Annotated in this window: 55 protein-coding genes and 1 tRNA gene (1 of these 56 cut by a window edge); 27 read left to right on the top strand and 29 right to left on the bottom strand. The window is 69.3% G+C overall.

Features of this window, described 5'->3' with window-relative positions:
- The 5 genes from ACWGKS_RS25280 to ACWGKS_RS25260 all read left to right on the top strand — a co-directional run.
- Positions 1-876, top strand: the 3' portion of a protein-coding gene (locus tag ACWGKS_RS25280) for an iron-siderophore ABC transporter substrate-binding protein (protein ID WP_358515397.1). Its footprint begins 153 nt before the window's first position; only the last 876 of its 1,029 coding nucleotides appear in the window; the start codon falls outside the window, past its left edge; the stop codon is at positions 874-876.
- 71 nt (positions 877-947) lie between these two features.
- Positions 948-1,913 (top strand): FecCD family ABC transporter permease, encoded by a 966-nt coding sequence (locus ACWGKS_RS25275; RefSeq protein WP_358515400.1) that lies wholly within the window; start codon positions 948-950, stop codon positions 1,911-1,913.
- Positions 1,910-3,001: a FecCD family ABC transporter permease gene (locus ACWGKS_RS25270; protein WP_452456041.1), complete on the top strand. Its 1,092-nt coding sequence runs from the start codon at positions 1,910-1,912 to the stop codon at positions 2,999-3,001. The genes ACWGKS_RS25275 and ACWGKS_RS25270 overlap by 4 nt, the downstream gene beginning before the upstream one ends.
- A complete protein-coding gene (locus tag ACWGKS_RS25265) occupies positions 2,980-3,843 on the top strand; it encodes an ABC transporter ATP-binding protein (RefSeq protein WP_358515386.1) in 864 nt (287 codons plus the stop codon). Before ACWGKS_RS25270 ends, ACWGKS_RS25265 begins: the two co-directional genes overlap by 22 nt.
- 155 nt (positions 3,844-3,998) lie before the next feature.
- Positions 3,999-4,613 carry a TetR/AcrR family transcriptional regulator gene (locus ACWGKS_RS25260; protein ID WP_358515389.1) on the top strand — a complete coding sequence of 205 codons (615 nt, stop codon included), beginning with the start codon at positions 3,999-4,001 and terminating at the stop codon, positions 4,611-4,613.
- 66 nt (positions 4,614-4,679) lie between these two features.
- Here the strand turns inward: ACWGKS_RS25260 and ACWGKS_RS25255 are convergent, their stop codons facing one another.
- The 4 genes from ACWGKS_RS25255 to ACWGKS_RS25240 are packed head-to-tail and all read right to left on the bottom strand — an operon-like array spanning position 4,680 to position 8,456.
- A complete protein-coding gene (locus ACWGKS_RS25255; protein WP_358515392.1) occupies positions 4,680-5,891 on the bottom strand; it encodes an acyl-CoA dehydrogenase family protein in 1,212 nt (403 codons plus the stop codon).
- Complete coding sequence (locus tag ACWGKS_RS25250; RefSeq protein ID WP_452524251.1) at positions 5,891-6,916, bottom strand: phosphotransferase family protein; 1,026 nt, start codon at positions 6,914-6,916, stop codon at positions 5,891-5,893. Before ACWGKS_RS25250 ends, ACWGKS_RS25255 begins: the two co-directional genes overlap by 1 nt.
- The gene (locus ACWGKS_RS25245; protein ID WP_358516305.1) at positions 6,913-7,701 is read right to left on the bottom strand and encodes an SDR family oxidoreductase; all 789 of its coding nucleotides are present in this window, start codon (positions 7,699-7,701) and stop codon (positions 6,913-6,915) included. The genes ACWGKS_RS25250 and ACWGKS_RS25245 overlap by 4 nt, the downstream gene beginning before the upstream one ends.
- Entirely contained in the window at positions 7,701-8,456 is a 756-nt protein-coding gene (locus tag ACWGKS_RS25240; protein ID WP_358516303.1) for an SDR family oxidoreductase, read from the bottom strand. The genes ACWGKS_RS25245 and ACWGKS_RS25240 overlap by 1 nt, the downstream gene beginning before the upstream one ends.
- Before the next feature lie 185 nt (positions 8,457-8,641).
- Here ACWGKS_RS25240 and ACWGKS_RS25235 point away from each other — a divergent pair, with 185 nt between their 5' ends.
- Together ACWGKS_RS25235 and ACWGKS_RS25230 are read left to right on the top strand one after the other, a co-directional pair.
- Entirely contained in the window at positions 8,642-8,923 is a 282-nt protein-coding gene (locus ACWGKS_RS25235) for a GNAT family N-acetyltransferase (RefSeq protein ID WP_358516300.1), read from the top strand.
- Between the two features lie 63 nt (positions 8,924-8,986).
- Entirely contained in the window at positions 8,987-9,889 is a 903-nt protein-coding gene (locus ACWGKS_RS25230; protein ID WP_452524248.1) for an LLM class flavin-dependent oxidoreductase, read from the top strand.
- A 548-nt stretch (positions 9,890-10,437) separates the two neighbouring features.
- Here ACWGKS_RS25230 and ACWGKS_RS25225 read toward each other — a convergent pair.
- From ACWGKS_RS25225 to tkt, 6 genes are all read right to left on the bottom strand, one after another.
- Entirely contained in the window at positions 10,438-10,920 is a 483-nt protein-coding gene (locus ACWGKS_RS25225) for an HNH endonuclease signature motif containing protein (protein ID WP_452524259.1), read from the bottom strand.
- Positions 10,921-11,482: 562 nt separating this feature from the next.
- Complete coding sequence (gene pgl, locus ACWGKS_RS25220) at positions 11,483-12,229, bottom strand: 6-phosphogluconolactonase (RefSeq protein WP_358513121.1); 747 nt, start codon at positions 12,227-12,229, stop codon at positions 11,483-11,485.
- Position 12,230: 1 nt separating this feature from the next.
- Positions 12,231-13,151: a glucose-6-phosphate dehydrogenase assembly protein OpcA gene (locus tag ACWGKS_RS25215; protein ID WP_358513123.1), complete on the bottom strand. Its 921-nt coding sequence runs from the start codon at positions 13,149-13,151 to the stop codon at positions 12,231-12,233.
- Positions 13,152-13,167: 16 nt separating this feature from the next.
- Positions 13,168-14,718, bottom strand: a complete 1,551-nt coding sequence (gene zwf / locus ACWGKS_RS25210; protein WP_358513204.1) for a glucose-6-phosphate dehydrogenase — start codon at positions 14,716-14,718, stop codon at positions 13,168-13,170.
- Positions 14,719-14,824: 106 nt separating this feature from the next.
- Complete coding sequence (tal, locus tag ACWGKS_RS25205; RefSeq protein WP_358513125.1) at positions 14,825-15,931, bottom strand: transaldolase; 1,107 nt, start codon at positions 15,929-15,931, stop codon at positions 14,825-14,827.
- Between the two features lie 62 nt (positions 15,932-15,993).
- Positions 15,994-18,087: a transketolase gene (gene tkt, locus ACWGKS_RS25200; RefSeq protein WP_358513127.1), complete on the bottom strand. Its 2,094-nt coding sequence runs from the start codon at positions 18,085-18,087 to the stop codon at positions 15,994-15,996.
- 539 nt (positions 18,088-18,626) lie between these two features.
- Here tkt and ACWGKS_RS25195 point away from each other — a divergent pair.
- A complete protein-coding gene (locus ACWGKS_RS25195) occupies positions 18,627-19,586 on the top strand; it encodes a heme o synthase (RefSeq protein ID WP_358513129.1) in 960 nt (319 codons plus the stop codon).
- A gap of 87 nt (positions 19,587-19,673) precedes the next feature.
- Here the strand turns inward: ACWGKS_RS25195 and ACWGKS_RS25190 are convergent, their stop codons facing one another.
- Positions 19,674-20,084, bottom strand: a complete 411-nt coding sequence (locus tag ACWGKS_RS25190) for a hypothetical protein (RefSeq protein WP_358513131.1) — start codon at positions 20,082-20,084, stop codon at positions 19,674-19,676.
- A gap of 129 nt (positions 20,085-20,213) precedes the next feature.
- On the opposite strand from ACWGKS_RS25190, the gene ACWGKS_RS25185 reads away from it, so the two are divergent.
- On the top strand, positions 20,214-21,521 hold the full coding sequence (locus ACWGKS_RS25185) for a PrsW family intramembrane metalloprotease (RefSeq protein ID WP_452524244.1): 1,308 nt from the start codon (positions 20,214-20,216) through the stop codon (positions 21,519-21,521).
- Here ACWGKS_RS25185 and ACWGKS_RS25180 read toward each other — a convergent pair.
- The 4 genes from ACWGKS_RS25180 to ACWGKS_RS25165 all read right to left on the bottom strand — a co-directional run bounded on the left by ACWGKS_RS25180 (position 21,436) and on the right by ACWGKS_RS25165 (position 24,317).
- The gene (locus tag ACWGKS_RS25180; RefSeq protein ID WP_358513135.1) at positions 21,436-22,578 is read right to left on the bottom strand and encodes a COX15/CtaA family protein; all 1,143 of its coding nucleotides are present in this window, start codon (positions 22,576-22,578) and stop codon (positions 21,436-21,438) included. The two genes, ACWGKS_RS25185 and ACWGKS_RS25180, sit on opposite strands and share 86 nt — an antisense overlap.
- Positions 22,579-22,712: 134 nt before the next feature.
- Positions 22,713-22,910 (bottom strand): hypothetical protein, encoded by a 198-nt coding sequence (locus ACWGKS_RS25175; RefSeq protein WP_358513137.1) that lies wholly within the window; start codon positions 22,908-22,910, stop codon positions 22,713-22,715.
- 144 nt (positions 22,911-23,054) lie between these two features.
- Positions 23,055-23,933, bottom strand: a complete 879-nt coding sequence (locus ACWGKS_RS25170) for an EamA family transporter (RefSeq protein WP_452524241.1) — start codon at positions 23,931-23,933, stop codon at positions 23,055-23,057.
- A 6-nt stretch (positions 23,934-23,939) separates the two neighbouring features.
- Positions 23,940-24,317, bottom strand: a complete 378-nt coding sequence (locus ACWGKS_RS25165) for a hypothetical protein (RefSeq protein WP_358513141.1) — start codon at positions 24,315-24,317, stop codon at positions 23,940-23,942.
- A gap of 99 nt (positions 24,318-24,416) precedes the next feature.
- On the opposite strand from ACWGKS_RS25165, the gene ACWGKS_RS25160 reads away from it, so the two are divergent.
- Complete coding sequence (locus ACWGKS_RS25160; protein WP_452524239.1) at positions 24,417-25,112, top strand: RICIN domain-containing protein; 696 nt, start codon at positions 24,417-24,419, stop codon at positions 25,110-25,112.
- 24 nt (positions 25,113-25,136) lie between these two features.
- Here the strand turns inward: ACWGKS_RS25160 and ACWGKS_RS25155 are convergent, their stop codons facing one another.
- Genes ACWGKS_RS25155 through ACWGKS_RS25145 form a run of 3 tightly spaced genes read right to left on the bottom strand, consistent with a single transcriptional unit; the run spans position 25,137 to position 27,763 of the window.
- Positions 25,137-25,937: an inositol monophosphatase family protein gene (locus ACWGKS_RS25155; protein ID WP_358513145.1), complete on the bottom strand. Its 801-nt coding sequence runs from the start codon at positions 25,935-25,937 to the stop codon at positions 25,137-25,139.
- Positions 25,938-25,988: 51 nt separating this feature from the next.
- A complete protein-coding gene (locus ACWGKS_RS25150; protein ID WP_358513206.1) occupies positions 25,989-26,822 on the bottom strand; it encodes an ABC transporter permease in 834 nt (277 codons plus the stop codon).
- 2 nt (positions 26,823-26,824) lie between these two features.
- Positions 26,825-27,763, bottom strand: coding sequence for an ABC transporter ATP-binding protein (locus ACWGKS_RS25145; protein WP_452524237.1), 939 nt, complete (start codon positions 27,761-27,763; stop codon positions 26,825-26,827).
- Positions 27,764-28,141: 378 nt separating this feature from the next.
- Between ACWGKS_RS25145 and ACWGKS_RS25140 the strand changes: the two genes are divergently transcribed.
- From ACWGKS_RS25140 to ACWGKS_RS25105, 8 genes are read left to right on the top strand one after another with little or no spacing between them, the layout of a single operon-like run.
- Entirely contained in the window at positions 28,142-28,906 is a 765-nt protein-coding gene (locus ACWGKS_RS25140; RefSeq protein ID WP_358513149.1) for a helix-turn-helix transcriptional regulator, read from the top strand.
- Between the two features lie 21 nt (positions 28,907-28,927).
- Positions 28,928-30,340 (top strand): Fe-S cluster assembly protein SufB, encoded by a 1,413-nt coding sequence (gene sufB / locus ACWGKS_RS25135; RefSeq protein ID WP_067605434.1) that lies wholly within the window; start codon positions 28,928-28,930, stop codon positions 30,338-30,340.
- A gap of 1 nt (position 30,341) precedes the next feature.
- Positions 30,342-31,502, top strand: coding sequence for a Fe-S cluster assembly protein SufD (sufD, locus tag ACWGKS_RS25130; protein ID WP_358513152.1), 1,161 nt, complete (start codon positions 30,342-30,344; stop codon positions 31,500-31,502).
- Positions 31,495-31,830, top strand: a complete 336-nt coding sequence (locus tag ACWGKS_RS25125) for a non-heme iron oxygenase ferredoxin subunit (RefSeq protein ID WP_358513154.1) — start codon at positions 31,495-31,497, stop codon at positions 31,828-31,830. The genes sufD and ACWGKS_RS25125 overlap by 8 nt, the downstream gene beginning before the upstream one ends.
- Before the next feature lie 8 nt (positions 31,831-31,838).
- On the top strand, positions 31,839-32,600 hold the full coding sequence (sufC, locus tag ACWGKS_RS25120) for a Fe-S cluster assembly ATPase SufC (protein ID WP_358513156.1): 762 nt from the start codon (positions 31,839-31,841) through the stop codon (positions 32,598-32,600).
- A 3-nt stretch (positions 32,601-32,603) separates the two neighbouring features.
- Positions 32,604-33,887 carry a cysteine desulfurase gene (locus tag ACWGKS_RS25115; RefSeq protein WP_358513158.1) on the top strand — a complete coding sequence of 428 codons (1,284 nt, stop codon included), beginning with the start codon at positions 32,604-32,606 and terminating at the stop codon, positions 33,885-33,887.
- A gap of 21 nt (positions 33,888-33,908) precedes the next feature.
- A complete protein-coding gene (gene sufU / locus ACWGKS_RS25110; protein WP_358513160.1) occupies positions 33,909-34,385 on the top strand; it encodes a Fe-S cluster assembly sulfur transfer protein SufU in 477 nt (158 codons plus the stop codon).
- Positions 34,386-34,763, top strand: a complete 378-nt coding sequence (locus tag ACWGKS_RS25105) for a metal-sulfur cluster assembly factor (RefSeq protein WP_358513162.1) — start codon at positions 34,386-34,388, stop codon at positions 34,761-34,763.
- A gap of 73 nt (positions 34,764-34,836) precedes the next feature.
- On the opposite strand, the gene ACWGKS_RS25100 is transcribed toward ACWGKS_RS25105, so the two are convergent.
- Both ACWGKS_RS25100 and ACWGKS_RS25095 read right to left on the bottom strand, forming a co-directional pair.
- On the bottom strand, positions 34,837-35,589 hold the full coding sequence (locus ACWGKS_RS25100) for a DUF2470 domain-containing protein (protein WP_452456054.1): 753 nt from the start codon (positions 35,587-35,589) through the stop codon (positions 34,837-34,839).
- Positions 35,590-35,742: 153 nt separating this feature from the next.
- Complete coding sequence (locus ACWGKS_RS25095; RefSeq protein ID WP_358513166.1) at positions 35,743-38,061, bottom strand: hypothetical protein; 2,319 nt, start codon at positions 38,059-38,061, stop codon at positions 35,743-35,745.
- Between the two features lie 692 nt (positions 38,062-38,753).
- Here ACWGKS_RS25095 and ACWGKS_RS25090 point away from each other — a divergent pair.
- Positions 38,754-39,695 (top strand): SGNH/GDSL hydrolase family protein, encoded by a 942-nt coding sequence (locus ACWGKS_RS25090; protein ID WP_358513168.1) that lies wholly within the window; start codon positions 38,754-38,756, stop codon positions 39,693-39,695.
- A 67-nt stretch (positions 39,696-39,762) separates the two neighbouring features.
- Here the strand turns inward: ACWGKS_RS25090 and ACWGKS_RS25085 are convergent, their stop codons facing one another.
- The 5 genes from ACWGKS_RS25085 to ACWGKS_RS25065 form a co-directional block, all read right to left on the bottom strand.
- A complete protein-coding gene (locus ACWGKS_RS25085; protein WP_452456081.1) occupies positions 39,763-40,983 on the bottom strand; it encodes an EAL domain-containing protein in 1,221 nt (406 codons plus the stop codon).
- A gap of 112 nt (positions 40,984-41,095) precedes the next feature.
- Positions 41,096-42,334: a beta-ketoacyl-ACP synthase II gene (gene fabF, locus ACWGKS_RS25080; protein ID WP_452524233.1), complete on the bottom strand. Its 1,239-nt coding sequence runs from the start codon at positions 42,332-42,334 to the stop codon at positions 41,096-41,098.
- A 126-nt stretch (positions 42,335-42,460) separates the two neighbouring features.
- The gene (locus ACWGKS_RS25075; protein WP_067605459.1) at positions 42,461-42,700 is read right to left on the bottom strand and encodes an acyl carrier protein; all 240 of its coding nucleotides are present in this window, start codon (positions 42,698-42,700) and stop codon (positions 42,461-42,463) included.
- A gap of 71 nt (positions 42,701-42,771) precedes the next feature.
- Positions 42,772-43,728: a beta-ketoacyl-ACP synthase III gene (locus ACWGKS_RS25070; RefSeq protein WP_358513176.1), complete on the bottom strand. Its 957-nt coding sequence runs from the start codon at positions 43,726-43,728 to the stop codon at positions 42,772-42,774.
- Between the two features lie 2 nt (positions 43,729-43,730).
- Positions 43,731-44,633 carry an ACP S-malonyltransferase gene (locus ACWGKS_RS25065; RefSeq protein WP_452456080.1) on the bottom strand — a complete coding sequence of 301 codons (903 nt, stop codon included), beginning with the start codon at positions 44,631-44,633 and terminating at the stop codon, positions 43,731-43,733.
- 331 nt (positions 44,634-44,964) lie between these two features.
- Here ACWGKS_RS25065 and ACWGKS_RS25060 point away from each other — a divergent pair, with 331 nt between their 5' ends.
- Both ACWGKS_RS25060 and ACWGKS_RS25055 read left to right on the top strand, forming a co-directional pair.
- Complete coding sequence (locus ACWGKS_RS25060) at positions 44,965-46,209, top strand: PucR family transcriptional regulator (protein ID WP_358513180.1); 1,245 nt, start codon at positions 44,965-44,967, stop codon at positions 46,207-46,209.
- A gap of 304 nt (positions 46,210-46,513) precedes the next feature.
- Complete coding sequence (locus ACWGKS_RS25055) at positions 46,514-47,524, top strand: hypothetical protein (protein WP_358513182.1); 1,011 nt, start codon at positions 46,514-46,516, stop codon at positions 47,522-47,524.
- Between the two features lie 58 nt (positions 47,525-47,582).
- Here the strand turns inward: ACWGKS_RS25055 and ACWGKS_RS25050 are convergent, their stop codons facing one another.
- A complete protein-coding gene (locus tag ACWGKS_RS25050; RefSeq protein WP_358513184.1) occupies positions 47,583-49,244 on the bottom strand; it encodes an alkaline phosphatase D family protein in 1,662 nt (553 codons plus the stop codon).
- Between the two features lie 129 nt (positions 49,245-49,373).
- Between ACWGKS_RS25050 and ACWGKS_RS25045 the strand changes: the two genes are divergently transcribed.
- From ACWGKS_RS25045 to ACWGKS_RS25020, 6 genes are all read left to right on the top strand, one after another.
- Entirely contained in the window at positions 49,374-49,784 is a 411-nt protein-coding gene (locus tag ACWGKS_RS25045; protein ID WP_358513186.1) for a secondary thiamine-phosphate synthase enzyme YjbQ, read from the top strand.
- A 187-nt stretch (positions 49,785-49,971) separates the two neighbouring features.
- Positions 49,972-50,397, top strand: coding sequence for a DUF3052 domain-containing protein (locus ACWGKS_RS25040; protein WP_304070790.1), 426 nt, complete (start codon positions 49,972-49,974; stop codon positions 50,395-50,397).
- Between the two features lie 79 nt (positions 50,398-50,476).
- Entirely contained in the window at positions 50,477-50,935 is a 459-nt protein-coding gene (locus ACWGKS_RS25035) for a peroxiredoxin (RefSeq protein ID WP_452524229.1), read from the top strand.
- A gap of 49 nt (positions 50,936-50,984) precedes the next feature.
- Positions 50,985-51,058: transfer RNA gene (locus tag ACWGKS_RS25030), tRNA-Val, on the top strand.
- A gap of 361 nt (positions 51,059-51,419) precedes the next feature.
- Positions 51,420-52,940, top strand: coding sequence for a pectate lyase family protein (locus tag ACWGKS_RS25025; RefSeq protein WP_452456047.1), 1,521 nt, complete (start codon positions 51,420-51,422; stop codon positions 52,938-52,940).
- A 231-nt stretch (positions 52,941-53,171) separates the two neighbouring features.
- Entirely contained in the window at positions 53,172-53,636 is a 465-nt protein-coding gene (locus tag ACWGKS_RS25020) for an iron chaperone (protein ID WP_358513190.1), read from the top strand.
- A gap of 48 nt (positions 53,637-53,684) precedes the next feature.
- On the opposite strand, the gene ACWGKS_RS25015 is transcribed toward ACWGKS_RS25020, so the two are convergent.
- Genes ACWGKS_RS25015 through ACWGKS_RS25005 form a run of 3 tightly spaced genes read right to left on the bottom strand, consistent with a single transcriptional unit; the run spans position 53,685 to position 55,686 of the window.
- The gene (locus ACWGKS_RS25015) at positions 53,685-54,344 is read right to left on the bottom strand and encodes an SRPBCC family protein (protein ID WP_358513192.1); all 660 of its coding nucleotides are present in this window, start codon (positions 54,342-54,344) and stop codon (positions 53,685-53,687) included.
- Positions 54,337-54,684, bottom strand: coding sequence for an ArsR/SmtB family transcription factor (locus tag ACWGKS_RS25010; protein WP_358513194.1), 348 nt, complete (start codon positions 54,682-54,684; stop codon positions 54,337-54,339). Before ACWGKS_RS25010 ends, ACWGKS_RS25015 begins: the two co-directional genes overlap by 8 nt.
- A gap of 39 nt (positions 54,685-54,723) precedes the next feature.
- Positions 54,724-55,686 carry an alpha/beta fold hydrolase gene (locus tag ACWGKS_RS25005; protein WP_358513196.1) on the bottom strand — a complete coding sequence of 321 codons (963 nt, stop codon included), beginning with the start codon at positions 55,684-55,686 and terminating at the stop codon, positions 54,724-54,726.
- Between the last annotated feature and the right edge of the window lie 16 nt (positions 55,687-55,702).

Here is a 55,702-nt window from a genome sequence, read left to right as displayed (position 1 = left end):
ACCGCCGAGATCCCCGAGCAGCCCGAACGCGTGGTCACCCTCGGCCAGGGATCGGCCGAGACCTCCATCGCCCTGGGCGTGGTCCCGGTGGGTATCGAGAGCTACGAGTGGGGCGCCGACGACACCGGCTACCTGCCCTGGATCCACGAGGCCGTCACCGAGTCCGGCGAGGAACTCCCCGAACAGTTCGCGGGCGCCGCCGACATCGACTTCGAGGCGATCATCGAACTCGCCCCCGACGTCATCCTCGCCCCCTGGTCCGGCATCACCCAGGAGGACTTCGACATCCTCAACGACATCGCCCCCACGGTCGCCTACCCCGACCTGCCGTGGAGCACCGATTGGGACCAGCAGATCGAGATCATCGGTGAGGCGCTCGGGAAGCCGGAGGAGGCCACCGGCCTCGTCACCGAGATCGAGGACACCTTCGAGCAGGCCGCCGCGGACCACCCCGAGTTCGCCGACCTGTCCTTCTCCTACATCTACACCGACGGCCCCGGCACCCTCGGCGTCTTCCTGCCCGACGAGCAGCGCGTGGCCATGGTCCGCGGCCTGGGCCTGGAGGTCGACCCGATCGTCGAGACCTTCCCCGAGACCGAGGGCACCGACTCCGCCCTCATCGGGTTGGAGAACGCCGACCAGCTCTCCGACAGCGACCTGATCTTCACCTTCTACAGCGACCCCGAGTCGCGCGCCGAGATCGAGGAGCAGGAGCTGTACGCGGCCATCCCCGCGATCGAGAACGGTGCGGTGGTCGCCAGTGAGGACAACTCCTTCGTCACCGCCTCCTCCCTGATCAACCCGCTCACCGTCCCCTGGACCATCGACCGGTACGTGCCCCTCATCGAAGAGGCCGCCGCCGAGATCGACGACTGACCCATCACCAGGTGAACGTGAAGACACGCACGACGGCACCGCCCAAGGCCGGGCCCGTCCGCGCCACGCTCATGTTGGGCGTGGGCGTGGCGGCCCTGGCCGGCGCGGTTCTGCTCAGCCTGGTCGCGGGCAGCAAGCCCACGCCTCCGTTGGAGGTGCTGCGGGTGTTCACCGGCGGCGCCGACCCCTACACCGTCACCGTGGTGGAGAGCCGGATCCCCCGGACGATCGTCGGTGTGCTGGCCGGTGCCGCCCTGGCGCTGGCCGGCACGCTCATGCAGGGCGTCACCCGCAACCCGCTGGCCGACCCCGGCCTACTGGGCGTGAACGCGGGTGCCGCGGCGGCGGTGGTGACCGCCACCGCGCTGCTCGGGCCCACCTCGGTCACCGGAACGGTCTGGTGGGCGCTGCCCGGTGCCCTGCTGGCCGGGCTGGCGGCCTACACCGTGGGAACCCGCGGCGGCGACGGGGGCATGGTGCGTCTGCTACTGGCCGGGGCGGTCGTCTCGGCCATCCTCACCGCCTACGTACAGGCGGTGGCGCTCAGCATGCCCGACGTCTTCGACAGCTACCGCTACTGGGTGGTGGGCTCCCTGGCCGGGCGCGGCATGGACGTGGTCCTCGCGGTCCTGCCCGTCCTCTGTCTGGGGCTGGTCCTGGCCCTGTTCGTCATGGGCGGCCTCAACGCCCTGGCCCTGGGGGACGAGGCGGCCGTGGCCACCGGGGCCAACGTCACCGCCACCCGGGCCGGTGGTCTGGTCGCCGGGGTGCTGCTGGCCTCCGGAGCGACCGCCGCGGCGGGCCCCATCGCCTTCGTCGGCCTGGCCGTGCCACACGTGGTGCGCTCCCTGGTGGGGGTGGACTTCCGTGTCCAGGTGCCCTTCGCGGCGTTGGTCGGACCGACCCTGCTGCTGGTGGCCGACGTGGTGGGACGCACGGTGGTGCGGCCCATGGAACTCATGGTCGGCGTCGTCACCGCGTTCGTGGGCGCCCCGGTACTGCTGTACGTGCTGCGCAGGACGAAGGGGGCCTCATGAGCCGCACGATCTCCGAGCCCGCGTCGCGCCTGACCGCCCTCGCGGAGTCTCCCGAACCCACGCAAAGGGTGCTGCGGGTCGGGCGGTTGCTCGCCTTTCCCATCCACCCGCGTTCCCTCATCATCGGCTCGGCGCTGCTGGCGGTGCTGCTCGTGGCGGCCGCGGCCACCCTCAGCCTCGGCCGTCTGGGCATCCCCCTCGCCCAGATCCCCGCCGCGCTCGGCGGGCAAGGTGAGGCGACCCACCTGTTCGCCCTCGAACGCCTGCGCGGCCCCCGTCTGGTCGTCGCCGCCGGCACCGGCGTGGCCCTGGGGCTGGCCGGCGCCCTGTTCCAGTCGGTCACCCGAAACCCCCTCGGCAGCCCCGACGTGATCGGGCTCGCCGCCGGCGCCGGGGCCGGCGCTTCCGTCGCCGCGCTCGCGCTGCCCGGGATCGTCCCCGTCCCCTTGGGGGCACTGGCCGGAGCGTCGCTGGCCATCGTGATCGTGTACCTGGTGACCGGAACGGGGTTGCGCGACCCGGGCCGCCTCATCATCGCCGGGATCGGCGTGGCCGCCATGGCCACCGCCCTCACCCACTTCGTGGTGTCGGTGATGGCCCGCGACCAGGCAAGTGTGCTCGCCTCCTACGTCAACGGCAGCCTGTCCGCCAGGTCCTGGGACCACGCCGCCACCATCTGGGTGGCCGTGGCCCTGGCCGTACCGTTCGTGCTGGCGTTGGCCGGCCCCATCACCGTCAACGAGATGGGTGACGAACTCGCCGACTCCCTCGGGGCCGGCGCCACCACCACGCGCACCGGAGCGGTCGTGCTGTCGGTGGTGTTGTCGGCGGCCGCGGTGAGCGTCGCCGGACCCATCGCGTTCATCTCCCTGACCGCGCCCCAGATCGCCCGCCGGCTCAGCGCCGCGCCCGGACCCAACCTGGTGCTGTCCGCGGTGGTGGGCGCACTGCTCCTGGTCTGCGCCGACCTGGCCGTGCAACAGTCACCGGTCGGTGACGGGCTGCCGGTCGGTGTGTTCACCATGGCCCTGGGCGGCGTGTACCTGGGCCACCTGCTCATCCGCGAATGGCGAAAGGGAACCCTTTGAACGGCGAAACCACCCCGGTGCTCTCCGCTCGGAGTCTCACCCTCGGCTACGGGAGCGACCCCGTCGTGTCCGACCTGGACATGAAGGTCGACGAGGGCGAGTTCGTGGTGATCGTGGGCCCCAACGGCTGCGGGAAGTCGACCCTGCTCAAGGCGCTGGGACGGGTGAACCGGCCGGTCCGGGGCAAGGTCCTGCTGCACGGGGACGACGTGCGCTCCCAGCGCGCCAAGGCGGTCGCCCGCAAGCTCGCGCTGCTGCCGCAGAGCCCGCTGGCCCCGGAGGGCATCACCGTGCGGGCGCTGGCCGCCCGCGGGCGTTTCCCGCACCACACGCTGTTGCGCCAGTGGAGCCCCGAGGACGAGGTCGCCATCGCCGCGGCCCTGGAACTCACCGGACTGACCGACCTGGCCGACACCCAGGTGGGTTCACTGTCGGGCGGCCAGCGCCAACGCGCCTGGGTGTCGATGGTGCTGGCCCAGGACAGCCCCACCCTGCTGCTCGACGAACCCACCACGTTCCTGGACATCGCCCACCAGTACGACCTGCTGGAGCTGTTCGCCGAACTGCACCGGCAGGGCCGAACCGTCGTGGCGGTCCTGCACGACCTGGCGCAGGCGGCCCGGTTCGCCACCCGCCTGGTGATGATGCGCGACGGGGAGATCGTGGCCGACGGGTCGCCCGCCGAGGTGGTCACCGCCGATCGGGTGCGCACCGTGTTCGGGCTGGACTGCGACGTGATACCCGACCCGCGCACCCGGACCCCACTGGTCATCCCGCACGAGCGGGCCGTACCGGAGGGGCCGCGCGAGCCCGAGGGATCCGACCACGCCCGAGTGGGTTAGTCGCCGTCTCGTCGACCCCGGGGGTCACCCGTTCGGATGCCGAAGGTTCCCGACGACCTCCGGGTGTGCGCGAGGGGTACCATCCGGTCGGTATGCTGGCTCGGATCAACAGTCGACTCGCCACCGGGGGACGGGGGCAAGAGGTGGTACGGGACATGCGCGGTGCACAGCGGACGGCCGATGGGGACACCCCACGAGGCACGGTGCCCGAACGACTGCTGAGCGCGGCCACACGGCTCTTCGCCGAACGCGGCTTCGAGGGCACCTCGGTACAGGAGGTCGTGGCCGCCGCGGGCGTCACCAAGGGCGCCATGTACCACTACTTCGGTTCCAAGGACGACCTGCTCTACGAGGTCTACGCCCGGGTGCTGCGTATGCAGACCGAGCACCTGCAGGAGATCTCCGCCCGGGACGAGCCCGTCACCGAACGGGTGCACGCGGCCGCCGCCGACGTCATCGTCACCACCGTCGCCAACCTCGACGACAGCACCATCTTCTTCCGCTCCATGCACCAGCTCGCCCCGGAGAAGCAGCGCAGCGTGCGCGCCGAGCGTCGCAAGTACCACGAGTTGTTCCGGTCCATGATCGAACAGGGGCAGAAGGAGGGCGTCTTCCGCGCCGACGTCCCCGCCGACCTGGTCATCGACTACTACTTCGGCTCCGTGCACCACCTGAGCACCTGGTATCGCCACGACGGCGCCCTGACCGGTCAGGACGTGGGCGGGCACTTCGCCGACCTGCTCCTGGCCGGCCTGCGCCCCCAGGGCTGACCCCCGCACAAGTGGCGAGGGCCGGGGACCCGCCCCGGCCCCGGCCCTTCCGCGACGCGCGAGAGGCTACGCGTACTTGCGCAGTTCCGCGCGGCCCAGCGAACGCAGGTGCACCTCGTCCGGCCCGTCGGCCAGGCGCAGCGAACGCACCCCCGCCTGCCAGGCGGCGATCGGCACGTCCTGGCTGACCCCGGCCGCGCCGTGCGCCTGCACGCACTTGTCGAGGATCCACTCCACGGTGCGCGGGGTGGCGATCTTGATCGCCTGGATCTCGGTGTGGGCGCCCTTGTTGCCCACCGTGTCCATCAGGTAGGCGGTCTTGAGCACCAGCAGACGCAGTTGCTCGATCTGCACCCGTGCCTCGGCGATCCACTCGCGCACCACGCCCTGCTCGGCCAGCGGGCGGCCGAACGCCACCCGATCCAGCACACGCCGGCAGGTGATCTCCAGGGCACGCTCGGCCATGCCCAGGGCGCGCATGCAGTGGTGGATCCGCCCCGGGCCCAGACGGGCCTGGGCGACGGCGAAGCCCTCCCCCTCGGCGCCGACGAGGTTCTCCGCCGGTACCCGCACGTTCTCGAACAGCACCTCGGCGTGGCCGCCGTGGTCGCTGTCGTCGTAGCCGAACACCGTCATGCCCCGCTCGACGGTCAACCCGGGGGTGTCGCGCGGCACCAGCACCATGCTCTGCTGCTTGTGTCGGTCGGCTTCGGGGGCGGTCTTGCCCATCACGATGAAGATCTCGCAGGCGGGGTTGAGCGCCCCGGTGATGAACCACTTGCGGCCGTTGATCACGTACTCGTCGCCCTCACGGACGATGCTCGTGGTGATGTTGGTGGCGTCGGAGGAGGCCACCGCGGGCTCGGTCATCGCGAACGCGGACCGGATCCGCGCGTCCAACAACGGCTCCAACCAGCGCTTCTTCTGGTCGGGGGTACCGAACATCGTCAGCACCTCCATGTTGCCGGTGTCGGGCGCGGCGCAGTTGAGGGCGGCCGGGGCCAGACGGGGGCTGCGCCCGGTGATCTCCGCCAGCGGGGCGTACCGGAGGTTGGGCAGCCCGCCGTGCTCGGGATGCCCGGCCAGGAACAGGTTCCACAGACCCCGCTTCCTGGCCTCGGCCTGGAGTTCGCCCACGATCGGCGGGATCGCCCAGGGGTCGTCGCGTTCGGCGAGTTGGGTCTCCATCACCGGTTCGGCCGGATAGACGTGTTCTTCCATGAAGGCGAGGAGCCGCTGCCGCGACTCCTCGGTCTCGGCGTCGTAGGCGAAGTCCATCATTTCTCCTTGAGCATGGTGTGTGCGCGTTCCACCAGCGGCGCGACCACGTCGCCGATGCCGTCGAAACCCGCTCCGACGGTCAGCCCCCGGGTGTGCCGGAAGTGGATGCCCTCGGCGATCACCGCGAGCTTGAAGCAGCCGAAGGCCACGTACCAGCCGAGTCGGGACACGTCGCGACCGGTGGTGGCGGCGTACATCCGCACGAGCTCGTCGGAGGACGGGAAACCCTCGGCGGAGGTGGCGGGGTGGTCCCCGCCGGTGACCGGGCGTTCCCGGTAGACGAGCATCAGGCCCAGGTCCACGAGCGGATCGCCCAGGGTGGCCATCTCCCAGTCGAGTACCGCTGTGAGCTCGCCGTCGTCGGTGACCAGCACGTTGTCGAGCCGGTAGTCGCCGTGCACGATCGCGGGCGCGGACGATTCCGGGATGGACCGCGCCAACCGGTCGCGGAGTTCGTCGATACCGGGGATGTCCCGGCTGCGCGAGGCCTCCAGCTGCTTGCTCCACCGGCGCACCTGGCGCTCCAGGAACCCGTCCGGGCGACCGAAGTCGGCCAGGCCCACCGTGGCGGGGTCGATGGCGTGCAGCCGGCCCAGGGTGGTGACCAGTCGTTCGGCGACCGCGTGGACGCCGTCGGGGCCCAGCGGCGCGATCTCCTCCTGGGTGCGAAAGGCGGTCCCGCCCACGTACTCCATGACGTAGAACGGGGCGCCCAACACCTCGGTGTCCTCGCACAGGTGGTGGGTGCGCGGAACCGGCACGTCGGTCTCGCGCAGCGCCGTCATCACCCGGTATTCGCGCGACATGTCGTGCGCGGTGGCCAGCACGTGCCCCAGGGGCGGGCGGCGCACCACCCACGTCCCGGTGCCGTCGGTGACCACGTAGGTCAGGTTCGACCTGCCGCCGGTGACCACCCGACCGGTTAGCGGGCCCGACACCAGGCCGGGGACCTCCCGGTCCAGGTAGGAGCGCAACCGGTCCAGGTCCAGGCCGGGGAGTCCACCCTCGTTCCCGTCGCTCATTCGGTCTCCTCCTCGGCGAACACCTTGGCCTGGATACGGCGCATCCCCACCAGCCAGGCGTCGGTGTCGGTGGCTCGGGCCGCGTAGTAGTCGGCGGCCTCCGGGTGCGGCAGGATCAGGAACCGGCCATCGCTCAGGGCCACCAGCACGGTGTCGGCGACCTCCTCGGGCGTGATCGCCCCGGGGGAGAGGATGGCCTGACCCTGGTCACCGGCGTCGTCGAGCATGCCGGTACGCACGCCCAGCGGGCACAGGCACTGCACGGTGATCCCGCGGTCCCCGTAGGTGGCCGACAGCCACTCGCTGAAGGACAGGGCGGCGTGCTTGGTCACCGAGTACGGCGCGCTGCCCAGCATGGTGAGCAGACCCGCCCCGGAGGCGGTGGTGACGAAGTGACCCCGGCCGCGCTCCAACCACCCGGGCAGGAGTTCACGGGCGGCGCGCACGTGCGACATCACGTTGACCTGCCAGGAGGCCTCCCAGTCGGATTCGAGGGCCTCCGGGCCGCCGCTGCGGGCGATCCCCGCGTTGGCCATGTACAGGTCGATGCCGCCCAGGTGGGCGTCGGCCTCGGCGATGAGTGCGGTGACCCCCGCCTCGGAGGCCGCGTCACCGGGCACGGCGATCCCGCCGATCTCACCGGCCACGGCCTCGGCCGCGGAGGCGTCCAGGTCGTTGACGACCACCCGGGCCCCGGCGGAGGCCAACCGGCGGGCCACGGCCGCGCCGATACCGTTACCGGCGCCGGTGACGACCACTCCGGCGTTCTTGGGGTCCAGCGGCATCAAACACCCCCGGTGAGGGTCATGCCGCCGTCGAGGACGAGGGTGCGGCCGGTGATCCAGGAGGCGTCTTCGGAGAGCAGGAACGCGACCGCGCCGGCGACGTCCTCGGGCACGCCGAGCCGCTTCAACGGGTACTGGGAGGAGACCTCTTCCTCGCGCCCGTCGTACAGCGCCTCGGCGAAGCGGGTCTTGACCACGGCGGGGGCGACCCCGTTCACCCGGATGTCGGGGCCGAGCTCGACCGCGAACTCCTCGGTGATGTGTCGGAGCATCGCCTTGGAGGCGCCGTAGAAGCCGATCCCGGGGGCGGGCTTGAGACCGGCCACGGAGGAGACGTTGACGATCGAGCCACCGTGCTCGGCCATGCCGGCCCGGTACACCTTCTGCACCCAGGAGACCGCCGAGAGCGCGTTCACCTCGAAGATCTTGCGGGCCGCGTCCAGGTCCAGGTCGACCATGCGTCCGTAGACCGGGTTGATCCCGGTGTTGTTGACGAACATGTCGACCGCGCCGAACGCCTCCTTGGTGGCGGCGATGGCCTCGTCCTGGTGTTCGGGGTCGTCGCCGCGCCCGGGGACCCCGATGGCGTGTTCGGGGCCGCCCAGGGCCTCGACCGCCTCCTTGAGGGGATCGGGCTTGCGCGCGGTGACGCACACGCGGGCTCCCTCGGAGATGAGGCGTTGGGCGATGGCCAGGCCGATACCGCGACTGGCACCGGTGATGATGGCGGTGCGGCCGCCGAACCGCGAAGTCATGCGTACTCCTTAGACCGACTGGTCGGTATGTCAAGGCGACCCTATGTCCACGGGGCGCGCGCCGCAAGGGGTGGAGGCTCCCCGGTAAGGGTGACAATGGGGTCGCACGGGAACATAGGTGCCCGTGCGGGACCCCCGGGTTCCAACACCCGTTCCCGACATCTCCCGACATCGAAAGGGATCCCGTGGCTACCGAGGTCAAGGACGTTCCGGAGAACAACCGCTATGTGATCACCTCCGACGGAGAGGAGGCGGGCTTCGCCGAGTACATCCTCACCGACACCATGATCACCTTCACCCACACCGAGGTCGATCCCGCCTTCGAGGGCAAGGGCATCGGCGGCGCCCTCGTTCGTGAGGCCCTCGACGACGTGCGCACCCGTGACCTGTCCGTGCTGCCCATGTGCCCGTTCGTCAAGGGCTGGATCGAACGACACCCCGAGTACACCGACCTCGTCTATCGCTGAGCGTGTGGTCACCTCCCGACCGGGCAGGACCGCAGGGCAGCCGAGAACCAGGAGGCGTGAACGTTGGGCATCGACTACGGACGTGACATCGAATTCGGGGTCTTCCCCTCGCCGGAGACCGCGAAGCTGGACCGCACCTGGGCGGTGATCGACGCGGCCGAACGGGGCGGGCTGGACTTCGTGGGCATCCAGGACCACCCCTACCAACGCCGGCACCTGGACACCTGGGCGCTGATGGCCACGGTCCTGGCCCGCACCGAGCGCCTACGGGTCTTCCCGGACGTGGCCAACCTGCCGCTGCGGCCACCCGCCATCATCGCCAAGAACTCCGCGAGCCTGGACGTGCTCTCCGGTGGCCGCTTCGAACTGGGGCTGGGCGCCGGCGGGTTCTGGGAGGCGATCGAGGCCATGGGCGGGCCCCGACACAGCCCACGCGAGGCCGCCGACGCCCTGCTGGAGGCGGTCGAGGTGATCCGCCTGCTGTGGTCGGACCAGCGCTCGGTGCGCTTCGAGGGCGAGCACTATCGCCTGGCCGGGGTCAAACCCGGCCCGCCACCCGCCCACGACATCGGCATCTGGCTGGGCGTGCTGGGTCCCCGTCTACTCAAAGCGGTCGGCAGGGTCGCCGACGGCTGGGTGCCCTCCCACGCCTACGCGGGCACCGACAAGCTTCCCGGCATGCATGCGCGCATCGACGAGGGCGCCGCCGAGGCCGGCCGCGACCCGGCCGACATCCGCCGCGTGTACAACCTGTGGGGCACCATCGGCGATTCGGCCGGCTCCTCCGGTGGCGGCTTGGATGGTCCGGTCGACCAGTGGGTGGAGCGCATCACCGAGTTCGCCGTGGAGTACGGGATGGACACATTCGTCCTGGGGCCGGTGGAGGAGTCCCCGGAGCAGGTGGAGCTGTTCGCCGCCGAGGTCGCCCCTGCGGTGCGAGAGGCCGTGCGCCATGCCCGAGGCTGAGTGAGTGGTGAGGGGTGGGGTGGGTGTGTAGGTGGGGCGCTCGTAGGGCGCCTGAGGTTGGGAGCTTTGGGGTTGTTGGGCGTTGTTCGGGTGGTTGGGGGCGCCTCGGGTCGGGAGTCTTGGGGTTGTTGGGCGGGGTGGGGGTGGGTTCTCCCTCCTTCCCCGCCGCGTGATTGTTGCCGCCCGCACCGCACGCGTCAAGGCAATGGTGAGTGCTGTAGCGATCGGGCTGGTGGCCTTGACCCGTACGGTGCGGGCGGCGGTTTGGCGGCTATCGGGGAAGGGGGGAGAGTGGTTGAGGTCCCAAAGGGCCCTGTGGGCCTTCGGCCCACTCCGGCCGCAGCCGGCCGGATCCCTTCCCCTCCCTCTGGTGTCCTCGTGGGGCGCGTCGCCACTACGTGACGGGTGAGGTCACGAAGTACCCGCTACAGGCCAGGCACAGGGCGGGGCGCGTCCCCGCGGTAGCCGGCCCTGACGAGGCCCTTTCCCCGATGATCTTGCTCGTAGCGCCATGTTGGGCGCCCAACATGGCGCTACGAGCAAGATCATCATGGTGGAGAGACAGCACGGGGTTGATGGTGTCGGTGGGCCGGTACCCGGGGCGGGAGCCGGTACCGGGGGTGGAAGTGGTGCCGACACCCCCGATGGGAGCCACTCCGGCCCCGGAATGTGGCTCCGGGTGGGGGTCGCGGTGTTTCTGTCCTTGGGCATGGGGATATCCCCACAGGACACAGGGCCCTTGGGGTCTGACACCCAACCGGGGGTGTTCTCGTCGGGGTGGGGTTCCACCTGGCGGAAACGGGCGGTGGAAGCGGATGGTGGTGGTCAGGGGCGGTGGCTGGGGCTGGCTCCCCCTCACCATCCCCGGACCCGGCTTCTTTTCCCGCTTCTTGGTGGTTCTGGGCGTGGTGGTGTTCCCAGATCTGCCGGTTCACCTTGGCCTGTAGCCGGTGCTTGAGCCGATTGTGGGTCGAGCACAGGATCTGCATGTTGTCCGCGCTCGTGGCCCCGCCGTGGGAGAACGGGACGATGTGGTCGTACTGCGACCAGCTACGCGGCATGTCGCAGCCCTGGTGCCACTCGCAGTAGGGCTTCTTGAACCCGGCCGCTTGACGGACCGGATCGGGGGCGCACCGCTGCTTGCGCCCCACATCCAACAGAGTCCGACCCTGGGACCGGCGCAGCCAACTGTGGGGGGTCAGGTGGGCCACCATCTGATCGGGCAACACCACCCCATCCTCGGTGGTGGCCGGTTCAGTGGTGCCGTCTCCCAGGAAGGGCTTGAGGGGGACGGTGATGTTCAACGTGGCCAACGGTTGGCGGCTCAGGCTGGAGCAACCCCGGTGAGTCAGAGCGGTCTCGAAGATCCGCATCATCGCGTCATAAGCGCGCTGATGCTTCGGCATCGCCGCGTTCTCCGGCCCATACGGCTCGGTATAAGCCTGCAGAGCGGCCTGGATCAGCTCGTTGTCGGCCCCCGCCCCTACCCCCACCCCATCCGCCTCCATCCCCGAACATGACGATGCCCTGGCAGGGAACCCCGCCAGGGCATCGCTCCTTCGTGCGTTCTTTCCTACGTCTGTAGGCGCATCACTACAACTTCGAGGCGGACGCCTCGTCCAACCAGAACACCGTCTTCTCGCTGCCCTTCACGCCCGCGACAGGTGCCTCGTCCACGCTCGCACCCGACAGCCCCAGGCGCACCGCTTCGGACTTGGACTCACCCGAGGCCAGTACCCACACCTGGCGCGCCGAGTTGATCGACGACAGGGTCAGGCTCACCCGGGTCGGCGGGGGCTTGGGGGAGTCGTGGACCGCCACGGCGGCGGCCCCGTCCTCGCGCACGCCCGGCAGGCCCGGGAACAGCGAGGCGACATGCGCGTCCGGCCCGAGGCCCAACAGGCACACGTCGAAGGCGGGCACAGGCCCCTCGCCTCGCGCGGCCACCGACAGCGCGGCCGAGTAGTTGGTCGCCGCGCGCTCGACCTCGGCGAGGTCGGTCCCGTCGGAGGCCGGCATCGGGTGCACGTTGTCGGCCGGGATGTCGATGTCGTCGATCAGCGCCTCACGGGCCTGGGTCTCGTTGCGCTCGGCGTCGCCCTCGGGAAGGAAACGCTCGTCGCCCCACCACAGGTGCACGTGGGACCACTTCATAGCGCTGGCCTTGGCCTCGTCGCGAAGAGCCGCGAGGGTCTGGATGCCGACCCCACCGCCGGTCAACACGAGGTGGAAGTCGCGCTCCTCCGTCTCGGCGCTCACGATCAGCTTCGCCAACCGTGACGCCGCGCTCTGCGCCAACTGTGCGGCGTCGTTGGTGCGGACGATCTCCGGTTCGCTCATCTCAAGCTCCGCTTCCAGCGAGCATCGGCCCGAGATGGCGGGCCGCGTTCGCGTACGTTTCGTCAGGGTCCAGGCGGCGCAGTTCCTCGGCCAGCGCCGTGGCGGCACCGCGTCGGGCCAGGGCCACCCTCTGGTCGGGCTGGGAGAACCTGCTCAGGGTGGCCACACGGCCATCACGTCGGGAGATCACGATGTCCCCCTGGTCGGTGGTCAGACTCACCTCGGTCAGCCCAGGGCCGTCCGAGGCGTGGCGCTCCACCGAGATCTCCAGGCGTTCGGACAGCCAAGCCGCGAGCAAATCGGCGCTCGGATAGTCGGGTTCGGCCGTCACCTTGGCCCCGGTCACCCACCCGCAGGGCTGGTCCATGACGCTGGCCAGCAGTGAGCGCCATGGGGTGAGCCGGGTCCAGGTCAGGTCGGTGTCACCGGGACGATAGTGGGCGACCCGGTCCATCAGGTCGCGCAGCGGGTCCGGGGCGCGCAGGGCGTCGGTGATCCGACGTTGGGCGAGTCGGCCCACCGGGTCCGAGGCGGGGTCGACCGGCCCCTGTCCCGGCCACCACACCACCACGGGCGCGTCCGGTACCAAGAGCGGCGTGAGCACCGAGTCCGGGTGTTCGCCCAAGGGCCCGTACAGGCGCAACAGCACCGCCTCGCCGGGCCCCGAGGTGCCCGGTCGACGGATCTCGGCGTCGATGGTGGGTTCGGCCTTGGGGTCACGACGAACGAGCGCCACCACCCGCGAGGGGTGTTCGCGCCCGGCCTCGGTGGCGGCCCGTACGGCGTCGTAGTGGTCGGCCTCGTCGGTGACGATGACCAGGGTGAGCACCATGTTCATGGCACCGCCACCGACGCTGAGCCGTTCGGCCATGAGCGCCTCGGTGATCTCCGAGGTGGTGGTGCGCGGCAGGTAGAGCGTCATCTATTCCTCCCGACGGTCACGGACGTCGCCACTGGCGGCCGTCCCTGGCGAGCAGTTCGTGGGCGGACTCCGGACCCCAGGTGCCCGAGCCGTACTGTTCGGGCTTGCCGTTCACGGCCCAGTACTCCTCGACCGGGTCCAGGATCCGCCAGGACAGCTCCACTTCCTCTTGTCGCGGGAACAGCGGCGGGTCGCCGATGAGCACGTCCAGGATGAGTCGTTCGTAGGCTTCGGGGCTGGCCTCGGTGAAGGACTGCCCGTAGGTGAAGTCCATGCTCACGTCGCGCACCTCCATGGAGGTGCCCGGCACCTTGGAACCGAACCGCAGGGTCACGCCCTCGTCCGGTTGGATACGCAGTACCAGGGCGTTCTGTCCCAGTTCGCTGACGTCGGTGCGGGAGAACATCTGCTGCGGCGCGGCCTGGAACACCAGCGCCACCTCGGTGACACGGCGGCCCAGACGCTTGCCGGTGCGCATGTAGAACGGAACGCCCGCCCAACGGCGGGTGCCCACGTTCACCTTCAGCGCCGCGTAGGTCTCGGTCACCGAGTCGGAGGGGATGCCCTCCTCTTCGAGGTAGCCGCGCACCGCCGCGCCGCCCTGCCACCCGGCGGCGTACTGGCCCCGGGCGGTACCGGTGGCCAGGTCCTCGGGCAGGGTGACGGCGGAGAGCACCTTCTCCTTCTCCGTGCGGATCGCGTCGGCGTTGTAGGAGACCGGCTCCTCCATGGCCACGAGCGCCAGCAGTTGCAGCAGATGGTTCTGCATGACGTCGCGAGCCGCGCCGATACCGTCGTAGTAGCCGGCGCGACCGCCCACACCGATGTCCTCGGCCATCGTGATCTGCACGTGGTCGACGTAGCTGCGGTTCCACAGCGGCTCGAACAGGGTGTTGGCGAAGCGCAGCGCCAGGATGTTCTGGACCGTCTCCTTGCCCAGGTAGTGGTCGATGCGGAACACCGCCGAGGGCGGGAAGACCTCGTCCACGACCTGGTTGAGCTCTTGGGCGCTCTCCAGGTCGTGCCCGAAGGGTTTCTCGATCACCACCCGGCGCCACGGGGTGATCCCGCCCGGCCCCGAACCCTCCTCGGCCTGGGCCAGACCGGACCGCTTGAGCTGGGTGACCACGGTCGGGAACAGCTTGGGCGGCAGCGACAGGTAGAACGCGTAGTTGCCGCCGGTACCGCGCTCGTGGTCCAGTTCCGTCACGGTCCGGGCCAGCTCGTCGAAGGCCTCGTCGTCGTCCAGGTCGCCCTGCACGAATCGCACGCCCTCGCTGAGCTGGCGCCACACGTCCTCACGGAACGGCGTGCGCGCGTGTTTGCGCACGGCCTCCTGCGCCACCTGGGCGAAGTCCTGGTCCTCCCAGTCCCGGCGGGCGAAACCCACCAGACCGAAGCCCGGCGGCAACAATCCCCTGTTGGCCAGGTCGTAGATGCCCGGCAGCAGCTTCTTGCGCGCCAGGTCACCCGTGACCCCGAACAGGACCAGGACACTGGGCCCGGCGATCCGGGGAAGTCGTCGGTCCAGGGCGTTGCGGAGCGGGTTGGGTACCGCCCCCGGCATCACCGGTTCTTTCACGGTCTCTTCTCTTTCCGATGGAGAGTGGCCGGTGCTTCGGTGGTGTGCTCGCGGGCCGTTCCGGGGCCGTGCGCCGGAACGGCCCGCGGTGTCAGCCGAGCTTGTCGAGCTTGGCCGACAGCGCCTCCAGGAGGCTCTTCCAGGAATCGACGAACTTCTCGACCCCTTCCCGCTCCAGGACGGTGAACACGTCGGTCAGGCTCACTCCGGCGTCCGCGAGGGCGGCGAAGTCGTCCTGGGCCTGCTCGTAGGTGCCCAGAACGGTATTGCCGGTGATCCGACCGTGGTCGGCGGTCGCGTCCAGGGTGGCCTGCGGCATGGTGTTCACGGTGTCGCGGGCCACCAGGCCGGTGACGTAGAGGGTGTCCTCCAGCGCCGGGTCCTTGACGCCGGTGGACGCCCACAGCGGACGCTGTGGCTTGGCGCCCTGCTCGGCGAGGGCCCGCCACTCAAGCGAGGAGAACACCTCGACGTGGGCCTTGTAGGCCAGGCGGGCGTTGGCGAGCGCGGCCCTGCCGGTCAGGGCGAGCGCCTCGTCGGTGCCGATCGCCTTCAGACGCTTGTCGACCTCGCTGTCCACGCGGCTGACGAAGAAGGACGCCACCGAGTGGATCTTGGACAGGTCGTGGCCGTTGACCCGCGCCAGCTCCATGCCCTCCAGGAACGCGTCCATCACCTGCCGGTAGCGCTCAAGGGAGAAGATCAGCGTGACGTTGACGCTGATGCCCTCGCCCAGGGTCCGGGTGATGGCGGGCAGACCCGCGGCCGTGGCGGGGATCTTGACCATCAGGTTGGGCCGGTCCACCAGCCACCACAGGGCCTTGGCCTCGGCGGCGGTGCGCTCGGTGTCGTCGGCCAGACGCGGGTCCACCTCAAGGGACACACGGCCGTCCACGCCCTCGGTGGCGTCGTAGACCGGACGCAGGACGTCGGCGGCCCACCGGATGTCGTAGGCGGTGATGGAACGTACCGCCTCCTCCACCGAGACGCCCCGCAGGGCCAGCTCGTGGACCTGCTCGTCGTAGGCGTCACCCTCGGCGAGGGCCTTGTCGAAGATGGTGGGGTTGGAGGTGACGCCGACCACGTGCTTGGTCGACATCAGCTCGGTCAGATCGCCGGTCCGGAGACGTTCGCGGCTGATGTCGTCCAGCCAGACCGAAACGCCCTCCTCGGACAGGTCCCGGAGTGCGTTGCTCATGGTGTTCCTTCTTCCACTGGAACGAGGTCCGCCGCGGGGCTCGACCGCGGCGGACCCCTTGATCACTTGCCGGACTTGGCGAGGCTCTTACGAGCCGCTTCGACGACCGCCTCGGGCGTGAAGCCGAACTTCTCGTACAGGACCTCGTAGGGAGCGGAGGCACCGAAGTGCTCCAGGCTCACCGATTCGCCGGTGTCACCGACGTAGGCGCGCCAACCCATGGCGATGCCGGCCTCGATGGACACGCGGGCGCGCACCGAGGAGGGGAGCACCTGCTCGCGGTACTCCTCGTCCTGACGGTCGAACCACTCCACGCACGGCATCGAGACCACACGGGTGGGCGTGCCCGCTTCCTGGAGGGACTTGCGCGCGTCAAGCGCGATGGGCACCTCACTGCCGGTCGCGATGATGATGACCTCGGGGGTCTCGCCGTCGGCCTCGGCCAGCACGTAGCCGCCCTTGACCGCGCCCTCGGCCGACGCGTACTCCTGTCGGTCCAGGACGGGCAGGTTCTGGCGGGTCAGCGCCAGCGCGGACGGACGGTCGGCGTTCTCCATGATGGAACGCCACACGACGGCGGTCTCGTTGGCGTCGCCCGGGCGGATGACGTCCAGCCCCGGGATGGCGCGCAGCGACCACAGGTGTTCGACCGGCTGGTGGGTGGGGCCGTCCTCACCCAGTCCGATGGAGTCGTGCGTCCACACGTAGGTGATGCCCAGCTTCATCAGCGCGGCCAGGCGGACCGCCGGACGCATGTAGTCGCTGAAGACCAGGAACGTACCGCCGTAGGGGCGGGTCGGGCCGTGCAGGGCGATGCCGTTGAGGATCGAACCCATGCCGTGCTCTCGCACACCGAAGTGCAGGACGCGCCCGTACGGGTTGCCCGGGAACATCTCGCTGGCGCGCTCGAAGGGCAGGAAGGACGGCTCGCCCTTGGGCGTGGTGTTGTTGGACCCGGCCAGGTCGGCGGAGCCGCCCCACAGCTCGGGCAGCACCGGGGCCAGGGCGGAGAGCACCTCACCGCCGGCCTTGCGGGTGGCCATGCCCTTCTCGCTCGCCTCGAAGGTGGGGATGGACTTCTCCCAGCCCTCGGGAAGACGCTGGGAGACCAGGCGGTCGAACAGTTCCGCGCGCTCGCCGGCGCTCTTGTGCCAGGCCTCGAACCCGACCTTCCAGGCGTCGTGCGCCGCACGGCCGCGGTCCACGGCCTCGCGGGTGTGCTCGATGACGGAGTCCTCGACACCGAACGGCTCGTCGGGCAGGCCCAGGATCTGCTTGGTGGCGGAGATCTCGTCGGCGCCGATCGCGGCACCGTGGATGGCGCCGGTGTTCTGCTTGTTGGGCGCCGGCCACCCGATGACGGTGCGCAGGCGGATGAAGGTGGGACGCTCGGTCTCGGCCTTTCCGCGCAGGATCGCCTGGTGGAGGGCCTCGATGTCCTCGACGTATTCGCCGGTGGCGGTCCAGTCGACGTCCTCGACGTGCCAGCCGTAGGCGGCGTAGCGGGCGGCCACGTCCTCGCTGTGCGCGATGCGGGTGTCGTCCTCGATCGAGATCTTGTTGTCGTCCCAGATCATGATGAGGTTGCCCAGCTGCTGGGTCCCCGCCAGGGCGCTGGCCTCGTGGCTCACGCCTTCCTGGACGTCACCGTCGGAGCAGAACGCGTAGATGTGGTGGTCGAAGGGGCTCGCGCCCGGTCCGGCCTCGGGGCTGAACAGGCCGCGCTCGCGGCGGGCGGCCATGGCCATGCCCACGGCGTTGCCCACGCCCTGGCCCAGCGGGCCGGTGGTGGTCTCCACACCGGGGGTGTGGCTGAACTCGGGGTGGCCCGGGGTGCGGCTGCCCCACTGGCGCAGGGACTTCAGGTCCTCCAGCTCCAGGCCGTATCCGGCGAGGTAGAGCTGGATGTACAGGGTGAGGCTGGAGTGACCGATCGACAGGACGAAGCGGTCGCGGCCGGCCCACTCGGGGTCCGAGGGGTCGTGCCGCATGATCTTCTGGAACAGCAGGTAGGCGGCGGGAGCCAGGCTCATCGCGGTACCGGGGTGACCGTTACCCGACTTCTCAACCGAGTCCATGGCCAGTGCCCGGACCGTGTTCACGGCGCGGAGGTCGAGGTCCGACCACTCCAGAGTCTGCGGGGTGTGGGCGTTCACGGACTGACGTCCTCCTTCTCGGGCACCCGAACCATCCGGCGTTCGGGGCGGTGTGGGGTCGTGTGTACTTGTCGGTCGCCGGGCACCCCGGTGACGGCCCACCGGTGGGGGTGGGCCGAAGGGGTGTGGAGGGTGAGAACGGCGCTGTTTGCGAGCCTATCGTCCGTGTCGAGACGTGTCGTTGGGCGACACCTCCTCTTACCCATGGGTAACGGAAGCGTGGCACGTTGGTGGCATGGTGAGGCGTGTGCGAACCTTCCTTACACTCGCCTTACCCCCGCGGCCGCTCGTCATGGGGCGAAGGTCACCTGACGGGTGGGGCCTCGTTCCCAGGGGGTTGGTCATCGGCCCGTTCAAGGAAGTACTACAGTATGTCGTTGACGGGGTTTTCGCTGATCCTGACGGTTTGTCGGTCCGCTCGACCCCGCGTGGCGAGCAGTGTTGAAATTCCCGAAGAGTTGTCGAGGTATCCGCGTGTCTGAAACCGAGCCGGCCCCGTGGGGGACAGGAGTGCTTTCGGCCGTGGGGACGCGGTACTGATGGCGCTTACCAACCGTTCCCCTCAGGTCGGATCGTCCACCCCGGAGGTCCCCCGCAAGGCCTCCCTGGGCGAGTACGTCCGCGCCTATGTCGCGCTTTCCAAACCCCGCGTCATCGAGCTGCTGCTCATCACCACCATCCCGGTGATGTTCGTGGCCGCCGGTGGTGTGCCGCCGTTGTGGATCGCGGTGGCCACCCTGCTGTTCGGCACCATGTCGGCGGCCAGCGCCAACGCGATGAACTGCTACATCGACCGCGACATCGATCGTGAGATGCGTCGCACCCGCCAGCGTCCGGCCGCGATGGACCTGGTCACCCCCAAGGGGGCCCTGGTCTACGGGCTGATCCTGGCGGTCGGCTCCACGGTCGGGTTCCTGGCGTTCGTCAACGTGCTGTCCGCCGTGCTGTCGCTGTTCGCGATCGGGTTCTACATCTTCGTGTACTCGATGCTGCTCAAGCGGCGCACCGCGCAGAACGTGGTGTGGGGCGGCATCGCCGGCTGCATGCCCGTTCTCATCGGTTGGGCCGCGGTCACCAACAGCCTCGACTGGGCGCCGTTCGTGCTGTTCCTGGTGGTGTTCTTCTGGACACCCCCGCACACCTGGACCCTGGCCATGCGCTACCGCGAGGACTACGCGGCCGCCAAGGTACCGATGCTGCCCGTGGTCGCCAGTGACCGCCGGGTGCTGCTGGAGTCGGTGCTCTACAGCTGGGCGACCGTCATCGTCTCCCTCGCCTTCTGGCCGGTGGCCGGCACCACCTGGTTCTATGGCGCGGTCGCGCTGATCCTGGGCGCCCTGCTGGTGTTCCAGGCCCACCGACTGCTGAGCCGCTCCAAGGCGGGTGTGACCGGTGCCAAGCTCAAGACCATGGGCTTCTTCCACCTGTCCAACGCCTACCTGGCGCTGCTGTTCTCGGCCGTGACCATCGACCCGCTCCTGGCGGGCGTGCTCGGCTGAAAGCCGACCTGATAGACGACGACGGCGCCCGTTCCCAACGAGGAACGGGCGCCGTTTCCGTCGCGCGGGTCGATGGCGCGGGGCGGCTCAGGCGGATCGACGGCGCAAGATCAGCACCGCCGACCACACCACCAGGGTCACCAGCAGCAACGCCAGGGGGACGTGCGCTTGAAGGGGGCCGTAGGTGCCCAGTGCCGCCTGCGGGAAGCCCACCACGAACGCCCCCAGACTGAGCAGGAGGACCGTGCGGTCGGTCCCGGGGCCCCGGCCTCGGGAGGACCACAGCGCGCCCGCGGCGAGCAGTTGCGCGCCGGTGGTCACGTGCACCGCGAGCGCCCCGGCGTAGTGGAACGGCAGGGCGTCCAGGTTGTAGGTGATCAGTTGGCCGGCGGTGACGAACTCCCACAGGAGCACGGCCAGCGAGGACAGGACCGCCACGCGCAGCACCCACTCCCAGGCGCTGACGGGCCGGGTCCGGGCGGTGTCGTTCGGGGCCATGGTGGGACCTTTCCGGGTGGGTCGGGTGGGACTGCCATCCTGTCGTACACGGACGGCCCCTCCGAGGTGATCTCCGCAGGGTGGAGGGGGAGTCGGCGTCGCCGGTGGCAAGCGCTACGATCTGTGCTCATGCCCCGACTCGACAGCAAGGCCATTCTCCAGGGCCGCAGATCCCGTTACTCGATGACGCTCATCCTGGGCATCACCATCAGCGTGGTGTGCATGATCGGCATGCTCGGTTACCTGTGGCTCCTGGCCATGGCGGGGGGTGCGGCCGTGGGGATCGACGGGGCGGTCGGCTTCACGGTGAGCCTGGTCGCGGCCATCGTCCCGGTCACCATCCTCATCCCGCTCCTCCTCCTGCTGGACCGCATCGAACCCGAACCCGGGTGGGTGCTGTTCTTCGCCTTCGTGTGGGGGGCCGGAGTGGCGGTCGTGGCGTCCTTCCTCCTCAACACCTGGGGCATCGCCTACCTCATGGTGCCGTTCTTCGGACCGGACCTGGGCGACTTCCTCGGCACCTCGCTGGTGGCCCCGGTGGTGGAGGAGAGCGCCAAGGGTCTGGTGCTGCTCATCCTGCTGTGGCGACGCCGCCACGAGATCGACGCCTTCACCGACGGCGTGGTCTACGCGGGCATGGTGGCCACCGGCTTCGCGTTCACCGAGAACATCCTGTACTTCCTCAGCGCCTTCTTCGACGGCACGCTGGTCGCCACCTTCGCCATCCGCGGGATCATCGCGCCCTTCGGCCACCCGCTCTACACCGCGATGATCGGTATCGGTGTCGCCTACGCGGCCATGCGAAGCGGGGGACCGCGCTTCCTCGCCCCCATCGCCGGCTGGGTCCTGGCGGTGCTGCTGCACGGCATGTGGAACGGCGCGACCCTCTTCGGGTGGGGCGGTCTGGGCGTGGCCTACCTGGTGCTGTTCGTGGTGCTCTTGGGCATCTTGGGCATCGCCCGCCAGGACCGGCGCGACCAGATCACCGCGATCGCCCGTTACCTGCCGCCCTACATCTCCACCGGCCTGGTGACCCCCGCCGACATCACCATGCTCGGTTCCATGCAGGGCCGACGCCAGGCCAGGGATTGGGCGGCGCGCAACGCCGGCGCCCGCGGGCGCACGGCGATGAAGGACTACCAGTTGGCCGCCACGGAGCTCGCGTTGCTGCACCAGAAGCTGGACGCGGGGGTGGCCCGCAAGGACTGGAAGGTCAACCGCGACGCGTTCCTGGCCCTGATGCACGTGGCCCGGGACACCTTCCTGGGGCGGCTACCCCAGCCGGTCACCCCGGGCTGGGCGGAGCGCCCCACGGACTCGGGTTTCATGCGACGCGCGGACTTCGCGCACGTCATCGCCCAGGCGCGGGCTCAGCAGGACTACGTTCCCCGTCATGGCCAGCCTCAGGGCCGGCCTCCGTACCCGCCTCGGTACTGATCCGCTCCTCCGCCGGGGTCAGCCGGGTGGTGGCGAAGTACAGTCGTGCGATCGCCACCCAGGTCAGCGCCGAACCGAGCACGTGCAGCACCACGAGGGTCTCGGGCAGTTCCAGGGCGTACTGGGTGTAGCCCAGGGCACCCTGGAGCAGCACGATCACCAGCAGCGCCACGCTGCTCAGACGGGCGGGCCGACCGGCGCCGCCCCGGTAGGCGAGCAGGACGGCGGCGGCGCTGCCCATCAGGGCCAGCCAGCCCAGGACCGAGTGCACGCGGGTGACCGCGGGCAGGTCCATCTCCCAACGTGGGGCGGCCGCGTCGCCGCCGTGCGGGCCGGTGCCGGTGACGACGGTTCCGGCGATGAGCAGCAGGAAGCCGACCACGACCAGGGCGATGGCCACCGTGTGCAGCATCGGGCCCACGACGACCTTGGGCGTTCCCTCGGACTCCTGGCAGCGCACGTACAACGCGACGGTGATGAAGACCATCACCATGGACAGCAGGAAGTGGGCGGCGACCGAGGCCGGGTGCAGGTCGGTCCAGACGGTGATCCCGCCGACCACGGCCTGACCCAGGACACCGATCGGGATGATGGTCGCCAGCCGGACCAGGTCACGGCGGCGCGGGGTCGACCGCAGCACGGCGATCAGGGTGATGACGCCGACAGCCAGTACCAGGAAGGTCAGGGTGCGGTTCCCGAACTCGATGGCGGCGTTGAAGGCCGCGTGCCCGGTGTCGATCGGCACGAAGCTGTCGGGGGTGCATCGGGGCCACTCCGAGCAGCCCAGCCCAGAGGAGGTCACCCGGACGGTGGCGCCGGTGACGGCGATCCCGGCGTTGACGACGATGTTCCCCAGCGCCCAAGCGCGCAGCGACCTCTGCGTGGGGGCCCAGATGCTCCTGGCGAGGAAGACGAGCGCGAGTACGCCCAAGACGGCCAGGGCGACCTGCCAGCCCCAGAGGGGGACTCCCAGCAGGACGATGTCCTCCAGCTCGTCCGCCGCGAGCGAGGTCATGGTGGGGAGGGTCGTCGTCGCGGCGACCGGGGAATCAGACATACGACAGACTGTAGTACATCGTCGTGGCAGCGCTTACACGACCCCGGAGAGCCGTGCCACCTGCATCGATGGGGCGGGATGGCATGGAAAGGGTCCCGGGGCGAGCCCCGGGACCCTGGGTCATCCGACCCGGATCAGTCGTTGTAGTTGGCGATGCACTGGTTCAGCAGGTCGAGGTTCAGGTTGATCAGGCCCAGGGTGCTCTGCTCCTTGATGCACGCCTGGTAGACCTCGGACTCGGAGTGGACGCCGGCGGTCGCGGCTCCGGCGCCCGCTCCGAGCAGACCCGCGGTGAACAGAGCGGCGATCGCACACTTGGTCATGGTTCGCATTGCTTGCCTTTCGAACGACTACAACGGCTTGGGCGCGCTGCCCACCAGCCCTGATAGCCCGTAGTGCATGCATGGAAACTCTCTGTGTCTATTTTTTGTGTCGTCTTGCTGTTCCGGAGAGGAAGCAAAGACGCGTCGACGGGGTCAGGAGCTCGAAGGAGAGGAGGTGCGGGTCGAACCGGCGCTGGCCACGATCACACAGACCACCGCCAGCCACTGCCACACGCTCAGCAGTTCACCGAGCAGGACCAACCCCACCAGGGCGGCGGCCGCCGGTTGCAGGCTCATCAGCACCCCGAACACCCGTGGCGGAATCCGACGCAGCGCGTTCAGCTCCAGCGTGTAGGGGACCACGGAGGAGAGCACGCCCACGGCCAGTCCGAACAGCAGCAGCCGCCAGTCGAGTAGCGCGGCGCCGCCCTCGGCGATCCCCGCCGGAGCCAGGACGATGACCCCCACCACACTGCCGATGGCCAGTCCGGAGGCGCCGCTGAACCGCTGACCCGTCGCCGCGCCCAGCAGGATGTAGCCGGCCCAGGCGACCGCGGCCAGTACCGCGAAGAGCACGCCCAGCGGGTCGAGCGATCCGAACTCCACGCCCAGGGCCGCCACGCCGAGCCCGGCCAAGCCGGCCCACAGAAGGTCGACGCGTCGACGTGAGCCCAGGATCGCGATGCTCAGCGGGCCCAGGTATTCGATGGTGACCGCGATGCCCAATGGAATGCGGGCGAAGGCCTGGTAGATGAGGAAGTTCATGCCGGCCAGCGCCACCCCGTAGCCGATCACCACCATCCAGTCGGTGCGGCTCCGGGCCCGCAGCACCGGACGCGCCAGGACCACCAGGACGACCGCGGAGGTGAGCAGACGCAGCCAGACCACCGCGGCGGGCGGCAACGCCTCGAAGAGGTTCTTGGCGAGACCGGCGCCGGTCTGCACGGAGACGATACCGATCAGGATCAACCACACCGGTGGCATCGAGTCGAGTACCGCGCCGGGGGAGAGGCGGGACGTACTGGTGCTCATGATGAATCATCCTACGTTTTGCGGGGTGCGGCCCGCCGCCTCGGCCCCCTCAGCCCCCTCGACCTCGGTCGCGTCCGAGCGTTCGCGCGGACTCCAGACGAAGGCCAGCAACAGCAGCGACCACGCGATGACCACCACCGCGGGTTGCAGGAGCGTCATCACCAGACCGATCACCGTCAGGTCGCCCTCTCCGGTGAGCAACTGCACGCCGATCCACAGGAACGGCAGCGCCGCCGCGAACAGGTTCACGACCAGGGCGGTCCACGCCAACCCGGCCCGGGGCGGACGTCGCCACCACAGGAGGGCACCCCCCACCAGCACGAGGAACAGGGGCGGGCCCAGATAACGGACCACGATGAACCAGGGCACGCCGATGCTCTCCATGTCGGGAACCCTATCGGGGAGGTTCGAGACACGACCGGCATGGTGTGAAATGGTTCGGTCCGTTCCCGGATGACCCCGTCCCCGCTGGAGAGTCCCACGATGTCCCGCTCCCGACGTAGAGCCCGCACCCGCACCGCCCCCGACGGCCTGCCTCGGTGGCCGATGGTGGCCGGGGCGCTGGCCCTGCTGTTGGCGGTGGTGGTGGGTGGCTACACCGGCGGGATGTTCTTCGCCGAGACCACGTCGCAGGTCGAGGAGATGACGGTGACCTCCGGGATCCTCGTCGAACCCTCCGGAGCCCCCGAGCCCGAACCCTCAGAGGACCCCGAGCCGGAGGAGAGGACCCACCCCGCCGGTCTGGACCCGGCGGTCACCTACGCCCTGTTGAACGTGAACGGCGAACGGGCCCTGGACGTCGCGGGCGGCTCCACCGACAACGGGTCCCACGTGCACCTGTGGGACCGCCACGACGAACAGAACCAGCAGTGGAGGTTCGTCCCTGTCGAGGACGACTTCTACGAGATCGTCGGCGTGGGAAGCGGCAAGCTGTTGGAGTTCCCCGCCGAACCCGACCCCGAGGCAGAGCCCGCGGCCACCCTGCTCACCCGCACCGGTGAGCCCAATCAGCACTGGACCGTGGTCGAGGCCGGTGACGGGGTGGTCCGCCTGGTCAATCGGGCCTCGGGCAAGGCCCTCGAAGGGCAGGGCGGCGCACCGGACAACGGCACCCTCGCCGCCCCGGCCGAGGACGGTGGCCACCCCCACCAACAATGGCGCCTGGCGCCCCTGGGCTGACCCGGACCGGCCCCGATCCCCGGATCAGGACAGCAACAGGGAGCGCACGGTCCGCCAGGTGACCTCGTCGGCGGCGTTCAACAGGCCCAACCGGTCGTCGCCGGGGTGGTAGGGGTCGCCCTCGGGACGGAGGGCGACCCCACCGGCCTCGGTGATCAGCAGGCCACCGGGGGTGTGGTCCCAGGGCAGGGTCCGGTGGTAGAGCACGAAGTCCAGCTCGCCCTCGGCCAACCGGGGGTAGTCCACCCCGGCGCAGGAGGCGCCCGGACCCACCTCGGCGAACCGGTCCACGGCGGCCTCGACGCGCTCTCGCGCGCTGGGGGACAGGAACCGGGACTGCACCGCTCCGCGCATTTGCGCCGGATCGGCCGGCGCGGGCTCTCGACGCAGCCGACGCCCGTCACACCAGGCTCCCGATCCGAGTTCGGCCGTGTACACACGGTCCTGGGTCGGGCGCAGGATCCACGAGGCCACGGCCCGGCCCTCGCGGACCAACGCGGCCATCACCGCGAAGTCCTCCGAGCCGCGCACGAAGTTGCGGGTGCCGTCCAACGGGTCGACCAGCCACGCCGCCGGTTCGTCGGTCAGGGCCCGGAGCAGTTTCGGGTCGGTGGAGGCGGCCTCCTCGCCCACGACCGGAACGTCCAGGAGCTCGCGGAGCCTGCGGGTGATGGCGGCCTCGGACTCACGGTCGGCCACGGTGACGATCTCGCCGGGGGCCTTCTCGGTCACCTCGTTCCGGCCCAGGGACCGAAAGCGCGGCAGGATCGACTCCTGCGCGGCCTCGCGGAGGATCTTGGTCACGGCGTCGATGTCGATCGTCATGGCCGACAGCCTACGACCGAGCGACCCCCGCTCCGGGCCCCGGGCCCGGGGTCACTCCCAGCGGAACAGACGCGAGGCCAACAGGCCGCACACCAGGCTCCACGCGACCAGGACCAGGAAGGTGCCCGCGGCCGGCGGCGCACCGTGCGCGAGCGACTCGCGCAACCCCGAGGCGAGCGCGGTGATCGGCAGCACCGAGACCGCCTGCTCCATCGGGGCGGGGAAGTTGCTGGTGGGGAAGAGTACACCGCCCAGACCCAGCAGGAGCACGTACACCAGGTTGGCGCCGGCCAGGGTCGCCTCGGCGCGCAGGGTTCCCGCCATCAGCAACGCCAGTGAGCTGAACGCCGCGGTGGCCGACAGGACCAGGACCAGGGCGGCGAGCACACCGGTCGGGCTCAACGTGGGGTTCCAGCCCAGCAGGACCGCGACCACGCACAGGATGGTGATCTGGATGGTCTGCACGGCCAATACGGCCAGCGTCTTGGCGGCCAGCAGCCCGAACCGGGACAACGGGGTCGCGCCCAGTCGCTTGAGCACGCCGTATCGCCGTTCAAAACCGGTGCCGATGGCCAGCCCGGTGAACGAGGTGGACATGATCGCCAGGGCCAGGATGCCGGGGGTGAGGGCGTCCACCCGGGCGCCTTCGCCCACGTCCAACACGTTGACCAGGCTGAAACCGACCAGCAACAGCACGGGGATCACCATGGTGAGCAGGAACTGCTCGCCATGGCGCAGCATCACGCGCAGTTCCATCCGGGCTTGGGCGGCGACCATGCGCCACATGGGCGCGGCACCCGGCGCCGGAGTGAACAGCCCGGGATCGCCCGAGAGGGTCGGTGTGTCTGAGTCGGCGACGGTCGCGCCAAAGGTGTGCTCGGTCATCATCAGTCGCGCAGTTCCCGGCCGGTGGTTTCGAGGAAGACGTCTTCGAGGGTACGCCGTCGTACGCGCAGGTCCTCGGCGAGGACGCCGGCCGAGGCGCACCAGGCGGTCACCGTGGCGAGGAACTCCGGGCCCAGGTCATCGGGGTCGTCGGCGGTGACGGTGTGTTCGTGTCGGCCGCCCGCGAGCGTGGTGGAAACGGTCCCGCCCTCGGGCAGGGCGGCGCGCAGGGCGTCGACGTCGATGGGGGCCTCGGTGGAGAAACGCACGTCGCGGCGGCGGCCGGTGAGTTCCTCCGGTGTGCCCTCGACGACCACCGCGCCGTGGTCGATGATGACGACGTGGTCGGAGAGGCGCTCGGCCTCCTCCATGTGGTGGGTGGTGAGGATGACCGCGACGCCCGCGGTGCGCAGCGCCGACACCAGGTCCCAGGTGGCCATGCGGGCCTGGGGATCCAACCCGGCGGTGGGCTCGTCGAGGAAGACGATCTCGGGGCGACCCACGACGGCGCAGGCCAGGGACAGGCGTTGCTGCTGTCCGCCGGACAGGCGGCGGAAGGGGGTGCGGCCGGCCGAGGTCAGACCCAACCGTTCCAGGAGCAGCTCGGGATCGATGGGGCTGGCGTGGAAGGAGGCCATGAGGCGTAGCCACTCACCGGCGCGGGCACCGGTGGGCACGCCACCGGACTGGGGCATCACACCGACCCGGGGCTTGAGCTCGGTGGCGTCGCCGATCGGGTCCAGACCCAGTACGCGCACGCTCCCACCGTCCGCGCGGCGAAAACCCTCGCAGATCTCGATGGTGCTGGTCTTGCCCGCTCCGTTGGGGCCGAGCAGGGCGGTCACCGCGCCCGGACGCGCGGTGAACGAGAGGCCCGTGACGGCCTTGGTGGAGCCGTAGTGCTTCACCAGGTCGACGACTTCGAGGGCGGCTGTGTCCATGGGGCCTGAGTTTACGTGCGCTCCGTGATGGGGCCTCACCACCCCGCCCGGAGCCGGAGGGCGGGGGTACGCGCGGTGTCGGAAGGGAACGATGGTGCATAATCACTCCGTTGTGCACCAACGGTGCCCGATCCATCCCATGTCGAATGAGAGTGTGACCGTATCGTGGGATCGGCGTCTTGCCATACAAGACGAACGACCGAACTCGACGAACGGGGATATCGGTCACACGAGTCGCGTCGGCGCGAAATCCCAGATTAGGCAAGCCTGACCTTCGTGACGAAGCGCATGGGGGCGGGTTTGCCTAGGTGGACTTATTTACGGCACACTGATGTTGTCTAATGACAGAGCCGGTTGTGACGGAGGGAGGGGAATCGCGTGTCCGAAGCGTCCAGCGTGCCCCGCCCCCTCAACGGGCCCGATCACGGAACCCGCGCCCGTGTCGCCCGGCTCATCTTGGAGAAGGGGCCGATCACCGCCTCCGACCTGGGAGAACGGCTCGGCTTGACCCCGGCGGCCATTCGCCGTCACCTCGACAACCTCACCAGTGAGGGCATGATCGAAGCCCGCGACGCCAGGCCCACGCCGGGCCGCCGTCGTCGTGGTCGCCCCGCCCGGGTCTTCGTCATCAACGAAGCCGGACGCGACGCCTTCGTTCACGCCTACGACGACCTCGCGTCCAACGCGCTGCGCTTCCTGGCGCAGAGCGCCGGTCCCGAGGCCATCGGGGAGTTCGCCCGCAGCCAGGTCGCCGACCTGGAACGGCGCTACAAGCCCCTGCTGGACGCCGTCCCCGCCGAACAGCGGGTCCGGCTCTTGGCCGAGGCACTCTCCAACGACGGTTACGCCGCCAGCGCGGGCCAGGCGCCCGCACCCGGTGGCGGTGACCAGCTGTGCCAACACCATTGCCCCGTCGCGCACGTGGCCGCCGAGTTCCCGCAACTCTGTGAGGCCGAGATCGAGGCCTTCGCGCGGCTGCTGGGCACACCGGTGCGCAGATTGGCCACCATCGCCCACGGCGACGGTGTGTGCACCACCCACGTCACCCCCCGAGGGGACGTGGCGGGCGGGGAAGAACACGCCCCCGCGACCACCAGCGTCCGCCGTACGGCGGACGGAGGATCGCAACACAAGGACGTCTGAGTCCAGGAGGAGTCCGCGCACATGACTTCTGTCGCGCATCCCGAGCTCGAAGGGCTCGGAACATATGAGTTCGGCTGGTCCGACTCCGACGCGGCCGGTGCCTCGGCCCGTCGTGGCCTGAACGAAGAGGTTGTTCGGGACATCTCGGCGAAGAAGGACGAGCCGGAGTGGATGACCAAGCTCCGCCTCAAGTCGCTCAAGCTCTTTGACAAGAAGCCCATGCCCGACTGGGGCGCGGACCTGTCCAGGATCGACTTCGACAACATCAAGTACTTCGTGCGGTCCACGGAGAAGCAGGCCACCTCCTGGGAGGACCTGCCCGAGGACATCAAGAACACCTACGACAGGCTGGGCATCCCCGAGGCGGAGAAGCAGCGCCTGGTCGCCGGTGTCGCGGCGCAGTACGAGTCCGAGGTCGTCTACCACCAGATCCGTGAGGACCTGGAGGAGCAGGGCGTCCTCTTCCTGGACACCGACACCGCTCTCAAGGAGCACCCGGAGATCTTCGAGGAGTACTTCGGCTCCGTCATCCCGCCCGGCGACAACAAGTTCGCCGCGCTCAACACCTCGGTGTGGAGTGGCGGGTCGTTCGTCTACGTGCCCAAGAACGTGCACGTGGAGATCCCGCTCCAGGCCTACTTCCGGATCAACACCGAGAACATGGGTCAGTTCGAGCGGACGCTGATCATCGTCGACGAGGGCGCCTACGTCCACTACGTCGAGGGTTGCACCGCGCCGATCTACAAGACGGACTCGCTGCACTCCGCGGTCGTCGAGATCATCGTCAAGAAGAACGCCCGCTGCCGTTACACGACCATTCAGAACTGGTCGAACAACGTCTTCAACCTGGTGACCAAGCGCGCCATCGCCGAAGAGGGCGCCACCATGGAGTGGGTCGACGGCAACATCGGCTCCCAGGTCACCATGAAGTACCCCGCCGTGTACCTGATGGGCGAGCACGCCAACGGCGAGACCCTGTCCATCGCCTTCGCCGGCGAGGGCCAGCACCAGGACACCGGCGCCAAGATGGTGCACTGCGCCCCCAACACCACCTCCAAGGTGGTGTCCAAGTCGGTGGCGCGCGGCGGCGGCCGCTCCTCCTACCGCGGCCTGATCCAGGTCCAGGAGGGTGCCCACCTGGCGAAGTCCTCGGTGGAGTGCGACGCGCTGCTGATCGACACGATCAGCCGTTCCGACACCTACCCCTACAACGACCTGCGCGAGGACGACACCGAGCTCGCGCACGAGGCCACCGTCTCCAAGGTCAGCGAGGACCAGCTCTTCTACCTGATGAGTCGGGGGATGGGCGAGGAAGAGGCCATGGCCATGGTCGTTCGAGGTTTCGTGGAGCCCATCGCCAGGGAGCTCCCGATGGAGTACGCGCTGGAGCTGAACCGTCTCATCGAGCTCCAGATGGAAGGATCGGTTGGTTAAGTTGACGACCACGAACACCGAACCCAAGGCGCACAGCCACGGGCTGGGACAGATCCCGGTCTCGAAGCTGGACACGCACGGTTCCCACGACGTGAACGACTTCCCCGTCCCGAACGGACGCGAGGAGGAGTGGCGCTTCACGCCGATGCGTCGTCTCAAGGGTCTGCAGGACTGGAAGGGCGAGGCCGACGGCACCGACGAGACCGTCGTCGACGCGCCCGAGGGCGTCACCGTCGAGCAGGTCGGCCGGGACGATGAGCGTCTGGGCACCGCGGGTCTTCCCGTGGACCGCGTCATCGCGCAGGCCTACAGCGCCTTCGAGCAGGCCACGGTCGTGACCGTGCCGCGCTCGCTGGTGGCCGACAAGGCGATCACGATCGACCGCAAGGGTCTGGGCGGCACCGCCTTCGAGCAGCTCGTCATCGACGTGCAGCCGATGGCCGAGGCCACCGTGATCATCACCAACACCGGTACCGGTGTGCGCGCGGGCAACCTCGACGTGCACGTCGGTGAGGGCGCCAAGCTCAACCTGGTCAGCCTCCAGGACTGGGACGACGACGCGGTCGAGGTCAGCCAGCACAACGCCCGGGTGGCCAAGGACGCGAGCTTCAAGTCGGTCATCGTCACCCTGGGCGGGGACGTGGTCCGCCTGTCGCCGCGCGTGTCCTACACGGGTCGCGGCGGCAACGCCGAGCTCTACGGACTCTACTTCGCCGGTGACAAGCAGCACCACGAGCACCGTTCGCTCATCGACCACAACCTGTCGCACACCCGCTCCCGGGTGGACTACAAGGGCGCGCTCAACGGTTCCGGGGCCCACACCGTCTGGATCGGTGACGTGATCATCGGCGAGGGCACCGAGGGCACCGACTCCTACGAGCACAACCGCAACCTGCAGCTCTCCGACGACACCCGTGTGGACTCCGTTCCGAACCTGGAGATCTTCACCGGTGAGGTCCAGGGCGCGGGCCACGCCAGCGCCAGTGGGCGTCTGGACGACGTGCACCTCTTCTACCTGCGTTCGCGCGGTATCCCGGAGGATGAGGCTCGCCGCCTGATCATCCGCGGCTACTTCCTGGACATCGTCAACCGCATCGACGACGAGGAACTGCGCGAGCGGGTCATGGAGAAGGTCGAGCGAAAGCTTGCCGCACATGAGTGATCAGGGCGGTTGGACCAAGGTCGCCGAACTCGACGAGATCCCCGAGGAGGGGGTCCTGGGGATCGAGACCGACGACGAGACGCCCATCGCGCTGGTGCGCTCCGAGGGTCAGGTCTTCGCGCTGCGAGACGTGTGCTCGCACGCGGAGGTCCGCCTCTCCGAGGGTGAGGTCGAGGACGGCACCATCGAGTGCTGGCTGCACGGTTCGTGCTTCGACCTGCGTTCGGGGGCGCCGATCAACCCGCCCGCGACCCAGCCGGTCCCCACCTATGACGTGAAGATCGACGGCGACGACGTGCTCGTGTCGCTGGCTGAGAAGAATTCCTGAGGCCTGAAATGACGAAGTTCGAAATCCGCGGTCTGCGCGCCGACGTCCTCATCGGTGAGGACGAGCGTCGCGAGATCCTCAAGGGCGTTGACCTGACGATCAACTCCGGTGAGACCCACGCCATCATGGGCCCCAACGGCTCCGGCAAGTCCACCCTCGCCTACGCGATCTCCGGTCACCCGCGCTACGAGATCACCGACGGCGAGGTCCTCCTCGACGGTGAGAACGTCCTCGACATGGAGGTCGACGAGCGGGCCCGCGCCGGCGTGTTCCTGGCCATGCAGTACCCGGTCGAGGTCCCGGGCGTGTCCATGTCCAACTTCCTGCGCAGCTCGGTCACCTCCATGCGCGGCGAGGCTCCCAAGCTCCGTCAGTTCTCCAAGGAACTGCAGGGCGCCATGAAGAACCTGGCCATCGACTCCTCCTTCGCCGCCCGCGGCGTCAACGAGGGCTTCTCCGGTGGTGAGAAGAAGCGGCACGAGATCCTCCAGCTGGAGCTGCTCAAGCCGAAGGTCGCCATCCTGGACGAGACCGACTCCGGCCTGGACGTCGACGCGCTCAAGATCGTCTCCGAGGGCATCAACCGCGCCCAGGGCGAGAACGACCTGGGTGTCATGCTCATCACGCACTACACCCGCATCCTGAACTACGTGAAGCCCGACTTCGTGCACGTCTTCGCCGAGGGGCGCATCGCCGAGTCCGGCGGCCCCGAGCTGGCGCAGGTGCTGGAGTCCGAGGGCTACGAGCGTTTTGTGAAGGCGGGCGCGTAGCACATGAGTGATCGCGAGCTGGGACCGCTCGACGTCGCGGCGATCCGGGAGGACTTCCCGATCCTCTCCCGGACCGTCCGTGACGAGCGCCCGTTGGTGTACCTCGACTCCGGGGCCACCTCGCAAAAACCCCGGCAGGTACTGGACGCCGAGCGTGAGTTCTACGAACGCCACAACGCGGCGGTGCACCGGGGAGCGCACCAGCTCGCGGAGGAGGCCACCGACGCCTACGAGTCGGCCCGAGAGACCATTGCGTCGTTCATCGGAGCCGACTCCGACGAGGTGGTGTTCACCAAGAACGCCACCGAGGCGGTCAACCTCGTCGCGTACGCGATGAGCAACGCCGCCACGGCCGAGGACGACCTCCGAAGGTTCCAGGTGGGTCCGGGCGACGAGATCGTCGTCACCGAGATGGAGCACCACGCCAACCTGGTGCCCTGGCAGCAGCTGTGTCAGCGCACCGGTGCGACGCTGCGCTGGTTCTCGGTGACCGACGAGGGTCGTCTGGACCTGTCGGACCTGAACGAGTTGGTCAACGAGCGCACGAAGCTGGTGGCGTTCGCGCACCAGTCCAACGTGGTGGGCACGGTCAACCCCGTCGCCACCATCACGGCGCGGGCCCGTGAGGTCGGTGCCCTGGTGTTGCTGGACGCGTGCCAGTCGGTGCCGCACATGCCGGTCGACGTCGCGGCGTTGGACGTCGACTTCCTGGCCTTCTCCGGACACAAGATGCTCGGTCCCAACGGGATCGGCGTGCTCTGGGGGCGCCGGGAGCTCCTCGCCGCCATGCCACCGTTCATCAGCGGTGGTTCGATGATCGGCGTGGTGCACATGACGCACTCCACCTGGGCCGATCCGCCTCAGCGATTCGAGGCCGGTGTGCCGATGGCCCCGCAGGCCGTCGGTCTGGCCGCGGCCTGTGACTACCTGTCGAAGGTGGGCATGGACCGGGTCGCCGCGCACGAGCACGAACTCACCGAGTACGCGCTCAAGCTGGTCGGCGCGATCGAGGGTGTGCGGATCGTCGGTCCCACGGAAGCCGTGGACCGGGGTGGCGCGGTGTCGTTCGTGGTGGAGGACATCCACCCGCACGACCTGGGCCAGGTCCTGGACGACCGGGGGGTCGAGGTGCGGGTGGGCCACCACTGCGCCTGGCCGCTGCACCGCAAGCTCGGTATCGTCGCGACCACGCGCGCGTCCTTCTACCTCTACAACACGTTGGAGGACGTGGAAGCGCTCGCGGAGGCCATCCGGGCCGCCCAGAGGTTCTTCGGGACCAGGGCCTAGCAACGAGGATTCTGCCTGACCATGCAGCTGGACGCGATGTACCAGGAGATCATCCTGGACCACTACCGGAACCCGCACCACAAGGGGCTGCGGGATCCGCACGACGCCGAGGCGCATCACATCAACCCCACCTGTGGGGACGAGGTGACGCTCCGCGTGGCGTTGACCCCTGCCCCCGACGGCGCGGGACTGGACGAGAAGGCGACCGTCACCGACGTCTCCTATGAGGGCATGGGCTGTTCGATCAGCCAGGCCAGCACCTCGGTGCTGACCGATCTCCTCATCGGGAAGTCGGTGGCCGAGGGGATGCGTACCCTGGACGCCTTCACCGAGTTGATGCAGTCCAAGGGCAAGGGTGAACCCGACGAGGACGTGCTGGAGGACGCTGTGGCGTTCGTCGGCGTGTCCAAGTACCCGGCCCGGATCAAGTGCGCCCTGCTGGGGTGGATGGCCTGGAAGGACGCGGTGTCGCAGTCCTTCGAGAAGGAAGGCGCCTGAATGAGCGAGAACGACAGCACGACGACCGAGACCGCCGAGAAGTCCGAGACGGCTCCGCTCACCCCTGAGCAGGAGGAGCTGTTCGAGGAGATCGGCGAGGCCCTCAAGGACGTGATCGACCCCGAGCTCGGGGTGAACATCGTCGACCTGGGTCTGCTGTACGGGGTGAACGCCGACGACAAGTCGATCACTCTGGACATGACCCTGACCAGCGCGGCCTGCCCGTTGACCGACGTCATCGAGGACCAGACCAACAGCGCCCTGGACGAGTTCGAGCGTGACGTCAAGATCAATTGGGTTTGGATGCCGCCGTGGGGTCCGGACAAGATCACCGACGATGGTCGGGACCAGCTGCGCATGCTGGGATTCAACGTCTGACCTGAGCGGACGTGCGAGCGGGCCGGGACCCTTCGGGGCCCCGGCCCGTCTTCGTGTGCGGGGGGCGGTGCGCTCAGTAGCGGTCGAGGGGAAGTCGGGCCAGTTCCTGGACCTGGTGGGCGACCTCGTGTGCGGTGCGCGCCGGGCGACGGAAGGGGATGCGCACGTCGTGGTCGCCCCCGGCGCTCTCCAGACGCAGACGCAGGCCGTAGCGGTCCACGCCCAGGGGACGTGGGCGACCGTCGGGCAGCGGTACTGGGCAGTGCTGGACGACCGCTTCGAGCAGGTCGCCGTGGTCCCGCTCCAGGTGGCGTAGCCATGGGCCCTCCCAACGGTCGAAGGGGGCGGGGCTCAGGGAGGTGAACCGCGCCGGCTCCAGCAGGTGACAGCCGTCGTGGTCGGAGTACACCACCAGGTGGGGTCGCAGGACGATCATGGTGCGTCCGTGGCCCAGGTCGAGGAGACGTTCGTCGGGGTCCCCCTCCAACACGGCCAGGGCGCGGTCGCGCGCCTCCGTGGCGGACGGCAGGCTCAGGTCGCCGTTGATCCACAGCAGGGAACGGGTCCGGTCGCGCAGGTCGACGGGGGCGGTGTCGGTGAACTCGATGGTGGCTTCGAGTCCGTCGGCGTCGATCTCGCCCAATACCCGGTGCTGGTCCGGCACGAGCAGGGTGATCTCCCCATCGGTACCGGTGTGGCAGGCGGGGCCGGTCAGGTGTAGGGAGACGTCGGAGGTCGTGACGGTGGCGGGGTTGGGGCGCGCCAGGACCGAACGGGCGCTTTCGGCGGGGGTGGGCGCCAGGGTGTGCGTGAACAGCAGGATCACCTCAGCTCTCTTAGGTAAGGCTAACCTATATCCTCTCGGGGTGTCCTGTCACGTCGGGGACGTGGTGAAAGAGCCGCGAGGACGCCGGGCACGACGAAGGCCCACGGCCGGAAGGCGTCCGGTCCGTGGGCCTCGTGCGGTCGACGGTGGGTGTCAGTGCGCGGCGAACATGCCCGAACGCAATTCCCCGGCGATGTCCTCGTCCCCGCGTAGGGACAGGACGTCGAGCAGGGCCTGCGGGGCGGCCAGCGACTCGTCGCCGTTGTCGGTGATCCTGCGGGAGAGGATCTTGAGCGCCTCGTCCGTGGCGGCCGGTGCGGTGTAGCCGATCAGGTGCAGGGCCCGAGCGTAGGGGGAGTGACCGCTCAGGTCGCTCACCGGGAGCTTGCGCGCGTCCAACCTGTCGCCGGAGACCGTGATGAAGATGCGGTCGCCGGGCTGCGCGGCCTGCCTGCGGAGCAGCGGGCGCAACGAGTCGAAGGCCGGCTGATCGCGCCAGACCAGCACCAGCAGGTCCGCTCCGGGCGCGGTCAGGCACAGCAGACGTCCGGGTTGCAGTCCCAGGTGTGTGGCGTACCCGGCGGGCACGGCCACCGGGGCGCCGTTGAGATGGTCGGCGGTGATGTCGATGCGGTGCCACCAGCGGCCGTCCGGGGCACGGAAGCAGCGGGCCGACATCGCGGGTTCGCTCGCGCCGTGACGGGTCGGCGCCGGGGGCGCCAGCGGAGGCTGAGGCTGCTGCCCGAGGTGCGGTGTCATCGGCGCGGGCGGTGGTGCCACCTGTGGGAACGCGCCCGAGTCGGGTCTGTATCCGTGGGTCGGGGCGGGGGCCTCCACGGGGGAGTCCGCGGCGGTCTCCGGGCGGCGCCGGATCGGCAGGCCGTTCTCGGTGGTGCCCGAACCCTCGGGGGAGTGACCGCCGGTCGGAGCCTCCATGGGCACGGAGGTGTCCACCAGGACACGGCCCTCGCGCAGGTTCACACCCGGGGTGCTCAGCAGCCAGGCGCGCAGTTCCTGCTGGCGGATACCGATCCGGCCCAGCCGGATGCCGGCCTCGGTCAGGTCGGGTGTGTCACCGAGCATCTCCCGGGTCTGCCAGCGCAGTCGGTTGGGATCGTCGGCGATGAGCCAGCCGTTGTGCATGCGGCGGTCGGTGAACAGGGTGATGATCACCCGCCACAGCGGGGTGTGCAGGGTGGGCACGTCCACCGGGTGGTCCGGGTGCGCGTTGATGAGTCGGTCGATGGTGGTCGCCGAACCCAACTGGTCGGACAGCTCGCGCAGATGCTTGGTGATGGTGGCGCCCTCGGGGGAGGAGAGCCACTGCAACAGTCGCTCCTCCACCTTGCGCTGGGCGCCGCGGATCTCGGTGACGTCCACCGCGATCTGCTCGGAGAGCACCCGGATGCTGATGGGATCGGTGGCGAAGAGCCGTTCGGCCGCCACCGTCCGCTCCAGGTCGGGCCAGGAGCGGAACATCTCCTCGACCGCGTCCACCAAGGGGTGCTGCCCCAGCGCGGGGGCCGGACGTTCCTCGGGCTGTTCGGGGCGCAGCTTGGGACGGCTGAAGCTGGGACGACGCAGGGTACGGCCCGGGCCCAGCAGGGAACTGCGGAACTGCGAACGAAGGTCGCCCACATCGTTCTGCGCCTCGGGGGGCTCGGGGGCGCCCTCGGCGGCGTCACCGGGGATCATCGCGGCCGAACTCACCATGCCGCCCAGCGGGGTCTGCGAAGGCGGCGGAGTGGGGCTGGGGGTGGGCTCCATTCCCGCGGGGACGTGGACGTCGGCGGTGTCCGGCCGGCCCTCCTCGCGCTGGGCGCGTAGGGCCCGCAGGGTGCGGATGGCCCGCGTGGCCGGGGACTGGGGCGGTGTCGAGTCGGAACCGTTCACCGAGGAGCCGGGGGCCTCGTGCGCGCCGGTGGCCGCGTCGAGGTAGTCGAGCGCGTTGCGCACGTGATCGGGCGCGGACTCGGGAAGCCAGTGCGAGATGGTGCGCACGGCCTCCAACATCAGTGCCGGGGAGGGCGTGGGCCCGCCGGGAAGTTCGCAGCACGGTTGCAGGGCACGCCAGGCGACGGTGCTGACGATGTCGAGGACACCGCACTGGGCCGGTCCCCACTCCAGGATCTCGCGGGGGGTGGCCGAGACGAGTTTCTCCCAACTGCCGGCGGTGGTCGTGACCGCTTCGCGTACGGGTTCGGAGAGTTCGGCACAGTCCACCGCTTGGCCGCGCAGACTGGGCAGGAATTCCGTCAGGGGTACGTGGTCCCACTGCTCGACCGCGAGCCGGGCCAGGCCTTGGGCCAGCCAGGGTGGGCCGGCGATGTCCAGAACGCGGGTGATGGGCAGGGAGTGCCACCAACCGTCGATCAGCCGGTCGTGTCTGAGCAGGGATGCCACGTCCGGCGACCTCGACCAGCGCAGGGCGGGTGCGAGGTCGACGAGGCAGATCGGAGAGACGGCGTTCATCCGCTGGGGACCTCGACCTCCTGGTGTCTGCTCGTGAATTGAGGAGGAACCGCACGGGCCTTCGGTTCGATGCACCACAGTACGCGCCTCGGGCCATCAGGGGGACAGGCCCTTAGAGAACGCTCCGGCCCTGCTGTGAGAGGAAACGGGGGACCGAGGGACGGGGGTGCCGTGAGCACTTGACGCGATCGTACGTGGCCAGAGAGCACAAGGGTAGTCCCGATCCGTTTCAGCGGGCTCCGGTGAGGTTTCGCCACGGTGTGTGATCGCTGTGGTACTGGAGTTCCATGACGAAACCGTGAAATGAGATGTGAATTACCTCATATATGGCATGAGGCTCTTCTCTGCCATATCGGACGTTGTTCCCAGAGTCGTGGCCGGCGGGTGGCCGTGAGCGTTCGCACGCGAACGGTGTACCGAGGTGCCCTGGACATGAGGCGTGCCGGTAGGTGTCGGCCGAACCGAATCCGACATGTGAATGTCGGACGCGGGTATGCTGGATGGGCACTGTTCTCGCTCGAAGCGCCCACTTCGGCCGGGTGGCCGCAACCGCCCCCGGGGGCCACGGTGCTCGGACAACACGGGCCGGCGGCACACCGCGCCCCACCAAGACTTCCGTTTCCGCGCACCCCGGTGCTCGGCAGGCGTGGAACGGTCGATCCGGATGATTGGTTGACGTGACAGACCTTGAGATGAATCCCCCTGCCGCCGATGCCACGGACAGACCGGAACTCATCCGGTCCTACGTGGCCATCGGTGACAGCATCACCGAGGGGATGGAAGACGACAGTGGGCCGGGCGGCACCTACCGGGGCTTCGCGGACCGTCTCGCCGAACACCTGGGCACTCTGTCCCCGGACTTCCGATACGCCAATCTCGGTGTTCGTGGTCGACGGATGCAACACATCTTCGGTGAACAACTCGACCGAGCGCTGGAGTGGAAGCCCGACCTGGTCACCGTGCTGGCGGGCGGCAACGACGTGCTGCGGCCCGGCCACGACCCGGACGAACTCGCCGAACATTTCGAGTGGGGGGTGCGTCGGCTGCGCGACGCGGGCATCCGCGTGGTGATCCTGGCCGGCCACGACACCGGGTGGATCCCGGTCCTGCGTCTGTACCGCGGACGCATCGCGGTGTTCAGCATGCACATGCGCGCGGTCGCCGAACGTACCGGCACCGAGATCATCGACCTGTGGGCGCTCAACGCCCTCAACGACTCTCGTGCCTGGAGCGACGACCGGCTGCACCCCAACGGCGCCGGTCACCAGATCGTCGCGGCCCGCGTGGCCGACCTGCTCGGGTTCCCGATGGGCCCGCCCGAATCCTGGACGGACCCGTGGTCCACCCCGCCCCAGCAGCTCCCGCGGATCCTGCGACGCCGGGAGGGTCGTCGCTGGGCGCGTCAGTACCTCGTACCGTGGCTGCGTCGCCGCGCCATGGGCCGCTCCTCCGGGGACGGTCGGATGGCCCGCCGTCCCGAACTGGAATACCTGCACGACGAGGAGACCCGGGAGCGGCTGCGCCGACAGCTGCGCGAGGTCGGCGCCGACACCCACTACAACGGCTACCCGGCCGGTGACTCGATTCCCACCAGCAGCCCGTCGGGGACCAAAGGACCCGAACCCTCCAGGTGAGCGTCCATCACCCCGGCCACCCCGCACACGTTCGGCGGGGTGGCCGTTCCGTTCCCCGGGTCGGGGTTCACCGCCGGGACAGGGACTGGATCAGGTCGCTGACGTGCACCACTCCCAGGCACTGGCCGTAGGGATTGGTCACGATGAGGTCGTCGTAGACCCGTTCGCGGTCCTGACCCGCCACACGCAACGCCGCGATCGCCGACATCCACGCCGGTACCGTCCGCGGTGACTCCGCCAGGCGTAGGGCCGGACGTTTGGCGTGCAGCGCGTGCCCGTAGCGTCCGGTCACCGACAACAGGAATCGGGTCCGGTCGATCACCCCGGTGGGTCGCTCCCGGTGGTCGATCAGGACCACGCTGTTGAGGGCGGCGTCGGCGGTGAACGCCTCCAGCACGTGCTCGCCGGTCGACTCGGAGTCGAAGTCCAGCGGGGGCACCATGAACTCGGTGACCCGGGGCCCGGTGTCGGTGTCGCCCAGGGTGGTGGCCGCGGGTTCGGGTACGGGTGTCACCTTCTCGCCCGGACGCCAACCGGGGTCGGTGAAGAACGTTCCACTGCCCAGACGCACCCCGCACTCGCGCAGCCGCACGATCTCCTCGGCCCGGGTCACCCCCGCGCCGAGGGCGTACACGCCGCTGCTGCGACCGATCCGGGACAGACCCTCGACGATGCCGCTGTGGCGCTGGTCGGAGTCGATCCCCGCCACCAGCTTCGGGTCCAACCGGATGAGGAAGGGGAGGGCCTCCAACACCATGTCCGGTCGGGCCATCCCGGTACCGAATCCGCACCGGAACCCCACCGAACGCAACCCCGAGACCCCGGCCATCACGATGTCCCTGGGCAGGTCCACCAGGTCGGGGGTGAGCATGAGGGTGACGTCGCGCGGACGTCGACCCGCCCGCCGCAACGCGCTCTCGGCCATCGCGGGAAGGCCTCCACCATCGGCCAACGCCACCGACGGCAGCGGAAGCACCAACGGCAGCAGGCTATCGGCTCCGCCCACCGAGCGAACCAGCGCCGACAGCCACTCGGCGACGAGCGTGGCCTCGCGGCCGGATCCGTCCGGGCGACCCAGACCCTCCGGTACCGGGGCGACGACCTCCACGGCCACCACCGCGCCGGAGTCCAGGTCCACTATGGGGCGAAAAGTCGGTCCCCGGCGCTTCTTCGACCCGTGTGCGGGGGCGCCGGGGGCCGGGAGTGTGTTTTGGGAGTGCAGGGTGGACACACCACCATGGTGGCCCGCGGAGAGGGCCGATCTGAAGCCCTTTACGCGCCTGTTCAGCCGTTCTTGAGCCGGGCGGTGCCGGTTGTTCACAGTGTTCGCGCATACGACTGTGGGCGCCACCGAGAGTGACGCCCACAATATGGATGGAACGGTCGGCCGCCCGCGCGGATCAGGCGCGGCGGAAGGCCACCGCGATGTTGTGCCCGCCGAACCCGAAGGACTCGTTGATGGCGGCCACGTCACCGGTCGGCATGTCCCGCGGCTTGTCGCGGACGATGTCCACGGCCACATCGGGGTCCAGCTCGGTGATGTTGATGGTCGGGGGGATCCGACCCTCGTGCAGCGCCAGGATCGTGGCGATCGACTCCACCGCGCCGGCGCCGCCCAGCAGGTGACCGGTCATGGACTTGGTGGAGGTCACCGCGACCTGGTCGGCGGCGGAGTCGCCCAGGGCCGCGCGGATCGCGCGGGTCTCACCGACGTCACCGGCCGGGGTGGACGTGGCGTGCGCGTTGACGTGCACGATGTCGCTCGGCTTCAGGTCGGCGTCGGTCAGCGCCTGGGTGATGGCGCGGGCCTGCCCGGCGCCCTCGGGGTCGGGCATGACGATGTCGTGGGCGTCGTCGGTGTAGCCCACACCGGAGGCGTGCGCGTACACCTTCGCGCCGCGCTTGGCGGCGTGCTCGGCGGACTCCAGCATGAGGATGCCGGCGCCCTCGCCCATGACGAAGCCGTCTCGCTGGGCGTCCCAGGGGCGGGAGGCGCCCTGCGGGTCGTCGTTGCGGGTGGACAATGCGCGCATGGAGGCGAAGGAGGCGATGTTCAGCGGGTGGATGGCCGCCTCGGTCCCGCCCGCGATGACGATGTCGGCCCGCCCGGCACGGATCATGTCGACCGCGTTGGCGATGGCCTCTGCGCTGGAGGCGCAGGCGCTGACCGGGGCGTGGGCGCCGGCGCGCGCGGTGAACTCCAGGGCGACGGCCGCCGCGGGGCTGTTGGGCATGAGCATGGGCACGGTGAACGGGGAGACCCGCTTCCAGCCCTTCTCACGGAAGGTGTCGTACTGCTCCAGGATGGTGAGGATGCCACCGATCCCGCTGGAGACGACCACACCCAGACGCAGGGGGTCGACCTCGGGCGCGCCGGCGTGGTCCCAGGCCTCCTGGGCGGCGATGAGCGCGAACTGCTGGGTGCGGTCCAGACGCCGCAGCCGGGGCCGCGGCAGCTTCTCGGAGGGCTCCTGCGCGATCTGCCCGGCGAAGTGCACCGGGAGCTTGTCGTGCCACTCCTCCGGCAGAGCGCTGATGCCGGAGCGGCCATCGAGGAGCGCGGACCATGTGGTCGCTACGTCACCCCCCAGGGGGGTGGTGGCGCCGAGGCCGGTGACGACGACATCGGTCTTAGGCATGATCCGATCGCCCTTCTCGTGGGTCGTTCCCGGCCGGGGCCGAGAGGCGTTGCGGATGAGGTCTGGTGTGCCCCCGGGTGAGGGCGGGGCCGCCGGGACGGGGTGTGTTCCGGCGGCCCGATGAGGCTACTTCTGGATGAAGTTCACGACGTCCTGGACCGTCTTGAGGTCCTTGAGCTGGTCGTCGGGGATCTCGACGCCGAACTTGTCCTGGGCGGCGACGGCGATCTCCACCATGGACAGCGAGTCGATGTCCAGGTCGTCCACGAAGTTCTTCTCGGGCGTGACCTCGGAGGGCTCGGTGCCGACGATCTCCTCGATGATCTCGCCGAGGCCGGCCAGGATCTCCTGCTCGCTGAGAGCCATGTCTTGTTTCTCCTTGTTCGACGTTCGATGTCGGGGAACGGCCCCGCGTACGCAAAGGTGGGTCCGTTCCCTCAGGGGATACGGATCACCTGAGCGGCGTAGACCAGACCCGCTCCGAAACCGAGGGTGAGCACGATGCTCCCCGACGGCAGTTCCCCCCTGCCGACCATGCGCGAGAGCGCGAGTGGGATCGACGCGGAGGAGGTGTTGCCGGCGGTGACGATATCGTGTGCCACGCGTGCCTGGGGAGCTCCCAGTTTGCGTGCGATCGACTCGACGATCCGCAGGTTGGCCTGATGGGGGACGAAGGCGGTCAGTTCGGAGGGCTCCACGCCCGCCCGCTCCAACGCCTCCAGGGCGACCTTGTACAACTCGGTGGTGGTCCACCGGAAGACGGCCTGCCCCTCCTGGTAGAGGTACTTGCCCTCACGCAGGAAGATCTTGTCGGCGCGCTCGCCGGAGGAACCCCACACCACGGGGCCGATGCCGTGCTCCTCAGAGGCCGAGACCACCGCCGCACCGGCACCGTCGGCGAAGATCACGCAGGTGGAACGGTCGTCCCAGTCCACCCAGTCGCTGAGCTTCTCCGAACCGATCACCAGCACGTTGCGGGAGCTGCCGGCCCTGACGCTGTCCGAGGCCAACCCGATCGCGTAGCAAAAGCCCGCGCAGGCGGCGTTGACGTCGAACGCGCCCGGGGCCACGACGCCGAGCCGGGCGGCGACGCTCGCCGCGGTGTTGGGGATCTGGTCCTGCACCGTGCAGGTCGCCACGATCACCAGGTCGATGTCCTCGGGGGACAGGCCGCTGGAGGCCAGGGCCTTTCCACCGGCGGCCACGGCCATGCTCAGGACGGTGTCCTCGGGGCCGGCGACCCGTCGCTCCCGGATCCCCACCCGGCTCTGGATCCACTCGTCGCTGGTCTCGACGCGTTCCGCCAGGTCGGCGTTGGTGACCACGTTGGAGGGCTGGAACTCGCCGAAGGAGCGGATCGCGGCGCCACCGGGCGTGCTCGGGACGTTGAACATGATCAGCCTTCCTGCTTGGAGTCCGCGGAAACGCCCGCGTGCTCCTTGATGAGGGTGCCGGCGCGATCGAGGTCGTCGGGGGTCTTCACCGCGAGGAGCTCGATACCGCGCAGGGCACGCTTGGCCAGCCCGGTGAGGGTACCGGCGGGGGTGAGCTCGATGAGGGCGGTCACGCCGAGGTCGGCGAGGGTCTGCGTGCAGGCGTCCCAGCGGACCGGGGAGGAGATCTGCGACACAAGACGGTCCAGGTACTCCGAGCCGCTCTCGACCACGGCGCCGTCGGCGTTGGAGAGCAGACGCACGGTGGGGTCGGACGGACTCGTCCTGGCGGCGGCCTCACGGACCCGCTCCACGGCCGGGGCCATGTGCTCGGTGTGGAAGGCTCCCGCGACCGACAGCGCACGCGTGCGGGCGCGCTGGGGCGGGTTCTCCGCGAAGGCGGCCAACTGCTCGGTGGTGCCCGCGGCCACGATCTGCCCGGAACCGTTGTCGTTGGCGGGGGTCAGCCCCGCGTCCTCGATCGCGGCCAGGACGTCCTCGCGGACACCGCCCAGGACCGCGGTCATACCGGTCTCGGTGCGGGCGGCGGCGTCGGCCATACCGCGACCGCGTGCGGCCACCAGCGTCAGCGCCTCCTTGGGCGAGAGCACGCCGGCGATCGCGGCGGCGGTGAACTCGCCGACACTGTGACCGGCGACGGCGTCCACGTAGGACGGGTCGGCGGGCAGCGGCGCCTCGGGGACCGACAACCGGCCCAGCATGGCGTTGGCGGTGGCCAGCCCCGCGGCGACCAGGAGGGGCTGGGCCACGGCGGTGTCACGGATCTCGTCCGCGTCCGCGGTGGTGCCGTAGCGCACGAGGTCGAGCCCGGCCACCTCCGACCACGAGGCGAACGTCTCGGCCATGCCGGGAAGTTCGAGCCACGGGGAGAGGAAACCGGGGACCTGGGCGCCTTGGCCGGGAGCAACGATTACAAGCACGACATCAACCTTGCCCTGTAGGAGATCGCCAGTTGGATGGGGAGGGACACGAAGTTCGCTCGAACTCGTTTGTAGGGGATCCACAAAACCGGGTCGGGGAGGTTCGCGAGAACCCGGAACCGGTGGAAGAGGTCACTGTTCTCCGACCGTACGCGCACTCTCCGAGTGCCGCACCGGCCGACTCCCGCCGAAGGGGTGACCGCCGACACGGGGGTGAGGCCGCGAACAGGTCGGTGCGGGATGCGAACCTAAGAGTGTGAACACCGAAGTCGGGCAACCCGAGGACCACCCAGAGGACGGCGCGGACACTCCGGCCGTCGTAGAACCGGACGAGATCCGTACGGAGACCGTGCGCCGCCTGGAGCGCTCCATGGGATCCCTGGGCACCGCCGCCGTGGCCCGCATGGAGGAACGGCTCGCCTGGTTCCGAAGGATGTCCGCCCAGGACCGATCCTGGATCGGGCTGGTCGCCCAGTCCGGGGTGGCCGCCTTCGTGGACTGGTTCCGCAACCCGCGACGAGGTCGCCCCGCCATCACCGTGGAGGTCTTCGGCACGGCCCCGCGCGAGCTCACCCGTTCGGTCTCCCTCCAACAGACCGTCGACATGATCCGGGTGGTCATCGAGGTGGTGGAGGGCGAGGTCGACGACCTGGCGGCCCCCGGCGGCGCACAACAACTACGCGAGGCGATCCTGCGTTACACGCGGGAGGTCGCGTTCAGCTCCGCGAAGGTCTACGCCCGAGCGGCCGAGGCCCGAGGTGCCTGGGACGCGCGCCTGGAGGCGCTCATCGTCGATGCCCTGCTGCACGGGGACCGCGAGGACGGACTGCAGACCTGGGGTTCGGCCCTGGGCTGGTCGCACACCCCGGTGATCGCGATCGTCGGCGACCTGGGTGACCGGGACGGTGGCAAGGCCATGGACGACCTGCGGGCCGCCGCTCGACGGCTGGGCCATGACGTGCTCGCCGGGCTGCAGGGGAGCCGCGTGGTCGTCGTCGTGGGCGTGGGCGATCGCTACCCGCCAGAGGACCTGCCCGCCGCGGGCGCCGAACCCCTGGCCGGGCTCTTCGGCCCCGGCCCGGTGGTGGTCGGTCCCGCCGTCCCCGATCTACGCTCGGCCGGAACGTCGGTGCGCGCCGCCGTCCAGGGGCTGCGCGCGGCGGTGGCCTGGCCCGACGCGCCCCGGCCGGTGCTCTCCGACGACCTGCTGCCCGAACGCGCCCTCGAAGGAGACACCGAAGCGCGCCGCCAGTTGGTGGAGGAGGTGTACCTGCCCTTGCAGGGAGCCGGTTCCCCACTGTTGGACACGCTCTCGGTATACCTGGAGCACGCGTCCTCACTGGAGGCCACCGCGCGCATGCTCTTCGTACACCCGAACACGGTGCGCTACCGCCTCAGCCGCATCGCCGAACTCACCGGACACATTCCATCGGACGGTCGAGGCTCCTTCGTCCTGCGTGTGGCGGTGGCCCTCGGAAGGTTGTCCGAAACCCGACCCTGACGCCTCCTACGACCGGAATCAGCCAAGGCCGAGACAGCGGTGGAGATCCGGCGTAACCTGATCGTTGCCTGGCAAATCGTTCCTCTTATGGAAGTTTCACCAGCGTCGGGTATGTCTGTTACTGACCGTGTGCGCCCGGGGACCACGCGAAAGAGATAGATTTGATACGGGCAGGTTGTGGGTCGAACCAAGAGGCGATGAAAACCCTCGGGCGAGGTTCCCCGCACCGCTCCGTCACGACGTTCTTGGGGGGTCCAACGCAGTGGTCGAGCGACCGAGGAAGAGGTTTCGGGTACTACGCCCGGTGATCGATTTCGTTCTGCAGCCGACACAAGAAGGCGAGCTTCGCAGACGGGTCCTGTTCTGGGTCCCGGCTCCGCTCCCTCTCCTGGGGCTGGTCTACCTCGTGGTGGGAGGTACCTTCTCCGCCGCCGGGTGGACGATCCTCCTGGCCGCGAGCGTGGGCGTGGCCTCGCTGTTGCTGGCCGCCGTCGTGCAGCCCACACCGTTGCCGGAGGGACTGGCTCCGCCGGTCTCGGCGCGGCGGTCCCTGCACCGGTTCCGTCAGTTCACCCAGCTCAGGCTGGCCCTGGCGCTGACCCCGATGGTCATCGGCGCGTGCGCGGCGATCATCGGCGGTGGCATGTACCCGCTGTTCGCCGCGCTGGCCCTGGCCTGGCCGCAGCTATTGCTGGCCATGCCCACCTTCTTCACCATCACGCGGGCGCGTCGTGCCATGGAGGCCTGGGGCACCACCGCCTACCTGTGGCACGCCCTGTCGCGTCCGGCCAAGGTGACCTGGCCCATCGCCACACCCCTGGCCCGTTCCTTCCGCGCCTGGCGCACCGAACGCGCCCGTCGCCTGGCCCAGCAGAAGATCCAGGACCAGGAGCAGGACAAGGCCTGGAAGAACGCCGTGGCGACCGAGCGGGCCAACCCGACCGAGCCGACCACGCCCGTCGTCGAGGACGACAAGGCCAAGCCCGAGGCCGGCACGCTACAGCGCACGCGCAAGCTGCGGGCGCTTCCGGAGGAGGACGCGGACAACGAGCCCACGGCCCTCATCCCGCACCTGGAGCGGGGCCGGGACGAGTCCGCCGAGGACGAGACCGCCGACGAACGGGCGAAGAAGGACGGGGACGACACCCCGGCCGAATCGACCGAGAACGACGTGACGGCGTCCTCCTCGGGCCCGGGTGCCACGGTGGGCCGGGCCGCCCGGCAGATCCTGGACCAGGGCGGTGCCCTCGGCCTGAGCGTGCGCAACCGCCGCCGTGGTCACGCCGGCCGCCGCCCGCCCTCGCACAAGCCCTGATGTCGCCTGTGGTGGTGTCCCGGTCCCGGGGCACCACCACACGTGTGTTCGGCCCCGGTCACAACTCCACCGAACGACGGACCTCGGGCAGAGCGGTGTCACCGCCCCGCGGGCAGTCGTACCAACGCGCCCACGCCTCACGGCCGTCGAAGTCCACCTCGCCGATGGTGTTGCCGAAGTAGGGCTTCTCGGCCAACCGCCACCGCAGCGGACCACGCCGGACCCCGGACAGCCCGCTCATGACCACGCCGGCCAGGTGGAAGGGCGCGCTCGCCGACAGGGCGGCCGCCCGGCGGAAGTTGACCGGCAACTGGTTGCACAGGGCGGAGGAGACCAACTGGGTCACCCGGGAGGTCGTCCTCCCCGAACGGGCGTGCGCCCGCGCCAGGTAGGAGAAGTGCACGTCCCCGCTGAGCAGGAGCACCGTGGCCGGGGCCGGGCCGCGCTCCCCGCGGGCCACCTCCAGCACCGCCTCGGCCAACCGGTGGAAGGAGTACTGGAAGGCGCCCCAGTGCTCCAGGTCCAGGGCCTGACGCAGCTTCTCCGCCGGCCCTCGCATGGCCGACCCCCACGCGCCGCCGCACACGGCCTCGTTCCAGGCCTCCAGATGGTGCACGGCGGGTGGTAGGAGCACGGGCACGGTGGAGGCCACCACGACGTGTTCCGGGCCGCCGGTGAGGTTCTCGTCCAACCAGGCGTGGCCCTGCGGGCCGAGGATCGACCGGGAGCCGTCCGAGGGGTCGCCCTCACCCAGCGCGCGGCCACAACGGGTGTCGGTCACCAACACCCGTACGTCGCCGATGTCGTGCCGGTGGCTCCACCGATAGGAGGAGGGTTCGGCGTGCGCGCGCCAGGCGAAGGAGTCGATCGCGTCGGCGGCGTCCTCCTCGCGCTCGGCGTGGTCCCTCAACTCGGCCAACAGGGGGTCCTTGGCCCTGGCCTCCGGGGAGAGATTACCCACGTGCTGATACACCCAGTAGGCGCCCAGCCCGCTCGTCACCCGAGTCCGCCACCACGGTCGCTCGTCCATGGATCGACGCCAGGCCGCGGAGGTGTTCCAGTCGTCGCGGATGTCGTGGTCGTCGAAGACCATCAGGGTGGGCACGGTCGACAACAGCCACCGCACCTGTGGATCCGACCAGGCCAGCCGATACAGCTCGGCGTACTCGTCGTAGCGCACCACCTCGTCGTCGGGGGCGTCGTCGGTGTCGTCTTCGCGCGCCCGTCGCAGGTAGGCGCGCATCGGCTCCTGGAGCTCGTCCGCGTACACCTGGTCCCCGATGAGCAACAGCACCAGGTTGCCCTCCACCGGCTCGGTGGCCAGACGCCGGGCGGTGGCGCGCAACAGGTCCGGGCCGTAGCGCACCAGCCCCTCGGGGGTATCGCCGGTGGGGGTGCGGCACGATCCATAGAGCAACCGGGTCCGCGCCGATCCGTCCAGGGTGCGTACGACGCTGGGCGGCATCGGGCTTTCGGGTTCGGGCCAGACCCGATCCTCATCGAGGAAGACCTCGTAGGACAGGGCGGCGCCCGAGGGCAGACCCTCGATTTCGCACACGGCGTAGTGGTGACCGTGGACCGTGAAGGTCCGTGCGGTGGAGACCAGACCGTTCTCCAACCGGACCCGCACGTCACAGGGGCCGTCGGTCTCCACCCACACCGTCGCCGTGGAGGTTCCCGCGTGCCGCAGCTGCGGTCCCAGACGTAACGAGACAGTCACCCTTGTCCCTTCTTTCGTTCATGTCCGTGCACGTTGACGACGAGTATGGCCCCTACGGGAGGGTCGCGTCATCCACAGGTTCACGGCGGATGGTTGCACCCGAGCCCGGGCTGCGCGAAGGTGGGCGCTATGCGGACACAGATCCTTGAGCTGCACACCGGTGGCTCGGAGAGCATCACCGACATCACAGGGCGGTGTGGAGACTTCGTCGCCGAGACCGGGGGCGACGGATTGCTCAACGTCTTCGTCCCGCACGCGACGGCGGGCGTGGCGATCATCGAACTGGGCGCGGGGTCCGACGACGACCTGCTCGCGTCCTTGGCCGACCTGCTTCCGGCGGACGACCGTTGGCGCCACAAGCACGGCACCGAGGGACACGGGCGATCGCACGTCATGCCTGCTTACGTCGCTCCTCAGACCACCGTCCCGGTGGTCGGGGGCAGACTCGAACTGGGTACCTGGCAGTCCATCGCCGTCGTCGACCTGAACGTGGACAACCCCGACCGCAAGGTCCGGCTGTCCTACCTCAACGCCGATTAGACGGCGCGGAGGGGCCCGAAGTGTGGCGTGATCGCCGGCGCGTTGACGCCAGAAGGCACTACCGTGTGAACTAGACCATCAGCGATGGTTACGGACCCACGCGACGGGCGGCGAAAAGCCCGACATCGTTATGACGACTGCTTCGGCAGGCGAGATTGATAAAAACCATCTGTGGAGGAGAACTTTCGTGAGCGCGACCGCGGGCCAGGCACAGAGCGAACGCGGCTTGGCTGACCGACTCGGATTCAAGCCGGGTCAGGTGGTGCAGGAATTCGGCTTCGACGACGATGTCGACGAGGGACTGCGCGCTTCCATCGCCGAACTCACCGGCGAGGCGCTGGTCGACGAGGACTACGACGGCGATGTCGACGCCGCACTTCTGTGGTGGCGGTCCGACGAGGAAGACGACCTCACCGACGCCCTGATGGACACGGTGACCACCATCGCCGACGGCGGGACCATCCTGGTCCTGACCCCGAAGGCGGGACGTGAACTGCACGTGTCCCCCAACGACGTCGCCGAGGCGGCCAACACCTCGGGGCTGTCCCAGACCAGTGCGGTCAGCATCGGTGAGGAGTGGTCGGGCACCCGCCTGGTCGTCCCCAAGCGGTAACGGGCCAAGACGTGGCAGGGCGCCCGCCGAGTGGCGGGCGCCGGCACCGACCTGCGCGCCGACCCGAACGAATGTGAACATGAGACACATCACCGAGGGCGACACCGCCCCCGCGTTCACCCTTCAAGACCAGTACGGCCAGGACACCACCCTGCCGTGGGGCGGACCCGCGCTGCTGGTCTTCTACCCGTTGGCCTTCTCCGGCGTCTGCTCGGGCGAACTCGCCGACCTGAAGGAGCACCACGCCGAGTTCGAGGAGCTCGGCGTCACCGTGCTGGCGGTCTCGGTGGACTCCACCTTCGCCCTGCGCACCTGGTCGGACCGGGAGGACTTCCCGTTCGCGCTGCTGTCGGACTTTTGGCCGCATGGTGCCACCGCCGAGGCCTACGGGGTGTTCGACTCCGAACGAGGAGTCGCCCGCCGAGGTACCTTCCTCATCGACTCCGAGGGTGCCATCCTCTGGTCGGTTCTCACCCCGACCTGGCAGGCCAGGGACGTGACCGAGTACCTTGCGCGGGCTCGGTCCCTGAACGGATAAACCGGGCGCATCCGGCTCCGTGAAGCGGTATGATCACTCGCGAAGCAGCGGGCGCGTAGCTCAGTTGGTTAGAGCAATTGCCTTACAAGCAATAGGCCAGGGGTTCGAGTCCCTTCGCGCCCACTCCACTCCGGAACGACCTTGCTCGGCGGCCTTCGGCCGCCTCGCCGGGTCGTTTCGTCATTCCTGCCGGGGGAGATCCCCGAGCCCCCAGGAGACCTCCTCCGTCGCGGCGCGTCGTCGATGAGAGAGCCCAAGCGGTTGCAGGCTTCAGAGTGATCGATTCCGGAATCTGGTCGGATGCCCATGAAGTCGCAGTACACGGGCGTGATGGGAGGCCTGGGGATTCAGACTTCTTACAAACGGTTGCATTAACCCCCCTTGACACGGAAAGCGCTTTCTTTACTCTCGGGTGTAGAGCAGGTCAATGCTCATGCTCTACTACGAAGGGTGAGCAGTGAGACGATCAATCAAGAGTCGACTCGTGACGACGCTGGCCGTCGCGGCCGCCGCGGTCACGGTGGCGGCCGGTCTGGCCCTGCCGATGACCTCGGCGTCGGCACAGGTCGGTGAAGCCACGGGTTACGCGACCCAGAACGGTGGAACCACCGGTGGAGCGGGCGGACAGACGGTACGTGCCACCACGGGAACCCAGATCCACGAGGCCTTGTGCAATCGGTCCGGTACCGACACCCCGATCATCATCGAGGTGGAGGGAACCATCGACCACGGCAACACCTCCAAGGTGTCGGGCGACAGCTGCGACACCGCCGACGACGTGATCGAGCTCAAGAGGATCAGCAACGTCACGATCATCGGTACCGGCGGCGGAGCCGTTTTCGACCAGCTGGGCATCCACATCCGGGAGTCCAGCAACATCATCATCCAGAACGTGACCGTCCGGAACGTCAAGAAGTCCGGTTCTCCCACGTCCAACGGCGGCGACGCCATCGGTATGGAGAGTGGCGTACGCAACGTCTGGGTGGACCACGTCACCCTGGAGGCGTCGGGCGGGGAGTCGGAGGGTTACGACGGCCTCTTCGACCTGAAGAACAACACTCAGTACGTCACCCTCTCCTACAGCATCCTGCGTAATTCCGGCCGTGGCGGATTGGTCGGGTCCAGCGAGAGCGACCGCTCGAACGGCTACGTCACGTACCACCACAACCGGTACGAGAACATCGACTCGCGCGCCCCACTCCTGCGCGGCGGTACGGGGCACATGTACAACAACTACTACGTGGACCTGCACAAGTCCGGCATCAACTCCCGGGCCGGGGCCAGCGCGAAGGTGGAGAACAACCACTTCGAGGACTCCAAGGACGTCCTGGGCACCTTCTACACCGATGAGATGGGCTCCTGGGAGGTCGGCGGCAACATCTTCGACAACGTGACCTGGTCCAGCCAGGGCGACGAGAACCACCCCGCCGGGCCCGACCCGCAGTCCAACACCTCGGTGAGCATCCCCTACCCCTACGAACTCGACGACGCAGCCTGTGTGCTGGACGTGCTGAACCAGACCGCGGGCGCCGGCAAGGGCAACCGGACCTCGGACGGCAACTGCGAAGCGGAGGAACCGACCGACCCGGAGCCGACCGACCCCGAGCCGACAGACCCGGAGCCGACCGATCCCCCTGACGGGACCAACCTCAGCATCGGGGCCGGCGCAGACGGTTCCGGTAAGGCCGGTGGGACCAGCTACGGGAACGTCCTCGACGGCGACATGAACACCTACTGGTCACCGAGCGGCTCGACCGGTCGTATCTCGGTCAAGTGGGGCTCCGAAACCACGGTGTCCACGATCAACATCCGTGAGCAGGCCGGAGCCCAAGGCAACATCGGCTCGTGGAGGGTCACCGACCACGACACCGGTGCCGTCCTGGCCACCGGCAGTGGAGCGGGTGCCATCACCTTCGAACCGACGACGCTTCGAAAGATCGACTTCGAGATCACCGGCTCGAACGGCACGCCGCGCGTCGCCGAGTTCGAGACCTACACCGGCTAGTCACCGGATGGCGTAGGCGGCGGCGAGCCGGGCCGGGATATGGACGATTCACCCGGAATCCACTCTCCCCGGGACGGCCCCGTTGGAGGACCCGGTCCTCTTCGCGGGGTCGTCCCGTCGTTTCCCCTGGAAGTGGTCTTCCGTGCCTCGGTCAGGAATCGAGAAGCCCCGCTCGGCTCGGGTATCTACCGTGGGTACCACCACACGGTGAGTAGAGGCATGGGAGCAGTGATGAGCAGCGGCGAGAACAAGGACGCCTCCGCGGAGCAGGGGCTTTCCGAATGGGAGCGCGCCGCCCTGAAGGAACGGGTCGCGGAGAAGAAGACCGCCGCCCGCCGGGGCCGAGGCGCGGACAAGGCCGCAGCCGACGCGCGGGACGTGCGGGACAAGATCGCCTCGATGCCGGAAGGGGACCGGGAACTGGCCGAGCGGGTGCACACCCTCGTCACGACAGCAGCCCCGGACCTGGCCCCCAAACTCTGGTACGGCCAACCCGCCTACGCCAGGAAGGGGAAGGTCGTGTGCTACTTCCGCAGCGGCCGGATGGACAAGGAGCGCTACTCCACGTTCGGGTTCTCCGAACAGGCCGCCCTGGACGACGACAGCGGTCTGTGGCCGACGGCCTTCGCGTTGACCGAACTGAGTGAGGCGGCGGAGAAGCGGATCAGCGAGTTGGTCGAGCAGGCCGTGCGCTGAGAACGAAGGACCGGGGGACGCGGGCCACCCCGTCCGCGCCCCCTCGGCTCACTCCGCTTCGGGGGCCTCACCCAGGAAGAACGCGGTGGTGCGGTCCCGGGCGGCCTCGGCCTGTTCGCGAGGGGTGCCCGAGGCGATCCCCGCCTCGGCCCAGGCGGCGCTGCTGTCGGTGATGAACCTGCGGCCCTGCTTGGTGGTCTCCCAGCCGTCGGCCTCCACCGGGGAGTCGATGTCGGTGCCCAGGTGCGCGGCCAGACCGATGAACGCCAGGTCCCAGCCCACACCGGTCGCGCCCGGTCCGAACCGTTCCCAGAACGCCTCCACCTTCTCGGCGTCGGCGGTGTGTTCCAGGGTCAGACGCGCGCCCTCGCTGTCGGGATCGACCCGCACCGAGATCCAGCTGACGTCACCCCCGAACTCCCACGTGGCGTCGAAGGACCGGGGCGGCTCGCAGGCCTCGATGACGCCGCTCGCGTTGCCCTCGATCCGGTAGGCGCCGCCCAGACGCAGGTCGCCCGCGACCGGGGCGAACCAGCGGGGGAGGCGTTCGGTCGAGGTGCAGGCGTCCCACAGGTCCTCGACGGTCGTGTCGTAGCGCTGGGAGATCACCGACACCAGCGTTCGTCGGCCCTCCCAGTCACGGGTCTCCAACCCGCGCGTGACCGCCTCGATCTGAGCGTCCACGTCCAGGTCCTCGTACTCACCCATCGTCTTCCCCCTCCATACGGTGCTGTCGCTTGCCCCGGGCGATCTCGGTCTCCAGAGCGGCCAGCCGCGGCGCCCAGAAACGTCGGAACGGGTCCAACCAGGCGTCCACCGGGCGCAGGGCCTCGGTGTCGACCGCGTACAACCGCCGGGTGCCCTCGGCTCGCACGGTCGCCAGCCCGCTCTCCCGCAACACCCGCAGGTGCTGGGAGACGGCGGGCTGGCTGATCCCGAACTCCTCACGGACCACCTTGGTCAGCTCGCCCGAGCTGAGTTCCCCGTCGGCGAGCAGTTCCAGCAGGCGGCGCCTGACCGGATCCCCGAGTACGTCGAAGGCGTGCATAAGCGCATAATATCAACATGTGCTTATATAAGCGAGGGCTTAGATTGAGCGGAGGAAGTCCAACAGGGCCGCGTCGACTTCCTCGGGCCGCTCCTGCTGGGTCCAGTGGCCACAACCCGGCAGGGTGATGTCGTCGCGCAGCTTCGGCACGATGTGCGGCAGTGCCTCCCGCAGTTCCGGCACCCCCTTCAGGGCGGTGACCATGTCCCTGTCACCCACCATGTACAGCGCAGGCACCTCGATCCGCAGCCCCTGGAACGCCGCCATCAGCCCCTGGTTGCGGTCGATGTTGCGATACCAGTTCAGCGGCCCGGTGAAGGCGTCGGGCGCCGAGTAGTCCTCGGTGAAGACCGCCAGGTCCTCGGCGGTCAACCAGGCGGGCAGCTCGGAAGGTTCGGGCAGGGACTCCACCACGGTCGCCCCCTCGGGGACGATCCACGGCACGGGCTCGGGGGAGGGGCCGTCACCGGAGGCGGTGACCAGTATCCGGCGCAGCGTGGCGGCCGGGTCCGCGGCCAGTTCGGCGTCGGCACGGCCGGGCTCCTGGAAGTAGGCCTGGTAGTAACGGTCCCCGTAGATCGCACGGGAGGACTCGATCGATGGCATGCCCGCCGGCGGGAGCGGAGGGACGCTCAACCCGACCACGCCGCGCACCAGGTCGGGGCGGAGCAGGGCGGTGGTCCACGCGACCGGCGCGCCCCAGTCGTGTCCCACGACCACGGCGTCCTCGGCGCCCAACGCGGTGATCAGCGCGGTGACGTCCCCGACCAGGTGTGGCAGGGAGTATTCGTCCACGCTCGCGGCCCGGTCGCTGCGCGCGTAGCCGCGCTGGTCGGGGGCGGCCACCCGGTAACCGGCCTCCGCCAGCGGGGCGAACTGGTGTCGCCAGGAGTACCAGCTCTCCGGGAATCCGTGCAGCAGCAGGACCAGCGGTCCCTCACCCTGCTCGGCCACGTGCAACCGCAGCCCGTTCACCTCGACGTGGTGGTGCTTGAGGTCCATGTCGGTTCCTTTCGTG

The sequence above is a fragment of the Nocardiopsis sp. NPDC055879 genome, from assembly GCF_053615935.1.
This window is presented reverse-complemented; position numbering and strand designations above follow the sequence as displayed.

What these genes read in the sequence shown, in the direction of transcription:
- ACWGKS_RS25275 (WP_358515400.1), top strand. Translation starts at nt 948, where the DNA reads ATGTTGGGCGTGGGCGTGGCGGCCCTGGCCGGCGCGGTTCTGCTCAGC.
- ACWGKS_RS25270 (WP_452456041.1), top strand. Translation starts at nt 1,910, where the DNA reads ATGAGCCGCACGATCTCCGAGCCCGCGTCGCGCCTGACCGCCCTCGCG.
- ACWGKS_RS25265 (WP_358515386.1), top strand. Translation starts at nt 2,980, where the DNA reads ATGGCGAAAGGGAACCCTTTGAACGGCGAAACCACCCCGGTGCTCTCC.
- ACWGKS_RS25260 (WP_358515389.1), top strand. Translation starts at nt 3,999, where the DNA reads ATGCGCGGTGCACAGCGGACGGCCGATGGGGACACCCCACGAGGCACG.
- ACWGKS_RS25255 (WP_358515392.1), bottom strand. Translation starts at nt 5,891, where the DNA reads ATGGACTTCGCCTACGACGCCGAGACCGAGGAGTCGCGGCAGCGGCTC.
- ACWGKS_RS25250 (WP_452524251.1), bottom strand. Translation starts at nt 6,916, where the DNA reads ATGAGCGACGGGAACGAGGGTGGACTCCCCGGCCTGGACCTGGACCGG.
- ACWGKS_RS25245 (WP_358516305.1), bottom strand. Translation starts at nt 7,701, where the DNA reads ATGCCGCTGGACCCCAAGAACGCCGGAGTGGTCGTCACCGGCGCCGGT.
- ACWGKS_RS25240 (WP_358516303.1), bottom strand. Translation starts at nt 8,456, where the DNA reads ATGACTTCGCGGTTCGGCGGCCGCACCGCCATCATCACCGGTGCCAGT.
- pgl (WP_358513121.1), bottom strand. Translation starts at nt 12,229, where the DNA reads ATGAGCGAACCGGAGATCGTCCGCACCAACGACGCCGCACAGTTGGCG.
- ACWGKS_RS25215 (WP_358513123.1), bottom strand. Translation starts at nt 13,151, where the DNA reads ATGACGCTCTACCTGCCGCGCACCACCACCTCGGAGATCACCGAGGCG.
- zwf (WP_358513204.1), bottom strand. Translation starts at nt 14,718, where the DNA reads ATGCCGGGGGCGGTACCCAACCCGCTCCGCAACGCCCTGGACCGACGA.
- tal (WP_358513125.1), bottom strand. Translation starts at nt 15,931, where the DNA reads ATGAGCAACGCACTCCGGGACCTGTCCGAGGAGGGCGTTTCGGTCTGG.
- ACWGKS_RS25195 (WP_358513129.1), top strand. Translation starts at nt 18,627, where the DNA reads ATGGCGCTTACCAACCGTTCCCCTCAGGTCGGATCGTCCACCCCGGAG.
- ACWGKS_RS25190 (WP_358513131.1), bottom strand. Translation starts at nt 20,084, where the DNA reads ATGGCCCCGAACGACACCGCCCGGACCCGGCCCGTCAGCGCCTGGGAG.
- ACWGKS_RS25185 (WP_452524244.1), top strand. Translation starts at nt 20,214, where the DNA reads ATGCCCCGACTCGACAGCAAGGCCATTCTCCAGGGCCGCAGATCCCGT.
- ACWGKS_RS25180 (WP_358513135.1), bottom strand. Translation starts at nt 22,578, where the DNA reads ATGTCTGATTCCCCGGTCGCCGCGACGACGACCCTCCCCACCATGACC.
- ACWGKS_RS25175 (WP_358513137.1), bottom strand. Translation starts at nt 22,910, where the DNA reads ATGCGAACCATGACCAAGTGTGCGATCGCCGCTCTGTTCACCGCGGGT.
- ACWGKS_RS25170 (WP_452524241.1), bottom strand. Translation starts at nt 23,933, where the DNA reads ATGAGCACCAGTACGTCCCGCCTCTCCCCCGGCGCGGTACTCGACTCG.
- ACWGKS_RS25165 (WP_358513141.1), bottom strand. Translation starts at nt 24,317, where the DNA reads ATGGAGAGCATCGGCGTGCCCTGGTTCATCGTGGTCCGTTATCTGGGC.
- ACWGKS_RS25160 (WP_452524239.1), top strand. Translation starts at nt 24,417, where the DNA reads ATGTCCCGCTCCCGACGTAGAGCCCGCACCCGCACCGCCCCCGACGGC.
- ACWGKS_RS25155 (WP_358513145.1), bottom strand. Translation starts at nt 25,937, where the DNA reads ATGACGATCGACATCGACGCCGTGACCAAGATCCTCCGCGAGGCCGCG.
- ACWGKS_RS25150 (WP_358513206.1), bottom strand. Translation starts at nt 26,822, where the DNA reads ATGACCGAGCACACCTTTGGCGCGACCGTCGCCGACTCAGACACACCG.
- ACWGKS_RS25145 (WP_452524237.1), bottom strand. Translation starts at nt 27,763, where the DNA reads ATGGACACAGCCGCCCTCGAAGTCGTCGACCTGGTGAAGCACTACGGC.
- sufB (WP_067605434.1), top strand. Translation starts at nt 28,928, where the DNA reads ATGACTTCTGTCGCGCATCCCGAGCTCGAAGGGCTCGGAACATATGAG.
- ACWGKS_RS25125 (WP_358513154.1), top strand. Translation starts at nt 31,495, where the DNA reads ATGAGTGATCAGGGCGGTTGGACCAAGGTCGCCGAACTCGACGAGATC.
- sufC (WP_358513156.1), top strand. Translation starts at nt 31,839, where the DNA reads ATGACGAAGTTCGAAATCCGCGGTCTGCGCGCCGACGTCCTCATCGGT.
- ACWGKS_RS25115 (WP_358513158.1), top strand. Translation starts at nt 32,604, where the DNA reads ATGAGTGATCGCGAGCTGGGACCGCTCGACGTCGCGGCGATCCGGGAG.
- sufU (WP_358513160.1), top strand. Translation starts at nt 33,909, where the DNA reads ATGCAGCTGGACGCGATGTACCAGGAGATCATCCTGGACCACTACCGG.
- ACWGKS_RS25105 (WP_358513162.1), top strand. Translation starts at nt 34,386, where the DNA reads ATGAGCGAGAACGACAGCACGACGACCGAGACCGCCGAGAAGTCCGAG.
- ACWGKS_RS25095 (WP_358513166.1), bottom strand. Translation starts at nt 38,061, where the DNA reads ATGAACGCCGTCTCTCCGATCTGCCTCGTCGACCTCGCACCCGCCCTG.
- ACWGKS_RS25090 (WP_358513168.1), top strand. Translation starts at nt 38,754, where the DNA reads ATGAATCCCCCTGCCGCCGATGCCACGGACAGACCGGAACTCATCCGG.
- fabF (WP_452524233.1), bottom strand. Translation starts at nt 42,334, where the DNA reads ATGCCTAAGACCGATGTCGTCGTCACCGGCCTCGGCGCCACCACCCCC.
- ACWGKS_RS25075 (WP_067605459.1), bottom strand. Translation starts at nt 42,700, where the DNA reads ATGGCTCTCAGCGAGCAGGAGATCCTGGCCGGCCTCGGCGAGATCATC.
- ACWGKS_RS25070 (WP_358513176.1), bottom strand. Translation starts at nt 43,728, where the DNA reads ATGTTCAACGTCCCGAGCACGCCCGGTGGCGCCGCGATCCGCTCCTTC.
- ACWGKS_RS25065 (WP_452456080.1), bottom strand. Translation starts at nt 44,633, where the DNA reads ATGGCCGAGACGTTCGCCTCGTGGTCGGAGGTGGCCGGGCTCGACCTC.
- ACWGKS_RS25045 (WP_358513186.1), top strand. Translation starts at nt 49,374, where the DNA reads ATGCGGACACAGATCCTTGAGCTGCACACCGGTGGCTCGGAGAGCATC.
- ACWGKS_RS25035 (WP_452524229.1), top strand. Translation starts at nt 50,477, where the DNA reads ATGAGACACATCACCGAGGGCGACACCGCCCCCGCGTTCACCCTTCAA.
- ACWGKS_RS25020 (WP_358513190.1), top strand. Translation starts at nt 53,172, where the DNA reads ATGAGCAGCGGCGAGAACAAGGACGCCTCCGCGGAGCAGGGGCTTTCC.
- ACWGKS_RS25015 (WP_358513192.1), bottom strand. Translation starts at nt 54,344, where the DNA reads ATGGGTGAGTACGAGGACCTGGACGTGGACGCTCAGATCGAGGCGGTC.
- ACWGKS_RS25010 (WP_358513194.1), bottom strand. Translation starts at nt 54,684, where the DNA reads ATGCACGCCTTCGACGTACTCGGGGATCCGGTCAGGCGCCGCCTGCTG.
- ACWGKS_RS25005 (WP_358513196.1), bottom strand. Translation starts at nt 55,686, where the DNA reads ATGGACCTCAAGCACCACCACGTCGAGGTGAACGGGCTGCGGTTGCAC.